Annotated in this window: 43 protein-coding genes (1 of these 43 only partly in view); 12 read left to right on the top strand and 31 right to left on the bottom strand. The window is 67.5% G+C overall.

Annotated features, from left to right (window positions below):
* Positions 1-249 precede the first annotated feature (249 nt).
* The 10 genes from ACYCO6_RS17795 to ACYCO6_RS17750 form a co-directional block, all read right to left on the bottom strand.
* Positions 250-885, bottom strand: coding sequence for a peptidase inhibitor family I36 protein (locus ACYCO6_RS17795; protein WP_459773333.1), 636 nt, complete (start codon positions 883-885; stop codon positions 250-252).
* 583 nt (positions 886-1,468) lie between these two features.
* The gene (locus ACYCO6_RS17790) at positions 1,469-4,930 is read right to left on the bottom strand and encodes a DEAD/DEAH box helicase (protein ID WP_459773331.1); all 3,462 of its coding nucleotides are present in this window, start codon (positions 4,928-4,930) and stop codon (positions 1,469-1,471) included.
* A 452-nt stretch (positions 4,931-5,382) separates the two neighbouring features.
* Positions 5,383-5,559, bottom strand: a complete 177-nt coding sequence (locus ACYCO6_RS17785; protein ID WP_459773330.1) for a hypothetical protein — start codon at positions 5,557-5,559, stop codon at positions 5,383-5,385.
* Positions 5,560-6,678: 1,119 nt separating this feature from the next.
* Positions 6,679-7,260, bottom strand: coding sequence for a hypothetical protein (locus ACYCO6_RS17780; RefSeq protein ID WP_459773327.1), 582 nt, complete (start codon positions 7,258-7,260; stop codon positions 6,679-6,681).
* Between the two features lie 37 nt (positions 7,261-7,297).
* Entirely contained in the window at positions 7,298-7,522 is a 225-nt protein-coding gene (locus tag ACYCO6_RS17775; protein ID WP_459773326.1) for a DUF6894 family protein, read from the bottom strand.
* A 136-nt stretch (positions 7,523-7,658) separates the two neighbouring features.
* The gene (locus tag ACYCO6_RS17770) at positions 7,659-8,843 is read right to left on the bottom strand and encodes an RNA-guided endonuclease InsQ/TnpB family protein (RefSeq protein ID WP_459773313.1); all 1,185 of its coding nucleotides are present in this window, start codon (positions 8,841-8,843) and stop codon (positions 7,659-7,661) included.
* Between the two features lie 147 nt (positions 8,844-8,990).
* Positions 8,991-9,314 (bottom strand): hypothetical protein, encoded by a 324-nt coding sequence (locus ACYCO6_RS17765; RefSeq protein WP_459773324.1) that lies wholly within the window; start codon positions 9,312-9,314, stop codon positions 8,991-8,993.
* Between the two features lie 178 nt (positions 9,315-9,492).
* Complete coding sequence (locus ACYCO6_RS17760) at positions 9,493-9,624, bottom strand: hypothetical protein (protein ID WP_459773322.1); 132 nt, start codon at positions 9,622-9,624, stop codon at positions 9,493-9,495.
* A 61-nt stretch (positions 9,625-9,685) separates the two neighbouring features.
* Positions 9,686-9,994, bottom strand: a complete 309-nt coding sequence (locus ACYCO6_RS17755; protein ID WP_459773321.1) for a hypothetical protein — start codon at positions 9,992-9,994, stop codon at positions 9,686-9,688.
* Complete coding sequence (locus tag ACYCO6_RS17750) at positions 9,991-10,239, bottom strand: recombinase family protein (protein ID WP_459773319.1); 249 nt, start codon at positions 10,237-10,239, stop codon at positions 9,991-9,993. Before ACYCO6_RS17750 ends, ACYCO6_RS17755 begins: the two co-directional genes overlap by 4 nt.
* A gap of 27 nt (positions 10,240-10,266) precedes the next feature.
* Between ACYCO6_RS17750 and ACYCO6_RS17745 the strand changes: the two genes are divergently transcribed.
* Positions 10,267-11,369 (top strand): IS3-like element ISMra1 family transposase gene (locus ACYCO6_RS17745; protein ID WP_459768370.1). Its coding sequence is split into 2 segments (ribosomal slippage): positions 10,267-10,528 and positions 10,528-11,369, totalling 1,104 coding nucleotides; the frame shifts between segments, so codons are not numbered across the junction.
* A 470-nt stretch (positions 11,370-11,839) separates the two neighbouring features.
* Here ACYCO6_RS17745 and ACYCO6_RS17740 read toward each other — a convergent pair.
* The gene (locus tag ACYCO6_RS17740; RefSeq protein ID WP_459773317.1) at positions 11,840-12,073 is read right to left on the bottom strand and encodes a hypothetical protein; all 234 of its coding nucleotides are present in this window, start codon (positions 12,071-12,073) and stop codon (positions 11,840-11,842) included.
* 323 nt (positions 12,074-12,396) lie between these two features.
* Here ACYCO6_RS17740 and ACYCO6_RS17735 point away from each other — a divergent pair, with 323 nt between their 5' ends.
* A complete protein-coding gene (locus tag ACYCO6_RS17735; protein ID WP_459773316.1) occupies positions 12,397-12,588 on the top strand; it encodes a hypothetical protein in 192 nt (63 codons plus the stop codon).
* 17 nt (positions 12,589-12,605) lie between these two features.
* On the opposite strand, the gene ACYCO6_RS17730 is transcribed toward ACYCO6_RS17735, so the two are convergent.
* The 4 genes from ACYCO6_RS17730 to ACYCO6_RS17715 all read right to left on the bottom strand — a co-directional run bounded on the left by ACYCO6_RS17730 (position 12,606) and on the right by ACYCO6_RS17715 (position 16,247).
* Positions 12,606-12,830 (bottom strand): hypothetical protein, encoded by a 225-nt coding sequence (locus tag ACYCO6_RS17730; protein ID WP_459773315.1) that lies wholly within the window; start codon positions 12,828-12,830, stop codon positions 12,606-12,608.
* A gap of 156 nt (positions 12,831-12,986) precedes the next feature.
* The gene (locus tag ACYCO6_RS17725; RefSeq protein ID WP_459773313.1) at positions 12,987-14,171 is read right to left on the bottom strand and encodes an RNA-guided endonuclease InsQ/TnpB family protein; all 1,185 of its coding nucleotides are present in this window, start codon (positions 14,169-14,171) and stop codon (positions 12,987-12,989) included.
* Between the two features lie 495 nt (positions 14,172-14,666).
* Positions 14,667-14,972, bottom strand: coding sequence for a hypothetical protein (locus tag ACYCO6_RS17720; RefSeq protein ID WP_459773312.1), 306 nt, complete (start codon positions 14,970-14,972; stop codon positions 14,667-14,669).
* Between the two features lie 711 nt (positions 14,973-15,683).
* Positions 15,684-16,247, bottom strand: a complete 564-nt coding sequence (locus ACYCO6_RS17715) for a PilZ domain-containing protein (RefSeq protein ID WP_459773311.1) — start codon at positions 16,245-16,247, stop codon at positions 15,684-15,686.
* A 496-nt stretch (positions 16,248-16,743) separates the two neighbouring features.
* Here ACYCO6_RS17715 and ACYCO6_RS17710 point away from each other — a divergent pair, with 496 nt between their 5' ends.
* Complete coding sequence (locus ACYCO6_RS17710; RefSeq protein WP_459773309.1) at positions 16,744-18,153, top strand: phosphomannomutase; 1,410 nt, start codon at positions 16,744-16,746, stop codon at positions 18,151-18,153.
* 837 nt (positions 18,154-18,990) lie between these two features.
* Here the strand turns inward: ACYCO6_RS17710 and ACYCO6_RS17705 are convergent.
* The 3 genes from ACYCO6_RS17705 to ACYCO6_RS17695 form a co-directional block, all read right to left on the bottom strand.
* A complete protein-coding gene (locus ACYCO6_RS17705; protein WP_459773307.1) occupies positions 18,991-20,112 on the bottom strand; it encodes an alpha/beta hydrolase in 1,122 nt (373 codons plus the stop codon).
* 247 nt (positions 20,113-20,359) lie between these two features.
* Positions 20,360-20,713, bottom strand: a complete 354-nt coding sequence (locus ACYCO6_RS17700) for a GlcG/HbpS family heme-binding protein (protein ID WP_459773306.1) — start codon at positions 20,711-20,713, stop codon at positions 20,360-20,362.
* 2,501 nt (positions 20,714-23,214) lie between these two features.
* Entirely contained in the window at positions 23,215-23,400 is a 186-nt protein-coding gene (locus tag ACYCO6_RS17695) for a hypothetical protein (RefSeq protein ID WP_459773304.1), read from the bottom strand.
* A 135-nt stretch (positions 23,401-23,535) separates the two neighbouring features.
* Between ACYCO6_RS17695 and ACYCO6_RS17690 the strand changes: the two genes are divergently transcribed.
* On the top strand, positions 23,536-24,432 hold the full coding sequence (locus ACYCO6_RS17690) for an outer membrane protein (protein WP_459773302.1): 897 nt from the start codon (positions 23,536-23,538) through the stop codon (positions 24,430-24,432).
* A 567-nt stretch (positions 24,433-24,999) separates the two neighbouring features.
* Here the strand turns inward: ACYCO6_RS17690 and ACYCO6_RS17685 are convergent.
* Positions 25,000-25,341, bottom strand: coding sequence for a nucleotidyltransferase domain-containing protein (locus ACYCO6_RS17685; RefSeq protein WP_459773300.1), 342 nt, complete (start codon positions 25,339-25,341; stop codon positions 25,000-25,002).
* A gap of 222 nt (positions 25,342-25,563) precedes the next feature.
* Between ACYCO6_RS17685 and ACYCO6_RS17680 the strand changes: the two genes are divergently transcribed.
* Together ACYCO6_RS17680 and ACYCO6_RS17675 are read left to right on the top strand one after the other, a co-directional pair.
* Positions 25,564-26,244, top strand: coding sequence for a hypothetical protein (locus tag ACYCO6_RS17680; RefSeq protein ID WP_459773298.1), 681 nt, complete (start codon positions 25,564-25,566; stop codon positions 26,242-26,244).
* Positions 26,245-26,865: 621 nt separating this feature from the next.
* Entirely contained in the window at positions 26,866-27,201 is a 336-nt protein-coding gene (locus ACYCO6_RS17675) for a septal ring lytic transglycosylase RlpA family protein (protein ID WP_459773608.1), read from the top strand.
* Between the two features lie 216 nt (positions 27,202-27,417).
* Here ACYCO6_RS17675 and ACYCO6_RS17670 read toward each other — a convergent pair whose 3' ends face one another.
* From ACYCO6_RS17670 to ACYCO6_RS17645, 6 genes are all read right to left on the bottom strand, one after another.
* Positions 27,418-27,765, bottom strand: coding sequence for a DUF6634 family protein (locus ACYCO6_RS17670; RefSeq protein WP_459773297.1), 348 nt, complete (start codon positions 27,763-27,765; stop codon positions 27,418-27,420).
* Between the two features lie 243 nt (positions 27,766-28,008).
* Positions 28,009-29,631 (bottom strand): hypothetical protein, encoded by a 1,623-nt coding sequence (locus tag ACYCO6_RS17665; RefSeq protein WP_459773295.1) that lies wholly within the window; start codon positions 29,629-29,631, stop codon positions 28,009-28,011.
* A gap of 113 nt (positions 29,632-29,744) precedes the next feature.
* The gene (locus ACYCO6_RS17660; protein WP_459773293.1) at positions 29,745-30,092 is read right to left on the bottom strand and encodes a plasmid mobilization protein; all 348 of its coding nucleotides are present in this window, start codon (positions 30,090-30,092) and stop codon (positions 29,745-29,747) included.
* Between the two features lie 1,132 nt (positions 30,093-31,224).
* On the bottom strand, positions 31,225-32,943 hold the full coding sequence (locus ACYCO6_RS17655; RefSeq protein ID WP_459773292.1) for an AAA family ATPase: 1,719 nt from the start codon (positions 32,941-32,943) through the stop codon (positions 31,225-31,227).
* Positions 32,944-32,955: 12 nt separating this feature from the next.
* Positions 32,956-33,420 carry a hypothetical protein gene (locus ACYCO6_RS17650; protein WP_459773291.1) on the bottom strand — a complete coding sequence of 155 codons (465 nt, stop codon included), beginning with the start codon at positions 33,418-33,420 and terminating at the stop codon, positions 32,956-32,958.
* 111 nt (positions 33,421-33,531) lie between these two features.
* A complete protein-coding gene (locus tag ACYCO6_RS17645; protein ID WP_459773289.1) occupies positions 33,532-34,422 on the bottom strand; it encodes a hypothetical protein in 891 nt (296 codons plus the stop codon).
* An 882-nt stretch (positions 34,423-35,304) separates the two neighbouring features.
* On the opposite strand from ACYCO6_RS17645, the gene ACYCO6_RS17640 reads away from it, so the two are divergent.
* The 3 genes from ACYCO6_RS17640 (at position 35,305) to ACYCO6_RS17630 (ending at position 37,006) form a co-directional block, all read left to right on the top strand.
* Positions 35,305-35,577 carry a hypothetical protein gene (locus ACYCO6_RS17640; protein WP_459773287.1) on the top strand — a complete coding sequence of 91 codons (273 nt, stop codon included), beginning with the start codon at positions 35,305-35,307 and terminating at the stop codon, positions 35,575-35,577.
* 67 nt (positions 35,578-35,644) lie between these two features.
* Positions 35,645-36,700, top strand: coding sequence for an RNA-guided endonuclease InsQ/TnpB family protein (locus ACYCO6_RS17635; protein WP_459773270.1), 1,056 nt, complete (start codon positions 35,645-35,647; stop codon positions 36,698-36,700).
* Positions 36,701-36,784: 84 nt separating this feature from the next.
* Positions 36,785-37,006: a hypothetical protein gene (locus ACYCO6_RS17630; RefSeq protein ID WP_459773285.1), complete on the top strand. Its 222-nt coding sequence runs from the start codon at positions 36,785-36,787 to the stop codon at positions 37,004-37,006.
* A gap of 299 nt (positions 37,007-37,305) precedes the next feature.
* On the opposite strand, the gene ACYCO6_RS17625 is transcribed toward ACYCO6_RS17630, so the two are convergent.
* Both ACYCO6_RS17625 and ACYCO6_RS17620 read right to left on the bottom strand, forming a co-directional pair.
* The gene (locus tag ACYCO6_RS17625) at positions 37,306-37,590 is read right to left on the bottom strand and encodes a DUF6894 family protein (RefSeq protein WP_459773607.1); all 285 of its coding nucleotides are present in this window, start codon (positions 37,588-37,590) and stop codon (positions 37,306-37,308) included.
* 571 nt (positions 37,591-38,161) lie between these two features.
* On the bottom strand, positions 38,162-38,482 hold the full coding sequence (locus ACYCO6_RS17620; protein WP_459773283.1) for a hypothetical protein: 321 nt from the start codon (positions 38,480-38,482) through the stop codon (positions 38,162-38,164).
* Between the two features lie 179 nt (positions 38,483-38,661).
* Here ACYCO6_RS17620 and ACYCO6_RS17615 point away from each other — a divergent pair, with 179 nt between their 5' ends.
* Positions 38,662-38,820, top strand: coding sequence for a hypothetical protein (locus tag ACYCO6_RS17615; RefSeq protein WP_459773280.1), 159 nt, complete (start codon positions 38,662-38,664; stop codon positions 38,818-38,820).
* Between the two features lie 86 nt (positions 38,821-38,906).
* On the opposite strand, the gene ACYCO6_RS17610 is transcribed toward ACYCO6_RS17615, so the two are convergent.
* A complete protein-coding gene (locus ACYCO6_RS17610) occupies positions 38,907-39,521 on the bottom strand; it encodes a hemerythrin domain-containing protein (protein ID WP_459773278.1) in 615 nt (204 codons plus the stop codon).
* A gap of 887 nt (positions 39,522-40,408) precedes the next feature.
* Between ACYCO6_RS17610 and ACYCO6_RS17605 the strand changes: the two genes are divergently transcribed.
* On the top strand, positions 40,409-40,876 hold the full coding sequence (locus ACYCO6_RS17605; protein ID WP_459773276.1) for a Ros/MucR family transcriptional regulator: 468 nt from the start codon (positions 40,409-40,411) through the stop codon (positions 40,874-40,876).
* 648 nt (positions 40,877-41,524) lie between these two features.
* Here the strand turns inward: ACYCO6_RS17605 and ACYCO6_RS17600 are convergent.
* The 3 genes from ACYCO6_RS17600 to ACYCO6_RS17590 form a co-directional block, all read right to left on the bottom strand.
* Positions 41,525-42,028, bottom strand: coding sequence for a YciE/YciF ferroxidase family protein (locus ACYCO6_RS17600; protein ID WP_459773274.1), 504 nt, complete (start codon positions 42,026-42,028; stop codon positions 41,525-41,527).
* Between the two features lie 670 nt (positions 42,029-42,698).
* Positions 42,699-42,989, bottom strand: a complete 291-nt coding sequence (locus tag ACYCO6_RS17595) for a hypothetical protein (RefSeq protein ID WP_459773272.1) — start codon at positions 42,987-42,989, stop codon at positions 42,699-42,701.
* 323 nt (positions 42,990-43,312) lie between these two features.
* A protein-coding gene (locus ACYCO6_RS17590; RefSeq protein ID WP_459764350.1) for an IS630 family transposase occupies positions 43,313-44,274 on the bottom strand; the annotation gives its coding sequence in 2 pieces (ribosomal slippage) (positions 43,313-43,935 and positions 43,935-44,274; 963 coding nt in all).
* A gap of 87 nt (positions 44,275-44,361) precedes the next feature.
* Here ACYCO6_RS17590 and ACYCO6_RS17585 point away from each other — a divergent pair.
* Positions 44,362-44,675, top strand: partial view of an RNA-guided endonuclease InsQ/TnpB family protein gene (locus ACYCO6_RS17585; protein ID WP_459773270.1) — the start only. The gene runs 742 nt beyond the window's last position; the window shows 314 of its 1,056 coding nt (coding positions 1-314); the start codon lies at positions 44,362-44,364; the stop codon falls past the right edge of the window.

Below are 44,675 nucleotides of genomic sequence, written 5' to 3'. Positions count from 1 at the left end.
ACGCAGGTGAGCTGCGCCCACCGGTTCACACCCGAGACATCCTGACACATCCCGGGATGCGCTCGGGCGTTTCAGGGCATGCAAGCGTAACGCTGCTCTTATCGACGGCTCACGCGCATCCGCCATACCGCGCCACTGGGGCGAAAAGAGCGCAACGCCGGCATTACGAGCACCACTGCCGTCCGCGAAGCAGCCCCACCTTCAACAGCCCCGCCCGGCCTGGCCGCGGCGGGCTCTTCTCGTCACCGCTCAGCCGGCGCGGCGGTTACAGCGGACATATGCCGAGGTACCCCACGCGCTCGTCCAAGTCAGGTGGTCGCCATCGACGATGAGGCGAACCCGGGAGGACCAGCGCCGAGCACGATCGCCGCAATTGGCGACCATAGTCCAAGCGTTGCCGGTACGGTGAGCGTCGCGGAAGCTGCAGATGGTGTCCCCGGCCTTGGCGCGCTCGGGCGTGATCGTGGCCTGGAAATAGCCATGACGGCGCGAGGGGGCACCGCAGGCATCAGCCGTGGGACCCCAGGTGCCGACGTAGTCTGAGTTGGACGAGGCTGAGCGCTGTACAGCTGGCACCCCAGCGGGCTGCGATCCGAGGATCGGTGAAGCTGGCGCCGCCACGACCGCAGGCGGCGCGGCGACCATGGCGGGCTCTGGCGCTGCAACCATGACCACGTGGCCGGGCATGTCCTCGGATGGATCGATGAGCGGTTCACCAACAGTCGGAGTCGACGGGGCCCGGAATGGCATGTCCTCGCTGAGGTAGGCGGCGCAATAGGCGAACAGACCAACCCAGCCCAGAGCGAGAAAGAGCTCGGGCGCGTAGCTGCGCCGACCTAAAAGTCGTGGCTCAATGGCTAGGTCGGCCAAGACTACCGCCGCCATCTCGTCCTCCTACCCACATCTTTGAACGGCCTGTACGCCCGCCACCGGTTCTCGGCGCCCATGATGGCGAGTTTTGAGGCTCCGATCAGCAATTCTTCAATGTTAAGGCGCCTAATTACCGATGCAAAAATAGTTAATATTTCGTTAACCCATCTCGCCTGGATCGTGTTTGGGAAGTCCGAGGCTGCCGGCGGCGTAGGGGCCGCGTTCGCCCTGTGAATAGCCGTGATTAAGGCAGTTGCGACACCCATGCCGCAGCGATCGAATCTTTGATTACTGAGTTTAGATTGGCCGGCGCCCGACGCGCATGGGTACGCTCCGACTCGACGTCATGGCCGACGCCCCCGACTTTTCCAGCTTGGTCGCACTGCTTGGATGGCGATGCGGGAAGCTGCGCAGCAGCCTATCCTCTGCTCTTGCCGGAGCGCTGGCCGTGTAGCCCCGATCCGCCACGCCCCATTTCTGCCTGGCAGCCAGAGCCGCTGCACGCCGCATCACCGTGGACGACGCTGCGACACCAGACGGACGCCCCCCCGAAAATAGATAGCTGCGTCGTCGGGAATGGACAGAAGTCATGACGTAGTTAAAGCTCAGGCGCCAACAAAATCTCGAGATCATCCTGCGTCATTGCGACGGTCGGCGCGCCATCATGATCGAATAGCGATTGCGCCAGTGCACCCTTGCGCTCTTTCAAGAGCTCCATCTTCTCCTCGATCGTTCCACTCGCCACGAGCTTGTGCACGAACACCGGCTTGGTCTGTCCGATCCGGTAGGCCCGATCGACCGCCTGATCCTCCACGGCAGGGTTCCACCAGGGATCGTAGAGGATCACGGTATCGGCCGCGATCAGGTTGAGACCTGTCCCCCCGGCCTTCAGGCTGACGAGGAAGACTCGGACAGAACCTTCCTCAAACAGCCGGATCACCGCCGGCCGGTCCCGAGTCGCTCCGGTCAGGAGTGCATAGGCGATAGCGCGCTTCGCGAGCCGCTCCTCGATCAGGCGGAGCATCGAAGTGAATTGCGAGAAGACGAGAATACGTCGCCCCTCCGCGAGCAGCTCGACAAGTATCTCCTCTAACCGGTCGAGCTTGGCCGAGCCGGCCACGCCCTTTCGCGCCGGCGATTTGCGCGCCGCGTCCCGTCGCGGCGCAAGATTCGTACTGTCGCCGCTGTCCGCGTCGGCCAACTTCAGGAGGCGCGGGTCGCAGCAGGCTTGGCGCAGCTTCAGCAGGGCGTCGAGGATGACGATCCGGCTGCGCGCCCAGCCCCGCTCGGCGATCGCCGCGCTGACGCGCGCATGCATCGAGAGCCGGATCGCCTCGTAGACGTCGCGCTGCGGGCCCTGGAGGTCGATGCGCTCGACGATCTCGGTCTTCGGCGGCAGCTCGCGGGCGACCTCCTCCTTGGTCCGGCGCAGCAGGAACGGCCTCACACGGCGGGCCAGCAGCCGGCTGCGCTCACGGTCGCCGTGCTTCTCGATCGGGTTGCGCCAGACCCGGGCGAAGCTCCTGCGGTCGCCGAGCAGGCCGGGACAGGCGAAGGCGAACAGCGACCACAGCTCGTCGAGGTTGTTCTCCAGCGGGGTTCCGGTCATGCAGACGCGATGGCGGGCCTCGATCCCGAGCAGCAGCTTCGTCGTCGCGGCATCCGGATTCTTGATCGTCTGCGCCTCGTCGAGGAGCAGCAGCGACCACGTGCGCGCCGCCAGCACGGCGTGATCGCGGGCGATCAGCGGATAGGTCGTCAACACGAGATCGCTGTCGGGGATCGCGCCGAAACGATCCGCGCGATCGTGGCCGTGGAGCGTTAGGACGCGCAGATCGGGCGCGAACCGCTCCGCCTCACGGCCCCAGTTCGCCATCAGGCTGGTCGGCGCGATCACGAGGGCTGGACCGTCGAGCCGACCCTGTGCCTTATCGATCGCCAGCAGAGCCAGAGCCTGAACGGTCTTGCCGAGACCCATATCGTCCGCGAGCACGCCGCCGAACCCGACGTCGCCCAGGAAGGCGAGCCACGACACGCCCTCCTGCTGGTAGGGCCGCAGCGTCGCGCGGAAATTTGGGGGCAAGCGGGCCGACGGGATACCGCCGGCCGCACCGAGCCTACGACCCATTTCGCGCACGCGCTCGCCGCCGCACCAGGTCGTGTCGGGCATCGCAGCCTCGAAGGCCGCAAGCTCGGCAGCGTCGGCACGGTTGAGGCGCAAGCGGCCCTCCGCAGCCGAGTTACCGAGCGCGAGATCGCGGATCGCCGCGACGATCGGCTTGAGCCGCGTCGCCGGGAAGGCGAGGACGCGCCCATCGCCAAGGGGCAGGTAGGCCGCCTCATCCTCCTCTGCCGCCGCCCCCACCATCGCGAGATCGAAGCCGGGTGCGGCGATCATAGCGACGATCGGACCGATCAGATCGATCCGCTCGCCGTCGACCATGACGCCGAGATGGAGTTCGAGCCAGTCGATGCCCGATCCTTCGCGGACCTCCGCCTCGAAGCGGTCGCCCGCCCGCAGCAGCCGGCCCGGGAAATCGTCGGAGACCTCGATCTCCCAACCCGCCCTCCGAAGCTGGGGCAGGACATGAAACTGCGCGTCAAGCCAAGCCAGATCGTCGCCCTCCGGGACGAAATCGCGCGCGTGCGCGGCCGGGACCCGGGCGCGCCGCTCCGGCAGCGGCACGAAGTCGTTGGCCAGCAGATCGGCGACGGCGCGGCGCTCTGCGTCCGCGTCGCGATGAAGCTCGATCAGGCGTCCAGCCGTAAGCCGCGTCACCACGGGATGAGCTTCGCCGAGCGGAATGGTCACGGGACCGTAGCGGAAGGAGAGGCGACCCAGCCCGACCCGTTCGGGCAGGGGCGGCGCGCCGTAGCCATAGTAGCTGAAAGGTGAGGCCGCCTCCGGCGGGAGATCGGCAGCGAACAGGCTCAGGACCGGTGTCGGCGCTACACTGGTCAGATGCTCCCGCTCGGGCTCCGGCGCCGCTAAAGCGGCCAGGCTAGGGGCACGCTGGATTAAAGCAGCGTTGAACGCCGCCACCGCGGCGCCGGGCACCTCCGGAGCGGCCAGCAGCGTCGCGGCAATCCGCGGCGGATGGCCCGTCTCGACGGTGCCGATCAAACCCTGCTCGGGATCGACATAGACCGGCGGGGTGGCGGCGAGTGCGACACCCGGACCGGCGAGTTCGAGCCGGGGCACAAGGGCGGCCTCACCGGCCGGCTGCCAGACGATCCGGCCCGATCGCGGCGGCCCCGCAGCCAGAACCGACCCAGCAAGACCAAGCCAACGCGCCCGCCCGGTGGCGAGGATCTCCGCGAGGATCGCCGCGCCCGCGTCGCAGGCGAGGCTGATGGCACCTCCACCCCCGTAGCTCCCGTACTCCCGGCGGAGCAGTGCCGCCGCCCGGAGGATCCTCAGATCCGAAGGCCTCAGGAACTTGGCGGAGCTGCCCGATAGCGCTGTGCTGGCCTCGTAGGGGCGGCTGTTCTGCGAGAAGCCGCCGCCTTTGAGCAGCCGCGCGGAGATCGGTCGGACGCCGAGCCGCGGGACACCTTGGCCCATCGGGATCGGGCTGAGCACATAGACGAGGCGTTGCGCGATGCTGTCGGGATAGCTCTCCTCGGCCATGGCTTGAGCCCGGCCGAGATCGTCCAGCCACGCGGCCAAGCCCGGGATTGAGACGATACCTTGGGTGGGCGCTACGACGGAGCGCGGTGCCGGCGTGGACAAGAGCCGAGTGATGCGCTCCTCAGACGAAGGACGAGGCAGGCTCTGCGCCGATTGAAGCCGGTAGAGGAGCACGGCGGCAACATGCTTGCAGTTGAAGCCCACCGGGCAGGTACATTCCCCCGCGATGCTGAGGCCGCCGCGAATGCCCTCTCCGATCTCGATCGTCTGCTCGTAGGGCCAGCGAGCCGTGCCGCGGACCTGCCCGAACACGACCTCGCCGTCCTCTTCGACAGCCAGAACCCGGCCCTGCCGCACGTACTGACGCGCAGCCTCGAAGGCGTTGCGGCCGACCTCGCTGAGGATGTCCCCTTCGCTGTAGCGCTCCATAGGACTTCCGCGGAGCCTCCTCGAACGCCGATTTCGGTGTCCATTCGACGAAAGCGAGAGTGCCTTTGTCAATCGAGCGGCGTGTCAACCGTAAAGCATCGCCATAACCGTCTCGCCTCGGGCGCCGTACACTCCTCAGGCGTGGAGCCCACCAACACCGTCACCTCGCGGCTGATCACTCACGTGGGCGATTGAAGACCCGCTTCAGAGAGGCATCATAGCTACGAGACGATCGCCCCCTGGCCGTCGTGCCAAATCACCCTGATCAGACCGCCGCGCCGCCCTCCGTATACCAACGGGCGTCGGGCTGGCGCGTGGCATGCGTCACTGTGGCTGTTCCCTGGGCCGCGCTGAGAGAGTGGTGCAATCGCAGGCCAGATCAGCCAGTACGCCTTCGAAAGTGCCAAGCTCATCGGGAAGACCGGCAGCGACGGCCGCGGCACCCCTGTACGTCACATGGCCTCCCTGGCCTTGATCGCTTCGGCCGTGAGGTTCTTCCGGCCGGCGGCGTTGTCCCGCCTCTCCGCGGGCGGGTGGGCCCCGAGGTCGCCCTCCCGGGCCGGCTGCCCGACAAGCTTGGTTAGGAGCTGCCGCATCACCTCGGCCTGGCGCACCGTCTCGGCCGCCATTTCGGCGTCGATCGGCTGCGTCGTCGGCGCGGCTCTTCCGCCCGGGGCACGGCCCCTAAAGGGGCGGCTGCCCCCTTGCTGCCCCGCGGATCGCGCCGTCATGACCCTGCGAGAGGTCACCAGCGGCCGTGGGCAGCTTGGCCGGCACTCGTTGAACTTAGAAGCGCTCGCGGCCGCCACTGGCCAAATTCGAAGGGGTGCGCGGCCAGCCCTGGCGAGGAATCCGTTGGGTCACTGAACAGCAGGGCGTTGCCCAACAGGATTAAGCCGCCAAGTCCAGATCGGTATTCACGGATTGTACATCATGTGCCCCATTTAAGCTGAAATGTCCGAACGAAATCTGTATTATTGCGTCTCTTATTGGCAGCTATAGAGTCTATACCGATGTGCGAGCGCCGCGCAAAACTTCGTGTGCGGACTACTATCGAGGGGCGGGCCGCCTTCCCGGGGGGCCGCACGGACGTTCGTTGCATCGTCACGAATTTCTCGCCGGTGGGGGCTTGTCTCTCATTCGTGCCGGGTACGACGGTGCCGCGCATGTTCCAGCTGGCAATTGGGCAAGAGCCTGCAGCCTCGCTTGTCCGTGTGGTCTGGCGGCGTGAGGAAGTGGTTGGGGTGGCCTACCAGGTGCCCCGGGCAGGTGTGCCCGACGTAATCCCTGGTTGGTGCTGAACTCACCGGAGAGCGGGGCGCGGGTATGTCGGCCAGCGCCTCAAGGCGCGTGAGCGCCAGCGGGCACGAATCCGCTCGGCCCAGCAGTCCAGTCGAAAGTAGCCGTCATGAGAGTGCTCCCGGATCCGAGCATTCCGCGGCCCGGGCTACCTGCTTTCTCACCGCCGTCCGCGCTGCGTCGGGACCGAGCCAATAGGGCGCCCGCGGAGGCTCTGGGCCAGGCGCATGAGGTCAGCGTCAGGCTATGAACGACCGCCACGCTTGGCCGCTCGTTCTTACCCCTGGCCACATCACAACCGTAAAACCTGAGCCGCAGGATGGCCGTTGGGCGAGAGCTGCACACGGCGTGCAGGCGCATTGCCGGCGCTCTGAATTGCACCGCAGAGCAACTTGCGGGGCCGTGGCCCGCGTCACTTTCCAGACCGCGGTCACTTCATTCATACGTTCTTATCCATCCACTTTAGGTTGCCATTTACAGGCGCATGAGAGGAATCGGCAGACGAGACAGAGGCCGAAGTAGTCGAGGTTGCGCTTGCGGGTCGAGCGCTTCGGCCGACGAACCGTGTTCTGCGCCGCGCCCGATGCGCCCCGAGCGCGGACAGGATGCGGACGATCTGCCCGCGGTTCATGTTGCCGTAGCCGTCGAGCTGGGTGCCGCGACCGGGCACGCAGAACTCGTTCGAGCGCAGGATGCCCTTTGGCTCGGAGCGCGAGCTCAAAGCGCTTGGCCTTGCGCGGCCCGCCGGCGACCTGTGGCCCGAGATACTTCCAAGCCGGGACCGAGCCGAAGCCTTCCTTGAAGCCGAGCTCGGCTTGGAGCCGCTGCTTTGTGGCTGGCCGCACCTGCAGGGCGTTCAGCGTGCAGTTCGTAGGTCGGTCGAACACCGACCGCATGGTCTTGCGCTCGGCCTCGCGGGCATCCTTCATCACGTTGGTCAGTGTAAAGGCGGCGACGAACGGAACCTGCTTGGCGGCGCGCCCGACAACCTCGGCTTCGATGCCGAACTCGCCGGCGTTGAGGGCCAACATGGGCGGACCGCTTTCGTCGGCAAGGCGCCTGGGACAGCTAAGCGGCCTCGACCGTGAGCGAAACTAGGCCGAGGGATCGGCCGCTCTCGTCCCGAATAGACACACTAATCTGATCGCCCGGCTTATCGGAGAGGTGATCCTCGGCGAGTTCAGTGAGGACTTTTAGCGCCTCATGGCGGGCCGCTCGAGCGTCCGGAAACTCCGTCCCTTCGTTGTCCTTGATCAGCTCGCCATCCATGATACCGAAGTAGTAGCGCGCCACCGGCCTCTCCTTGCTCGATGGTACGCTAACCTCGCGCCCCCTCCGGCGTTGCTTGACGCCCAGGCTTGGAGCAACTGCCGGTTCAGCGCCCGATGTTGACATCCTCCTCGCCCTGAAGGGCGAGGATTCCTGCGGCTCACGCCGCAAGGTCCTGTTTCACTGGGGCCGCGCGCCGGGCAGAGCCCGGCGCGTCTGACGTCCCCTCCACAGGCCATCGCCGGGGATCGGACCCGGCCCTGACCACGAGCCCCGCGGCCAGGATGTTCAGCGACGCGTTCGCGTCGCGGTCGTGCGTGACGCCGCAGGCGTCACAGGTCCACGTCCGCACGTGCAACGCCCGCTTCCGACCGACCGTGCCGCAACCCGAGCACGCCCGCGTGCTCGGGAAGAAGCGGTCGATCGTGACGAGGTCGCGCCCGTACCACGCGGCCTTGTACCGGAGCATCGCGAGGAGCGCGCCCCAACTGGCGTCGTAGAGCGAGCGCGCGAGCCGCGTGCGGGCGAGCCCGCACAGGCTGAGCGTCTCGATGTGGATCGCTTGGTTCTCGCGAATCCACCGCGTCGAGAGCTTGTGGTGGTGATCACGCCGCGCGTCGGCGACGCGCGCGTGCAGGCGCGCCACCGCGCGCCGGGCCTTCTCCCGATTCTTGGATCCCTTTTTCTTCCGTGCGAGCGCTTTCTGCGCCCGGCGGAGTGCGTGTTGGCGCTGGCGCAGCCAGCGCGGGTTGGCGACCGACGCGCCGTCCGAGGAGACCGCCAGCGTCATCAGCCCGAGATCTACGCCGATCGCCGGCCGCAACGGCTCAGGCGCGGGCGGCGGCTCGACCTCGATCCGGAACGCAACGTGCCAGCGTCCGGACGCGTCGAGCGAGATCGTCACCGACGAGGGCGCCCTCGGCAGAGCGCGCGACCAGCGGATCGCCAGCGGCTGCTTCATCAGCGCGAGCGTCAGCTGACCGTCGCGCCAGCGGAACGCCGTCTTCATGAACGTCGCGGATTGCCAGTCGCGGCGTGACTTGAACCGAGGCTTGCGTCCGAGCCGCTGGAAGAACCGGGCGTAGCCGGATTCGAGATGCCGAAGGGCCTGCTGCACCGGCACGGAAGAGACTTCGGCCAGCCACGGCCACTCGGCCTTCCAGGCCGGCAGCCGACGGGACAGGATCTTGAACGGGATGCGTTCGCGACGCTCGCGCCACGCTATCTCGCGCTCATAGAGCGCGCGGTTGTACACGGCGCGCACGCACCCGAAGGTGCGCCGGAGCAGGTCCGCCTGCTCCGGCGTCGGGTCAAACCGGTACCGGTAGCCCGCCGCGAACGCCATCGGTGCAGCTTAGATGTTCGTGTTCTGTTCGGCAACGGCGCTGGTGCGCTTACATCCCCGGCCTAAACGCCGGGGCCTTTCGCGCACATCAGGTAATGGTCTTCACCTCGCCGGAGACCGGGTCGAGTAGGGTGATCGTCTGCTGGCTCATATGCCGCCCCTCCGACGCTCGCAAAAGGTTTTGTGCGTGCCGCCCGGGGACAAGCTCAGATGCGTGGCCAGCACAGTGCCGACCAGCGGGCACTCGGTGATCAGCGCGACGGGCTGGACGAGCACGTCGAGCGCCGTGTCGCGGGTGCAGTCCGGCCCCTCGACACCGGGTGGGCAGGCGAGCGCGCCGGCCATATAGCCCGGCGTCTCAGCGTGTGCCGGCTGGTCGAAGATCCAGAACCAGGCCCAGCCGAGCATCAGGATCAGGATGATGCCGGCAGTCTGCCGGACGCCGAAAATGCTGCGGGCGATCTCAAACATCGGTCGCGATCTCCGTGACCGGCACATCAGCGCAGGCGCCAAGCAGATCGTCTGTGACCACCATCACCGAACTCGTGGCCGATCATCGCGATCTGGCGCGAGGCGTCGGCCCACCGTCAGTCCTTCAGCGCCGGGATCAGCGCCCGGGCGAACCGCACGAAGCCCGCACGGAACGCGCTCACGCCCCCGACCAGCGCGCCACTTCGTCGGCGACGGCGAACGGCCATTGGAGCGCGGCCTCGTGCAGGATCTCGAACGTGCAGCGATAGACGTCCAGCAGCGCCCATAGGTCGAGCCGATGACGCGGCATCACTGACCCTGCTGCGGCTGGGGCAGGGGACGCGGCGCCTGCTGCTGCATGCGCTCGGCCATCAGGAATCCTTCCGGCGCTCGCAGCGCACGACGGCGAAGCGGCCGTCGCCGGGCAAGCCGTCGCGGGCCGCCGTGGCTTGGCCCGTCATCATGCAGGCAAACGGCGTCGCGGCCGGCGCGGCGCTCGACGTCTCGAAGCAGGTCGCCTCGGCCGCCTCGTGCAGCCAGCGGATGCGGGCGCAATCGGTGGCGAGGTAGAGCGGCGCATCGTGAGCGCTGGAGGCCAGCTCGATGCGCCACGGACCGAAGCTGTGCGCCCAGGCGGTCAGACCCGAGCGGAAGGCGATCGGCGGCGGGACGGCGTTCACGGGATGATCGCCTTGTGGGCGCCAGGTTGCAGGACGTGCGCCTCGCTCCCGTTCCATCGGAACAGGTACTCAATCGCGCCGCGGTATTTCGGGTTGTCGGTCACGTACGCGACCGTTGAGATCGCCCACCGGCCGCCCTTCGGGGCCGGGATGGCCTCGGCGTTCAGCGCGTCGGCGATCGCCTTCAGCGTGGTTGACCCTGACCCAGCAAACTGGTCCGCGTCGAGCGCAAGTTTTTCGGGCATCCTGAACCCTGAAGGAGGGTGGATGCCATGCCTCGCAAACGCTTCACGAACGAGCAGATCGCCTTTGCCCTGCGGCAGGCGGAGAACGGTGCGACGGTGGACGAGGTCTGCCGGAAGATGGGTGTGTCCGAGCCGACGTTTTATCGGTGGAAGAAGCAGTTCGTCGGCATGGGCGTGCCGGAGATCCGGCGGCTGAAGCAGCTGGAGGACGAGAACAGCAAGCTTAAGCGGCTGGTCGCCGACCTGACACTGGACCGCTCCATGCTGCAGGACGTGCTCAAGCGAAAGTGGTGAGGCCCGCTGCTCGCCGCGAGGTCGCCGGTCACCTGCAGGTGGCCTACGGCATCAGCGAGCGTCGGGCCTGTCAGGCCACCGGCTTCGGCCGCTCGTCCCAGCGCTACCGCAAGCGCGCCGATCCGCAGGTAGCTCTGCGCATGCGGCTGAAGGAGTTAGCGGCTGCACGGGTGCGCTACGGCTATCGGCGGCTGCACATCCTGTTGCGACGAGAGGGCTGGGAGGTGAATCACAAGCGCACCTACCGGATCTACCGGGACGAGGGGCTGTCGATCCGGCCCAAGCTGCCCAAGCGCAAACGGGCTTGTCGCTACCGGCAAGGGCGGCCGGCCATCGGCGGACCCAACGAGGTCTGGGCCATGGACTTCATGTCCGACCGCCTGTTCGACGGGCGTCCGTTCCGGATCCTGACGGTGGTCGATTGCCATACGCGAGAGGCGCTCTCGCTCACACCGAGAGCCAACTTCCGCGCCTTCCAAGTGACCGAGGCCCTGGACGCCTTGGTCCGGCTGCGCGGGCGGCCCAAGAGCCTGCGGGTCGACAATGGACCGGAGTTTGCCGGGCGCATGCTCGACCAGTGGGCGTACCTGAACGGGGTCGAGATCGACTTCTCACGACCGGGCAAGCCGACCGACAACGCCTACATCGAGTCGTTCAACGGCCGCCTACGGGCAGAGTGCTTGAACGCTTCGTGGTTCCTGTCGCTGGCCGATGCCCGTGAACGCATCGAGGACTGGAGGTGCCACTACAACGAAGATCGACCCCATACGGCCCTGGGCGGCTTGACGCCCCGAGCCTTCGCCAACCAAGCTGTCACAGCCCGAGAACTTGCATAGGTCGTGGACCACAAACCGGGTCAACTCCATGGTCTTCCGTTTCTAACCTTGGACACGGACCGCCACGTGGGGGCCGATCACCTGAACCCGCAAAATTCTCTGTACTTTTCCCTGGTGCAGGGAACGGCATGGCGCACGCGTTCACCGATCCTCCTGCCTCATGGGATCAAACTTCCACCGGCCGCAGCTTGACGGCCATATCCCATAGCGTGTGCCGCTTCGTTCCCGAGGGGAGGGGGTAAGACGGCTGCGCCACGCACAGTGGAGCCATTCTCAGGGCCTCGTGAGCTGCGCGAGCTCTTTGTGTACCTCGCATCGCAGCTGGTTCGGATGAACGGCCAAGGGATCCGGCCAATGCGCCCAAAATCTTCGGGCCATCGACGAGAGCGCGAGCCGGGCCTGCGCGGGGGAAAAGGGTACCGTCGTGCGTTCTCATGGTTGCGCACGACGGTTCCGCAGGGCCGCCGACGTCACCCAGCCTCGGCCGGCAGGTCCACGTTCGAGGCGACCGTGCAGCCCTCACGGTCGAAGACGCTGTAGATCGCCGCAGCCGGTTCGAGGCCGAGGCTGCCGATGTGGGCGACAGCAGCCTCCTTTGCCTCAGCGACCGTCTCGAAGGGATCGGGCAGCTGGTACATGCGCGTCTCAATCTCCCCATCAGGAGAGGGGGGCTCGGCTATCGTGATCTCGACCGTGTAGGACATGACCGAGTGCGCCTACCCTCAGTGGAACACACCGAAGAGCCACAGCAGAATGATAATCGGCAGAGGAATGCCGAGGAGCCACAGGAGTCCACCGCGCAGCATTGCTGTCTCCGTTTCCACAACAGCCTCGCACCATGCGAGATTGCAGTCGTAACGTCCGGACGGGCAAAACCGATGCACAGCCAGCGAAAGAGGCTGGGGATTGGACCTGTGGACCTGCAGCGCGCATCGCCACGGGCTTGAACCAAAAGCTGTCGGTGCCGTTGATCGGCTAAAGAACCATCACCAAGCAGACCGCCCCCGAGAATTCCAGGGAGAGGCCTATGCCGAGGATCAGCGTGAAGCTCGCCGGCGACGGCACCCATATGGTCGTCAAAGACCACGATCCTGTGGCAAGCGGCCTGAGCCTGGACGAGGCGGAGAACTTCGTGACCTTCCTGCGCGTGTCGGCCAAGGTCCGGAGAACGCGCCGCTTACCCGAGGCGGTGCGCAACCGTGGAAGTCTGGCGGCCTGAGACGCCCCCGACAGGGATTATTGCAGGCGTCCCGCAGCGATCGCCGCCCTAATCCAGCGGGGCGACAGGATCTTGCCGTCCTCGGTGATGATCCAGGTCTGAGCGTCCTCGGCTTCGATGGCCTGAGCTGCCGCCGCAAGCGCCTCGCGCAGCGTCGCGAAGGTCCGTCCCTCGGCGACCTGGGCTGGGTTCTGGCTCGGCCAGATGGTCAGCTCGGCGCGCTTTTCGAGGTCGGCTTGCATGATGCTGGTCCTCAATCAGGTATGGGCGTGCCGGTATTCACCGTAATCTGGGGCGATCATTCGGCAGTGCCGTTACCGCTTCGTGTCATCAGCATCACGGGTGCGCGAGGCTTCGTTGACATCCTCCTCGCCCTGAAGGGCGAGGATTCCTGCGGCTCACGCCGCAAGGTCCTGTTTCACTGGGGCCGCGCGCCGGGCAGAGCCCGGCGCGTCTGACGTCCCCTCCACAGGCCATCGCCGGGGATCGGACCCGGCCCTGACCACGAGCCCCGCGGCCAGGATGTTCAGCGACGCGTTCGCGTCGCGGTCGTGCGTGACGCCGCAGGCGTCACAGGTCCACGTCCGCACGTGCAACGCCCGCTTCCGACCGACCGTGCCGCAACCCGAGCACGCCCGCGTGCTCGGGAAGAAGCGGTCGATCGTGACGAGGTCGCGCCCGTACCACGCGGCCTTGTACCGGAGCATCGCGAGGAGCGCGCCCCAACTGGCGTCGTAGAGCGAGCGCGCGAGCCGCGTGCGGGCGAGCCCGCACAGGCTGAGCGTCTCGATGTGGATCGCTTGGTTCTCGCGAATCCACCGCGTCGAGAGCTTGTGGTGGTGATCACGCCGCGCGTCGGCGACGCGCGCGTGCAGGCGCGCCACCGCGCGCCGGGCCTTCTCCCGATTCTTGGATCCCTTTTTCTTCCGTGCGAGCGCTTTCTGCGCCCGGCGGAGTGCGTGTTGGCGCTGGCGCAGCCAGCGCGGGTTGGCGACCGACGCGCCGTCCGAGGAGACCGCCAGCGTCATCAGCCCGAGATCTACGCCGATCGCCGGCCGCAACGGCTCAGGCGCGGGCGGCGGCTCGACCTCGATCCGGAACGCAACGTGCCAGCGTCCGGACGCGTCGAGCGAGATCGTCACCGACGAGGGCGCCCTCGGCAGAGCGCGCGACCAGCGGATCGCCAGCGGCTGCTTCATCAGCGCGAGCGTCAGCTGACCGTCGCGCCAGCGGAACGCCGTCTTCATGAACGTCGCGGATTGCCAGTCGCGGCGTGACTTGAACCGAGGCTTGCGTCCGAGCCGCTGGAAGAACCGGGCGTAGCCGGATTCGAGATGCCGAAGGGCCTGCTGCACCGGCACGGAAGAGACTTCGGCCAGCCACGGCCACTCGGCCTTCCAGGCCGGCAGCCGACGGGACAGGATCTTGAACGGGATGCGTTCGCGACGCTCGCGCCACGCTATCTCGCGCTCATAGAGCGCGCGGTTGTACACGGCGCGCACGCACCCGAAGGTGCGCCGGAGCAGGTCCGCCTGCTCCGGCGTCGGGTCAAACCGGTACCGGTAGCCCGCCGCGAACGCCATCGGTGCAGCTTAGATGTTCGTGTTCTGTTCGGCAACGGCGCTGGTGCGCTTACATCCCCGGCCTAAACGCCGGGGCCTTTCGCGCACATCAGGTAAGGCACGAGACCGGGTCGTGCCCCGACGTCCTACAGCTCCGATCTCCGCCCACTGATCTTGCAAGCCGATCGTGGCGATTGTCCCGCCGAGCCAGCGCGAGCTTCGAGAAGCGCGGTCTCGTCCTGGCACCCACCTGCCAGCCCAAACACCTCGGGCGGTTAGCGAGCACCGGCGGCCCAACGCTTAGAGGCCCGCTCATCGGTGGGTCGTGTCCCCGGGAGTGGTCTGGGCGCCGGCCGCACTGAGGTGGCCAGCGCCGTTCTTCAGACAGCGGTCGGTCGCGAGTTGAACGCCGAGTGTGTGGGCTCCCTTGGGGCTGCCGGCCATCCGGGAGAATCGCTATCGGCTGCCGGCGGACCGGACGTCGCCATGGAAGCTATCTCCTTGAGCGACGCCAGACTAAACGATCGGACCCGGCTTTGGCTTGCCATAGCTGCCGGCCCGGAACTGTTCGATGATCCGCAGGGCCTCCGTCATCCGCTTCTGGTGTTCCGCGCCGCGTTGTGGATCAGCCTCAGCGCGCTCTGCGATTTCGGTCGCGACCTCAAGGAACGCCGGGCCAAGGAGATCGGTCAGCCCGAAGAACAGAGCGGAGAAGGCACTGACCTCGCTTTCGAGGGCCCGGATGCGTGCGCGTAGCTCTTCGATCTCGGACGGCTCGGCCATCGCAGCACCCTGCACCTGGCTATGGCGGGCGTTCAACACTCCGAAGATCAGGGACGAGGCGGTACCTCGATGAGCGAAAGTGCCGGCTCCCTGCTCTCCGTTGAGGGCGGTGATGATAGCACCAATCTGAGCCCGGCCATCCAGGGCTAGCTCCGGCAACAGAAGCGTGCGCGGGAATGGTCCTGCAAGTGTTATATGTGCTGCACGCACATAACGTCAAATAAGAAGGCGCGCATTCCCCCGGTCGGCTTCCGCCGACGGTCCCCTGCGCGAGAATTTGATGGCCTGCTTGAACGAGATCGGCGCAGCAACCCCAGGGGCACTGCACCGTTGTATCGGGCGATGAGGGGGGAGCGGCCACGAAGAAGGGCTACGCCCGGTTCGGCTTGCGCGAGGGTGCCCGAGCATCTCCCTTTCGGGGGCTTGATGCGGGGCGACCGCGAACGGAGCATGCAGGCCCACGACCGCTTGTGGCTCGGAAGCGACACCGGCCAACGACCACCTGTGGATGGCGCGAAGTGCCCCTGATCCGTCAAGATTCAAGGGCGAGCCTGCGAGCACTCGTTTGACCCGGCCCCCACCATGCTCGCTGCTCCCCACGCCCTCATCATCCGTCATCGCGAGGGGGCCGCCGTGCTCATCTCCTATCTGGTGTTCCTGGCTGGGGCTCTGCCCCTCGTCTGGGCGATCAGTTGAGGCCAGGGGTCCAACCGTGCGGCCAGGGCACGCGCTTGAGCACGAGCGGGAGGATCAGAGGATCACCCGCTCGTTGAAGGTCAGCGGGCCGAATGGCAGTCGGAATGCCACGCCGACGCCCTCGGGTGTATGCCGCACCACGCGCGCATAGCGTTTCCCGACCGTCATCGTCGCGCCGACCTGCGGCCGCTCATCCAAAATCAGAGCCGCGCCGGTCATGGATAGATCGGCCACGAACGCGTCGCTGACCCGGGCACCTTGAAGCTCAACCCGCACCTCGCGGTGGACCGGGACGATGCGGGCGGCTTTCCGCTGCTCCTCTCTCTCGCCAGCGCTGCGCAGCCATTCCAGCCGCGCCTCGATCCGGGAGCGCCGCTCAGGATTGGCCACAACCTGAAAGACGAAGCCGCCCGGCCGCGCGTGCAGCACGATGCCGCCGAGCATCCCGATGTTGTCGAGATAGCAGATGACGCGTTCGTCTCTCTTGGGCAGAGGCCCTTCAGTGAGGCGGCGTAGCTCGATGAAATCTGTGGCAGACACGTCGGCGAGGCACGGCACATCCTCTCCGCCGGACAGGCAGTACCTGCCCTTGGTTGCAATCCTGAACCGATCCAGCACGCAAATTGTCTCCGCTCGTTTGCACAACGGAGAGTAGAATCGGCCGAGCTTACCCTTCGTTTAAAATTCGATGACACGCGCGATCTGTCCGCTCTGCCGTCGTTTCGAGCGGGGGGTCATAGCGTTGGTGGATCCGCCGGGCAGCTCGCATCAGAAGTCCCTGGGATCAGGGTGTGATCCAGAGCGCGATTCGGACGCCGATCGTCCGCAGGGACAAGGACCGCCGCGATTTCGATACTGCCACCGAACCCGCCGGCTCAGTGCGGTACGGCGGGCCTTTCCACATCGAGGCGCAGATGGCGTCGTGATCGGGAGGCCGAAGACGTCCCTCTATCCAATGCTCGGTTCAGGCGTGCCGGCCGGCGCCTGCACCCGAGCTGCAATTCCGCGGGTCCGTGCCAATCCCCGCGTCCGGGGCCAGACGTTGTGATGGCGTGCGTTTCACGGCATCAGTCGCGGACGCGCATCACAGCGCCGGGACCGATGTGGGAACGCCGTGAGCAGTCTGAAATTCGGAACGAGTGGCTTGCGGGGTCTGGTGACGGACCTCGTCGGTGGGCCGAGTTACGCATATGCCCGCGCGTTCTTTCGGTCCGTCTCGGCAGACGGCAGCCGCCGCGAGGTCGTGATCGGGCGGGACCTGCGCGACAGCAGCCCGGGCATCGCCGCGACGGTGGCGGACGCTGCGGCGGCGACCGGCTTCACCGCGATCGATTGCGGCGCTCTACCGACACCGGCTCTCGCCCTCGAAGCGATGCGGCGCGGCGCCTACGCGGTCATGGTCACGGGCAGCCACATCCCCGAGGACCGCAACGGCTTGAAATTCTACCGGCCCGACGGCGAGATCACCAAGACCGACGAGGCCGCCATCCTGGCCGCCCTCGGGGATGCCGCGGTCGGTGAGACGGGCACCTCTGTCCCCGCCACGCCGGAACCCGACGCGGTCGCGCGCTACCACCAGCGCTACCGCGACGCCTTCCCGCCCGAGATGCTGAAGGGCCTGCGCATCGCGGTCTATCAGCAGAGCTCGGTCGCGCGCGACCTGCTGGCAGAGCTGCTCGCCGGGTTCGGCGCGCAGGTGACGCCGATCGGCCGGTCTCAGACCTTCGTGCCGATCGACACCGAGGCTCACCGTCCCGAGGACATCGCCTTCATCGCCGACGTCATGGCGTCCGGCGACTTCGACGCGCTCGTGACCACCGACGGTGACGCCGACCGGCCCCTGGTCGCGGACGGCGCAGGGCGGATCGTGCGCGGCGACGTGCTCGGGCTGATCACGGCCCGTTACCTGGGTGCCGATACGGTCGTGGTGCCCGTGACAGCCGGCTCGGCCCTCGAGCAGTCCGGAGGCTTCAGCCGAGTCGTGCGCACCAAGGTCGGCTCGCCCTTCGTCATCGCCGGCATGGAACAGGCGAGGGGAGCCGGAGCGCGGGCCGTCGTCGGGTTCGAGGCGAATGGCGGCTTCCTGCTCGGATCGGACGTCGTCATCGACGGCAAGACCCTGGCCGCCCTGCCGACGCGGGACGCGATGCTGCCGATCCTGGCGACCCTGGCCGCGACGCGCGCGGCCGGTACGTCGCTGGCCGATCTCGTGACCTCGCTCGATGCGGGGGAGATGGCGAGCGACCGCCTGCCCAACACGCCGTCGGAGCGCAGCGGCGCGTTTCTCGCGCGACTTCGGGAGGTGGGCTTCCGACGCGATTTCCTCCGCCCGATCGGTTCGCCCCTGTCGGTCGACCAGCAGGACGGGATCAGGATCGGACTGGACGGCGGACGGACGATCCATTTCCGCGCGTCGGGCAATGCGCCTGAGCTGCGATGCTATGCGGAGGCCAAGTCGGCGCAGGACGCACAAGATCTCGTCCGGTGGGGGCTCTCCGCGGCGGCGGCAGCCATGGCGGAATAAGTCGGCCGATCTCGGCGGCCGAAGGGAGCAGCGGGTCCGCAGCGGACTTTCACCACCCGTTCTCACGCCCCCTGCGGCCTCGGCCCCGACTCCATAACGGAATCTCAGGCCAGAGAGGCCCGAGCAGCCTCAGCGGACACTGGACAGGTCGCTGCCGCCGAGTTGGCCGTTAACGCCGAACACTGAAATCCCGTGAAATTCGCTTATTGCCGCCGTAATCTCAGCGCATAGGCAATTCAGCGATACTTCGAGACCAGCGATGAGCGGGCGGCCGACTTACATTTCCGTATTGCTGGCCACCGCCTGTGGTAGCGGGGTAGCAACACTCGCCGTGTGCTACCAATACGGCCTCGTCTTAGCCATCGTGGCAGCGCCTGTTTGCAGTAGCTTTGCCGCTCTCGCCGTCGGCCTGCTGCTCTATACGCTTGATCGCAGAGCCGAAGCCCGACTGGCTCTTCAATCCCCGCCTTCGGAGAGACCCGCCGCTTCGGAGACAGCATCGCAGGCCGCATGAATCCAGCGGCGCCGATGGAGCGCCGCGATAAGGTGCGGCTCCCTGAATACCCGCCGAAGGCGCTTGCGCGCCGGATGGAACCGCGCACCGTTCCGGCACTCGGCAGCCGAACCGGTCCAGGTTTCGGGGCGACCTCAGCCCCGCGCGGCCGAGCTCACGTTGCCAGTCGCCGACGCTGGCGTAGGGCCGGCGCAGATCGCTCTGGAGGCCCGCGTCGGCTTCCGTGAGAGCCATGATCTCACGCGCCCGGCCGGCGATCGACCGGAACGCGTGGCCCGCCCGATCCATCGCGGGGCAGGAGGCCGTCCGGTGCCCACACCAGCCTAAGGCGTCCTCTCGTTCGGATCGCGCATGAAGTCGAGGATCTTTCCAAAAAATTCGAACCGCTTCTTCTCGAACAAGACAAAGTGCGTCGCGTCCGTAATCAGCACATTCTTCTTCACCGGCGCATGGACCAGATCGCGCATCAGGCCCTCACGGTCTTCGCGGTAGGACCAAGTATCATTGTCGCCACCGATGACGAGCGTCGGCACGGAGATGTTCGCGGCATTCCACAGCGGGCGGCCGGTCGCCTGATAAAACGAGTCCTCAAGTACGCCATTCGGCGCGCGCACGCTCGGCGGCGTTCGTGACTTGCTGGTGGGATCGGTGGCGAGGCAAGCGTTCCAGAATTCGGCCGGCACAGCGGCATCGCGGTATTCGTCCTTGTTCTCGACGGGGATCTCGCCGTTCCACCGTCCCGTATTCCCTGCCTCCGACACGGTCCGATAGGCGCCGAGCGCGAAGTTGAACTCGTATGGCTTGCGCTTGTTCTGCAGGCTGCTGCCCGGCCCGAGATTGGTGTGGTCGTTGAAATTGTAGAGCGGTGCATACAGAACCAGCTTGTGCACATTCTCCGGGTGCAGCGACGTGTAGTAGCCGGCCATCATCGCTCCCCATGACCATCCGATCAGGATCACCTGTCCGACGCCGCGCTTGGCCTTGATCGCATTGACCATCGCCTCGATGTCGCGCAACGCGAGATAAGACCGCGTCGCGGGCAGGTTCTTGCCTGCGGGCTCGTCCATGACCGGCTCCCGTGTCGAGCCGCCATAGTTCCGGTAATCGCCCATATAGACGACGTAGCCCTTTTTCACGAGCCAATCGGCCCAAGAATAATCCTGGTAGCCGAGGTCGAAATCGCAGGTGGACGGACTCGTCGCACCGTGAAGAAAGAGCACGACATTCTCATCGTTGAAGCTTGTATTTCCTGCGGCCATCTTCTCGCGCAGGAAGAGCTTGATGCCGGGATCGAGCCCGTCGATCTGCGTGTCTGTTTTGGCGATCTCAGAATCCTGCGCCCTCGCGCCTCCCGCCGCCAGAAGTGCAGCACTCAATCCCGCAACGATAAAAAGGCTCCGTAGGCGCGTGCTGGCTGCACCACGCGCTTCTTCCTGCCCGATCATATTTGTCCTCCACCTATTTTTACTTTGTTATCGCAGGTTATGTCATCGCACGTCCGTTCGCACAATACAGCCAAGGTTCCGTCCCATGACAGTTTGAACGGCTCTTCTGTCGGGCGAGCGGCGGGCGCGGGAGATGGCTGCGCCGATCGGGGGAAAGCACTCAGAAAATCCCGCCCGCAAAGCCCCGCGCAAGGCCTCGATCTCCGCGCGCACAACGCACGCGATTGCTGAATGGGCAGACCGGGACCTACCGCGACTTCATCGCTTCGGCTCCAGCCCGTGCGGCTTGATCGTCTTGCGGCGGCAGGACGCCCGATACGCCCACGGCACCGACGAGCTTGCCCTCGACGGACAGCGGGTAACCGCCCTCGTATACGCTGATGCCGGGCAGGTTGAGCACGCGCAGGCCGACCCCGCCCGCAGCGAGCGCATCCTGCAACGCCTTGCTCGGGCGCCGGTAGTTGATGGCCGCCATGGCCTTCATCGTCGCGAGGTCGATGCTGCCATACTGCGTGTTGTCGAGCTTCTCGAGGAGGGCGAGACGGCCGGTGCTGTCCACCACGGCAATCGCCACCGGCCAACCGTTCCTTGTGGCCTCCACCTCAGCGCCCGCGACGACGCGGCGCGCGGTCTCCCAAGTCCAAAGGCTGCCCGTAGGGCGGGACGGCCTGCTGCGCTGGTGATGTGGGGGGTTACTGGGCGCGGGATGCGGTGACGAGAGCGAGCGTGCTCAGTGCGGCAGAGATTGTCACGGCGCGGAGCGACATCAGGGTTTCCTCCTGGCGGGTCTTGACGCGCCCGCCCGGAGGAAAGCTAAGCCGGGACCATCTCGGTGAAAACAGACGACACTCCGCAAGACGTGGCATTCCGCGGAGCAACGATTCCGAATTCTTGAGCGCAAAATCACGATCCCGTTTACGCCCTACGGATCATCCGCCCCGTCGCTCAGCGGGACTGCCGGATCGGCCAGCCCGGCTCCGGGCCGACCTGACCCCACGAGCGCTACCATCAAGGCCGAACCGGGGTATACGGCACCTGAGCACGCATCGGATGCGCTGGCCGCCCACCCGAATGTCGCGGCAGGTGCCCAAGTCGTCCCGTCGGCGGCCCGCTGACGTTTCCAGCGGGCGCGACTGTCCGCCGGCGCCGTCAAAACAGCCTGCGGGAGCAGGATGAGAGCAGCCCTGGATCGGGGACGGAGCGGGTGACCTGCCCCCGGGGCATCGCGCGTTCCAGCTGGACGCCGGTCCTCGATGGCAGCGGCATACCGGACATCGTGGTGAAGTTCTCTCGCTGCGACTGTCAGCCCTGCCCACGTCGTGCCGATTGCGCCGTATTAGAGTGCGTGATCCAGATCACAGTCAGATCCGCACTCTGATGAGAGCTTCAACTCAGCGGGCAATCCAACGCCTTTGGGAGGAGCCATGGAACGATGCTTGATTTTTGTACTCTCGACCATCGCCCTGGCAGACGTGACCGCGACGGTGCTCGCATTGTCGGCGATGTAGGCGGGTTTCCGGGAACCGATCACCGGTCGGCGGATCTCCGTGTCAGGCGCTCATCGGTCATGCCCACCCAGCCCGCCCGGTTCGCGGCGGGCTTTCGTCCATAGCCAATGCATTCCAGGCGCAAGTGAGCCGGCCCGGAACATGATCCCGGGCCGGCCGTTTGGGACTAGGCGGTGTGGCACAGCGTGCTGCACCGCTGCCCTTCTTGGGCGTTTCCTCCCTAGACTTCGGGCCGCTCTTCGGGGCGGCCCTTTTTCGTCCAGGTCCCTATTAACGCAGATTAGATGGCCCGGTTCTGAACAGTCGTGTACAATTGTTAGGCTATGCGGTTTTGTACAGCGCTGCTTCTTCGCTAGAATACGGTATACCAACGATGGCGCCACTGACCCGACGCCGATCTCAACCCGGCCGGCATCGCTGCGGCGGGCTTCTTCATGCCCGCTTTCCATCGCCCGATAAGGGTTCGTCGAAACGGCAGCCCGGCGCGGATGAAGCGCGAGGCGAGCGCGCCCTCAATTTGACCGTCGGGACCTAGGTTCCGGGCCGAGCGACCTGACCGCACGGTTGGGCGCCGCTGTCGGCGCCGGATCTGTCGCGATTGGGTGGCTGCTCAACGCCGCATCCGGCCGCCCCTCTCGGGAACCGTTTGGCATTGGTCCGCGTCTCTAGACGTTCCTTGCGAAGACCCCACCATCCGCCCGCCCGGTTCGCCGCGGCGGGCTCTTTCATGCACGCTACGATGAAGGGTGGGCCGGATCCCGTTGCTACGTGGTTCGGCCCGATGCCGTTCGGCCAAGGCTTAGGCCGGAGCGACGCCGGATCGTTCGTGGCATGCCAATCCAGCGCAAGACCGAAATCCTACGTCAAACGGCTAAGGTTCGTTGAGCAGATCCGCCGCGGCGGGCTCTTCCATGCCGTGTCTCTGCCGCGACAACCTGTTCTGCAACATGGCGCAGAACCACGGGCGGTCTGGTGAGAGCGGATTAGCTCAGCCTGGGCCGCCGCCTCCACCCGCCCCGGGGCCGCCGAGATTTCCGTCCTTGTTCGGCGTGTTCCAGTGAATGATGCCATCATCAGCGGGCCGCAGCGTCGTAGCCGGCGGTCGCAGATAACTGGGTTGTGGCGGTTGGATTCTTTCGCGAGGAACCGATCTGTAGGCCCGACTGTGCCGCGCGACCGCAGGGGTGCTTCCGAAGCCGGCAAGCGCCACCATGAGCCATCTGGCCAGCGCGCTTCTCATGATCACCCCGCGTCGTGCAGAGCGCGCCCGGCGGTAAGGGCGTAGCACATCCCGGAAGGATAGCCGCCGGAGCGCAGGTGTCGAGGCCATCCTCGTCCTGTTCGAGCGCACGTCCGCCTATCGGAACCTGCCCGGCCAAGAGCGGCTGGTGCCGGCCTGGGAGGTCGCCGCCAAGAGCGTCCGACCCGTCACCCCCGCCCGGTTCGCCGCGGCGGGTAGCAGATCCGGCCTGTCATCCGGCTCCGCCGATAGAGCGCTGCGGATGGAGGCGCTGCCGGTCACGGCCTCGGCCGGCACATCGACCGCATCCAAGCCTACCACGGCCACCCACTACAATAGACGACGAGCTGGAGCTCACAATGTCACTTGCCAGACGGCATGAAATCGGTTGATATTGAATGCAGCCTCGGTTGGTCCTGGGGCTAGAGCAAAAACCTTCAGCCCCTTGGCGCAAGCGAAGGGGATTTTTGTTTTTGCGTATGGCTTGCGGAAATATATAAATATCGACCCCACGCCGATCACGCCTAAGCCGCCGCTCATCAGATCATATCAATTTTTCACTGTTTCTTAAGCCTCAATAGGCAGTGTTGCTGCGGTTTCGCACGATCGTAGGCGTGCACCCTGCCGTTCTGTGCGCCCAGCACACGTCCCGCGCAACGGGAGAATGAGGACCAGATGATCAAGAAGCTCCTGCTCGCGAGCGCCGCCACGGCGCTCCTGACTGGCGCCGCCTCTGCGGCGGACCTGCCGCGTCGCGCCCCGCCGCCGGTGTTCACCCCCGTCCCGGTCTTCACCTGGACCGGCTTCTACGCCGGTTTCAACGCGGGCTACGGCTTCGACGCCAGCTCCAACCGGGCCAATGGCTTCGTGCAGACGGCCGGCAGCCCCATCGCCATCACCCCCGCCGGTGCCTTCGTCCCGGCCATCCTGGCGCCGGGCTCTGCGCTCACCTACGCCAGCAACAACAACGAAGGGTTCTCTGGCGGCGGCCAGATCGGCTACAACTGGCAGCTGACCCCGGGCTCGGGCGCGGTGATCGGCTTCGAGGCCGACGCCCAGTACCTCGATTTCGGCCGCCGTCGTCAAAGCTTTCTGCTGACCGGCGCGCCCGGCCCGGCCTTCGGCGCCTTCGTGCCGGCTGACGGCCTGCTGAGCACGCTCGACTTCTTCGGCACGGTGCGCGGCCGCCTCGGCTACGCCTTCGACCGCACCCTATTCTATGCCACGGGCGGCTTCGCCTATGCCACGGGCGATCAAGGCGCGCGCGTCGCCTTCCAGAACTTTGCGGGTAACCGCAGCAGCTTCGTCACCGGCTGGACGGTCGGCGGCGGTGTCGAGTACGCCCTGCCCACCGACAGCTGGCTCAACTTCTTCCACTCGTCGGCCGTGACGGTGAAGGTCGAAGGCCTGTACGTAAACCTCGATCAGGGCCGCAACTCGGGTCTTCCGCTTGTCGGCGGCCTCGTCACGCCCGCAGGGCTGGTGCCGGTGTTCAACAACGTGCCGCTGCGCAACAACAACGAATTCGCCGTCGTCCGCGCCGGCCTGAACTACAAGTTCGGCTCGTACTGATCGCTGCCGAAATCCTGCTTGACCTAAGCGCCCCCAGTCCGACCAGACTGGCCGCTTAGTCACGAAGCGCCCTGGAGCCTCCTCCGGGGCGCTTTTTCGCGCGTACGACTGCGTCCAACTCGACAATGCCGATCCGGCGCCAGCACCGCTTCCTTTACCCGATCGATTGGCCGCAGCCGTCGGCGGTGATGCGCTTCCCGCGAGCCGGCAGTCGGTACAAAGGCTGCGGTCGGCTGCACGGGCAACGGGTGTTTCACTCAGGCGACGGCCCCTGGTGGAACGCTGAGGCCGGCTTCTGGCGCGATGGGCGAGGGCGTCGTATGCGCCTTGCCGTCGGGACCGTGGACTTGCTCGCGATCGTGCACACCACCCGCGCGGTTCTGGCCGCCGCTCACCGGGACCACGACACCTCGCACTACGCGGATACCTCGACAAGCTCAGCCACACGCCGCCAAGATCCGCTGTTGAGGAAGTCGGCCACGGCCCGGCGCTGGGCCTCAGGTACGGGCCCTGAGCGACCCTGCCGCTCGGTGGAGACCTGCAGGCATGAGGCAACCGCGCCGGCGCTCACCGGCGCCGCTCCTGGGCCTCGGCAGCGTCCTGCATGGCCTTGGCCCAATGCGGGCAGGTGTGGGTCCGCAGATCCTTCAGGTGCCGGCGCTCGTGAACGTGCTCACACAGGCGCACGAACTCCTCGGCCCAGATGAGGATGACGGCGACGTCTACATCCCTGTCCGGGAGTGCCTGTTGTCGCGCGCGGCTGCCGAAAGCCGCCAAGTTCCGGACTCGGCGCCCATCATCGGATCGCCGCACAGAGCGAGACCGGACATCAGCCCAGCGGAAGCTCGCCACGCGCCGTCCCTTCTGCTCGGATGAGGGTACCCCCCTGCACAATTGGCTAAGTGCCATCTCCAACTGCCGTACTTTGGCAGAGATATACGCGCACCGCAGAACAGAACACCGCGACTGTTATAGGCACGAGATTCTCCAGAACTCCGGGGTGGCAGGATGGCTTGGCATTCGGCTTCAGTCGCAGCGCTCTGCATGCTGGCATCCGCAGCCCATGCAGCCGGAGGCATCGACATCGACATGGCCATGATAGCCAACGGAGATCTGAAGATATTTGGGATCTTGAACCCACCCCGTGCGGCAAACGTCACCTTGGACGACAAGTTCGACGTTCGGGCCAGTCAGGACGGGCGCTTCTCCTTCCAAGTCCCTTATCATCCGGAATCCTGTGTCGTGACGCTCAAGTCTGAGGCTGTCAGCCGGCAGGCCGTCGTCGGCTATTGCTCGCGACCCCATGTCGTCGTCCAGCAGGTTGCGGCACCCCCGTCCCAGCAGGTTGCGGCGCCCCCCTCGAAGCCTGCACCGATGATGCTGGCGGCGAACACCCCGAAGGGTGAGGTCGGACCGCGCGGTCCACAGGGCGCTGCCGGTCCGCAGGGTCCCGAGGGACCTCAGGGTGAGCGAGGCCCGAAAGGCGACCCTGGCCCGGCTGGCCCCGCAGGGCCTCCCGGCCCCGTCGGACAGGCCGGGCCCAAAGGCGAGAAGGGCGACAAGGGCGATCGCGGGCCGGCGGGGCCGGCCGGCCCCGAGGGCAAGGCAGCTGCTGCCGGCGCCCTGCGCGTACATGTCGAAGAGTGCACGGCCGGCGGGCGCTGCGTGGCGAGCTGCGGCCCCGAAGAGTTCGCGGTGAATGGCACCTGCAGCGGCGGGGAGAGGCCTGCGATGGACGAAAGCAGCGTCTACTGCTTCACGATGGGAACGGCGGCGGCGCTGAAGGCGCGGGCCATCTGCGCACGGCGATAGATTAGGGCGCCCTGCCGACACAACGCAGGGCGGCGCATCGCCGATGGTCCGCGTTTGACCGGCGAGCGGCATCCGGCTCCGTCTGGGGATCGGTGAGGATGCGGCCGCTGCCGGCCTCGCCATGAGGCTGGCCCGTTCTGCCGGGCGCCCGAGGCAGGCCTAATCCCACGGATGCTCGGTTTGGCCCGCGCCCATCCTCAACCTGGACGCACGCCCCTATTGGCAAGGGCGTGCTGAACCGCGCCCTCCCTTTCGGGTCAGGCACCGGCGCGCTGTTGGGCGTACAGAACACATTCCGGATCTGAGCCAGAGGCGTGCCTGGGATGAAATCGATCTGCTCGCCGGGTGCATCGCGTTGAAAGGATCGTGAATAGCCGTCCTGTCGCACGCCCGCAGGACCTCATTTTCGGCACGATCGGCGAGCTGCCGAAAGCTAAGCCTCCGAGACGAGCCGCTTCTACTGATCCCCACACCTCGCCACATATGTGTCATGCACGGCAGCATACCAGCCATGCACCGACGCGACGCCGTTTCGTCACAATTGATCTTCTTTAGCAGCCTCGCTCAAAACAGTAGCGAGAACGCAAGTTGATCTCCAAAGCCCGTCCGTCGATTCTGGTTCTGCTCGCGGCGGCCTGCGTGTCGCTCGCTGGTGCCGAGGCCAAAGCCTCATCCGGTGAGCAGGCGGGTGTCGCGTCCTGGTATGGTCCCGGCTTTCACGGCCGGCGCACAGCCAACGGGGAGCGCTTCGACATGAACGCGCTGACGGCCGCGCACCGCACCTTGCCGCTCGGGACGCAGGTGCGCGTGACCAATACGCGCAACGGTCAGTCTGTCGTGGTGCGCATCAACGATCGCGGTCCTTACGTCGGTCACCGCATGATCGATCTGTCAAAGGCCTCAGCGCAGGCCATCGGTGTCTCGGGTCTCACGAAGGTTTCCATCGCGCGCCTGTGACGATGCCGGAGTGACCCGCTACCGCGAAGCGCGCTAGGCGGCCGCAGCGGGACGGCGTACTGCGCCCCCGCCTCCGCTTCAGCAGCCCGCGGCGATCACTTGGCTGGCGGGAGACCGCCGCCACTGCTGCGGGCCCCTCTTGCCCACCATGCCCGGCGGTCCGAGCAGCACCGCCTCACCGTTGGCGATGAAGCGGCATGCGACAATCCTGCGGACCTACGCCTTGTCCAGAGAGGGGTCCGCTGATCCGAGGCGGTAGTATCGCGACGTCGTCAGCGCCCAGCCCCGATCGACAGCCATCGCCCAGACGCGTCCCGTGTAGATCAGCCCGTCGCCCAGGCGCGCGTGGCCATGCACGCGCCCCCACAGGACGGGCACACCGTAGATCGGATGTGGTTTCCAGGACCAGTCCGCGAGGTAAGGGGCACGCGCGAGCGTTCGCTCGTCGGGCGCCAAACCTCTCCCGATGCTGTCGAGCTCGGCTCTAACCGCCTGTTCGCGTCGGGCGTGCTCCTGGTCCACCTCGACCTTCGGCCCGCTTCCATCGCCATCGATGTCTGTCACCGTAGATCCCCCTCGTCTGAACCATGGGCCGACCTTGGCTCGCCAAGAACAACCAAGGTCGACGCAGAAATGTGAAAGCCTCATCGGCTACCGGTGGATAGCGTGAGCCTCGCGCGCCGTACGCCCGGGCCTCGACCAGCCGGGGGTAATCGCCGGATCGAGCCACCTCCGTCGGACCAGCGCGACCGCGTCAGCATCGAGGAACGGCTCAGGCGGGATCGAGCCCAGGCGGAAGGATGTCTTCTACGGCGGCCGGGGCGGGGATGAAGCGGCGTTCGAATCGTCCCAGCTCGATTCGAGCTGCTCCGTATCGAGCGCGAACAGGGTGTCGCCGGGAATGACGGACGCTTGCGCGCGCGGACCGTCCACTCGCAACCGCCGGAGCTCAGTCACCGCTGCTTCGATCGCCTCGGCACCGCCGAGGACCAGCCGCGGGTTGCACTCGAGGACGTAACGCCAGTCGCGCAGACGGGCGAGGTCGGTTTCGAGCCTACGTTCGGCGAGCTCGCGCGCACTCGCGTCGCGTTTGACGGCATCCGCGTATGCCTTCTGTTCGGCTGCCACTGCATGTTTGAATTCGGAGCGGATGCGAAGTCTGTCATCCCGCCGTGCGCGCGCGGCTGCTAAGTTCGTCCTTGCCTCGACGATCTCAGGCGGAGCAGGGGTCGACCCGCCCCAGAGCCGGACCACGGCATCGCGCAGGCGTCTTCGGAAACCCGGTACGCGGCGAGCCTGATCGATTTCCGCGTCCTGAAGGGCCTTCTCTGCATCCGATACCGCCGCTGAAGCCTCGTCGCACCGAATGTCGATCTCGCGGCGCTCCCGACGCCGGCTGGGTGGCGGGTCCGGACCGCGGCGCACCTCGTCGAGCTCGGCTTGTCGCATTTCCGCATCGCCCTCGATGTGAGCTAGCCAGATCCGGTATGCGTGTCGCAGTGCCCGGTCGGCGGGATCGTATGTTCCTGCTCCCTCCAACGCCGGGGCTTGCGGGCGGAGCTTCGGCGATGCTGCTGCCCCGACGTCCCTTGGAGGCGAAGCTGGTAGGCACGGTTCCAGGATTTGGTCTGTTGGTACCATCGGCTCGGACGGAGGCTCCGCCTCCGACTTCGAGACCGGGCCACGTTCCGGCGCCGCGGTCGGCTTGGCCATGAAGGCCGCGACCTCGTCGCGTGGGCGCGCGACGAGGCGGTCGAGCGCACCAATGAGGAGTCCTCCCGCGCGAACGATCCAGATACCAGGCTTTTCACCTGCCTCCAGCGCCATGTCCGCCTCGGCCAGTTCCGCAGCCACGGCAGCACGGTCGTCACCACTTGCGTACGCCGCCAGGACGCGAGCCCGCAGGATCGGAGCGGATAGCCCGGCGCGGGCGAGCCGCCCCCGTGTCGCGGCGGTCAGGCCGGAGCGGGGCAGCGCGTCGGGCGGGGGACGGATCGCCTCCACCGAAGCCGCGATATCCTCGTGGCCTGACGCACGAAGAAGCTCGGCGACCAGATCGGTGCGTCGGCTGGGCGTTAGTTGCTCCTCGAATCGAACCTCAATCAGCGCGCGTGCAGCCTCGAGCCGCGCGTAGAGTAGGCGGCTGTTCAGGGCGCGGCCGTCAGGACCGACATGCGCCACCACAACGTGATAGTGCACGTTGCCGCACCCGCCCCGCGCGCGCGGCTTGTCCGCATGTTCGACGAGTGCGTGGGCGTGGCGCTCGGCCCCCAGAAAGCTCAGGATCGTGGCGACGGCCGCGTCACGGCGGTCGTCGCCCCAGGGGCGGCCCGGGTTCACGCTCACATGCAAAACAGCGGTCCGCGCGGTCCGCGACAGGGCGCGCAGCCGGGCGAAATCGGCAACGACCCCCGGCAGGTCCGTCGCCACGCTCCCGCGCACCCTTACCAAACGCACGGTCTGACCGCCCGCGGTCGCCGCGAGGTGGGCCGCGAGCCCAGCGCGCGCGCTCGGCGTCCGGCCATGGCGATGGGCGGTGAGGATCACGGCACCCCTTCGCCGGCGCGTGTGACCACACCGTGCATCTCGCGGAGGAGCACCAGGATCGTGTCCAACTCCGCCACCGGAAGCTCCTGTCCACCCCGCGGCGACAGATCCTGGATCGCATCGAAAGCCGCGCCGATCTGCGCGGTCCAGCGCGCGAGATCGAGTCCGGGGCGACCGGGGAGAGAAGCGTGACCGCGGGCCGCCGCGAGGGCGGCCTGACGCAGAAAGGCGGACGGACCGAGGCCGCGGCACGCGGCGGCGCGGTCGATCCGAGCCTTCTCGCGTGGGGTCAGACGCACACTGGTGCAAATGCGGGCCCTTCGCTTCTCGCTTTTCGACATCATCCTCTCCCTGCAGAGCGATGTGCGGCGGTAGCACCGCGCCGATGCTGGCCCGCCGCGTGAGTTAAAAGCCACGAAGGAGATAATCTCAAAATCAGAAAAACAGAAATTGTAGGCTTATAGCGCCTATACCCACACACAAACCATCGCCATTGCGACTTGCATGACCTTCTGAAAATCTTCGACAACTACGGAGATTTGCATGCCTTCGATTGCGACCGTGGCGCTCGCGCGCTTCACCATCGTCACGGTTTCCCGTGCCGCCATGGAGTTGGCCCTGTCCGAGGCGACCGGCTGGAGGGCGCACGAGCCGGACCCGGATGTGAGCATCGTTTACGGAGAGCACGATAGCGCGCTCGCAGGCTTTGCCGAACGGGTCCTGCAGGCGCGCATACCTGTCGCCGGGCTGGAAGACGGCCGCCGGCTCGCATCAACCCACCACGTTCTCGGCTTGGCGGCGACCGACGCGCCCGATGCCATCTCGGATGAGAAGGCTTGGGTTCGCGAGGCGCTCGGTGGCGCACTGGCCCACTGGGGGACGATGGTCACGGTTGTGTCGCTCCGGCGGGTGGAGGGCCGCCTGCGCCTGACCGCCGTGCTGGTGCCACCGGATCCGGGCCTGCACGCGCGCCAATATTTCGATCCACATTGGCGTGCCCATTCGCCCCATGTCCCCCGACCGGGGGCCGCACAGTCAGGAGCCGCGCGCGTGTCGGGCGCGGGATGCAGAAGGGCGATAGAGGTTTTCGTTGCCCTGGCGGCCTCCGAGCCCGCAATGGTCCCGACGCCCCCGGGAACGGCTGATCCGGTCGAGGCCGCAGTCCTGGCCTGTTGCGAGACCGCCCGTCAGTCGCGCGGGAGGGACGTGCCGGGAAGCAGATCCATCGGCCGACGCTGTTATGGGAGCAGCGCAAGCGAGGGGATGCAATTGTCGGATCGCCCGAGCACATCTGCTCCCCGCATTCTTGCATCAATCCCGCGAGCTTCGCAGATGCTCGATGGGTCGGATCGGCGGGAATCCGCGAACCGGGCCCTGTCCGGTCCACGTCATCCGGCCCTCGCGGCTCGGGATCTGCTAGCGACGTGGCGTCCTATCCACGTCGCATCCAGTCCGGAGCCATACAAGCCTCGTCGGCTACTGGCGCACCGCGAGCGCCTCGCGCGCCGTCACCAGAGCCTCGACCAGCCGGGTCAGCCGCCGGATCGAGCCGCCCCGCCACCCCCGGCGGACCAGCGCGACCGCGTCGCCGTCGAGCGGCGGCAGGAAGGCCGCATCCACCCCGCGAGCGGCCGCGATCCCCGCCAGGACCGGCCCGAGCAGCGCCTCGAGATCCGCCGCGCCGGGCGCGGGCATCTCCAGCACGCGCAGCCGGTCGAGCAGCGGTCCGGGCAGGCTCCCCACGCTGTTGGCCGTGGCCAGCCACGACACGTGGCTGAGGTCGACCTCCGCCTGGAAGGCCGGGTCCTGGTAGTGCCGCGCCGTCTCCGGCTCGAGCATCGGCAACAGGGCGTCCCAGAGCCGGCCGTGGTCGGCGCGCGTCGCGGCTTTCTCCAGTTCATCGACCAGCATGAGCGGATTGGCGCGGCCGTCCCGCGCCACGGCCATGACCGCGTGCGCCGGCTCAGAGCTCGCCCAGCGCCGATCGAGCCCGCCCAGCGACGCGCCCGCGTCCTTCGTCGCATCCACCCGCCACAGCCCGAGCCCGAGATGATGGGCCAGGCGGGCCGCCAAGCGGCTCTTGCCGGCACCGGGCGGGCCGACCAGGAGCGTCGGGCGCAGCGTCGCGTGCACCCGTCCGACCAGATCGGCGAGCAGGCGGTCGACGGTGACTTGCGCGTACGGGAACTCGAAGAGCAGCCGGGCACGCACCGCCGCGAGATCCGGCACCGGCACGAGCGGCAGCGGCTTGCCGATGATGTGCTCGTAGCCGCGGATCACGCTCTTGCCGCGGTCGCTCCCGGTCTCCTGGACCGCCGGGACGACGAGGACGTGGCCCTCCGGCACCTCTTCGGGCGGGGCGTCCACGTCCGGCGCCCCCGCCGCGACGCTCCCCGCCTTCTCGCGCCGGCGCGCCTCGCTCTGGGCGAGCAGGGCCTCGACGGCCTTGCGCCTGCGCCGCTCCCGCGTCGCCGCACCGTCCGCGACCGGCCGCGTCAGGCGCTCCCCGGCCGGCACCAGCGCGTGGACCAGCGCCACGTCACCGGCGAACGCGTCATGGACGCCGGCGGCCAGCACGGCGGCCGCCGCGGCGGCGGTGCTCGCCTCCCCGGCGAGCACCGACAGCGCATCCGCCAACGCGTCGCGCCAAGCCCCCAGCAGCGCCGTGGCGAGATCGGTCGCCCCGATCGCGTCCGCATCGGCCTCCGGCTCGGGGACCCGGCCGAGGGCGAGGTGCGTCTGCGCCTCGGCCAAGAGGGTCAGCTGCGGCGTGAGGCCGGGGATCATCGCGCATTCGTGCCAGAGCGGCTGAGCGAGGCGCGCGGCCGCCTCACGATCATCGCCGCCGCAGGAGAGCAGCGTCACGACGTCGGCCAGCGCCCGGGCGGCCGGCCGGTCCCCCTCGACCGCTCGCGCGTCGAGGAACCGGGTCAGGGCGGAGCGTTGGGCGATCCAGCGCCGGTCGTGCCAGAGATCGCCGTCCGCCGAAGTGCAAGCCGCGATCCAGGCCGAGACCAGCGCTGCGGCGTCCGGGACGAGGGTGGTGATCTCGGCGGCGAGCTCGCTGCAGGCGGCGGCGACGCGCAAGCTCTGGTCCAGGCAGGCGCGCAGGCGGCGCGGCAGCATCGGCAGGAGCAGGCGCCGCGCCGCCTCGGGATCGATGTGCAGAGCCGGCGGGGTCGAGGAGAAAGCCATCGTCGTCTCCCCTCAGCGCGCGGCGTCGGCGCGGTCGGGACCGCGGCGCGCGGCGGAGCGCCGAGCCTGGACGGAGCGCCAAGCCTGGGTGAGGCACAGGGCCTCGAGGTCGGCCCGGCGCCGGGCCCGACGTCCGAGCACGTGGACGAGCAGGTCGATGCAGGCCGCGTCCCCCCGTGCGGCGCAGAGGCAGACCGCCGACATCGCCGGGTCGAGGCGCCGGGGCAGGGCGACGGCTTCGGCGAGGGCCGCGACCGCGATCCTGGCCGCCGCGGTCGGATCGCCGCGGCAGGCGGCGTTCCAGTCGGGCGCGGGCAGGGGCGGTGCGGCGAGGAGGGCGGCGCGCAGGCGGCGCCGCGTGCTCAGGTCGAACGCCCCGGGCGGGAGGAGCCGCCACCAGGACAGGGGCGGCGCGCCGAGCGAGGGCTCGGCCGACGTGAGAGGGCGACCGGCATCGGGATCGAGAGCGGGGTTCATGCGGACAGGCCTGGAGAGCGCACCGGCGCGCAGGCGCGCGGCACGAAGGGATCGGGAGGGGTTGCACGGCGCGTCGGGTCGCGGTCGCGGCCCGACGCGATCAGCGGAGGGTCAGGGCGTGCGCGACCCGGACCGGGGCGGGCGCGCGGCGTCCTCGGCGCTGCCCAGGCTTGCCAGCGCCACTGTCAGGAGGTCCGGGACGGCCGCGCGCAGACGGGTCTGGAGCACCGCGGTCACGGCCTCGACCGCGGCCGTGACCGGCACCGCGAACAGGCGGTCGATGGCCGGCCCGCTGACCGTCAGGTCGTCGCCGTAGCCGGCCCGTCCGTAGACGTCGATCAGGACCGCGCGGGCGGCGGCGACCTCGTAGCCGAGGCTGGCCAGGAACGCGCGTGCCTGGACCTGGGCGCAGCGCAGGACCCACTCGATCTGATGGACCTTGCGGGCCTCGTTCTTGCCGGAGCCACGTTTGACCTCGGCGATGACGGCGCGGCTCTCCTGCCGGTCGACGACGACGAGGTCGAGGAACACGGTCTGCGCCACGGCTCCGGCGAGCGCGATCGAGGTCTGGCCGAGCTGCGCGACGGTGCTGGCGCGCACGAGCTCCTGGGCGGGGACGGTGATCGGCATCGCGACGTTGCGCAGCACGATGTAGCGGCCGTTGCGCTCGAGGGCGTCGGTGATGGCCGCCTCGATCAGGGCCCCGTGCCGCTTGACCAGGGAGGCCAGCACCGAGCCGAGTTGCGACAGGCCGGGTCCGAGCAGGGGATCGGGCACGAAGGTCGCCCGGAAGGCGCCCTCGAGCGCGGCCTCGGCCGCCGCGAGCAAGTCGGGCGCGCAGACCTGCGGGAGGGTGGGCTGGGGGCAGCCGCAGCCGAGGGCGGCGGCGCTGCCGAGCGGGACCGTGACGCGGGCCTGGGGCAGGGAGCCCGACGGACCGCGCTCGGACAGCCGGTGTCGGCCGCCGCGCTGGGCGGCGGGGTGGGGAACGACGATGGTCATGGATGGTGTCCGTCCAAGCGACGCCGGCCCGCGGCCCCCGCCGAGTGGGCGGGTGACCGGCAGGTTCGTGCCGCGGCCTCCGGCCTGCGGCGACGTCAGGGCGTCAGGGTTGCAGGATGACGAGAGACGTGCGGGCGCAGCGGGTGTGCGCGCCAGCGCGGCTCAGGCGATCAGGCGGCTTGCCGGGACGGGGAGGGGGGCTGCCCGCGTTTCGTGCGGCGGGGCGGTTTCGCCGGCGATTGAACGCCGGTAGGGAAGGTCTCAGCCATGGTCGGTATCCTAGTGCGATACGGATCGTGGTCAGGCCGGCGCTGGTGCTGCTAACACCGGGGTCGGCCGCCTTCTGCTAAAAGGCGGCACGGCTCATGCCGCGGTCTGCCAGCCACGAACCTGGTCCGGGCAGAGGCCTTTGGGAAGAGGTGAGGACGACAATCCTCGCGGGTGTGCGCCGTTTCTGCCGGAAGCGTTAACGCAAGCCTGGCCGCGGCACATCTTGGCAAGGTTCAAGCTGCGCACCGGCGCTCGCGGCAGCCTGCGCTCGGATTCGTCTTCTGTTTGATGCGCGGACACGGTCGCACTGGGACACGACCTGCACGATAAGCCGCCTGGCGAAGTGCAGCCCCCGGACGTCGCCGCGAGCTTCTCCCACCAGCTTGACCGTGAGAGCGTTGAGGATCATGGGCCAGTTCCGGATCGGAGCGGCAAGCTCGGAGGAGATGGCTCACGCCCGTAAAAGCAGGCGCGATCGCGTTTGCGACAGGCCGCAGGGGAGAGCCGTGACCAAGGCGCTGTTCCTGGCGTCGCTGCCCCTGGTACTATGCGCGACCGCAGTGGGCGCGCTCCGCTGGAGCTACGCGGTGATTGCCGCCGGCAGGATACTGAATGACCGTCGCTGCTCTCGCCGTGATGTTGGCCGGCGTTCTGGGTGCCTTTGGTACCATCGTGTTCGCGGTCGATTGGGTGCCGGGCTCCGTCGTCGGATTGGCAAGCGTTCCCAGCAGGCGCGTGATCGGGCTGTGGATCTACAACGGCGTGCTGTGCGTCGCCCTGGCCGGGTGGCTGGTGTGCACGTACTTCTGCTTGGTCGACGGCTACGACGACATCCCGGCCGTGCGGGACAGCTACTGCCGGCCGCACATCGCCGTGGAGGGGTGACCGATTTTGGCAGGCCCCGGCCATCAGGCCGGGGTCGTTTCCGTGCTAGAACGGAAACGGAACGCCGATGCAGATCACGCTCAAACTTCGCCTGAGGGACAAGCATGGTCCCAGCCTGCGCAGGCAGGCGCGGGCGGTGAACGTCGTGTTCAATTTCTGCAACGAGACGCAGAAGAAGGCCGCACAAGCCCGGCGCAAGTGGCTCTCCGTCTACGACCTGATGAAGCTCACGGCCGGTGCAGGCAAGGAACTCGATCTCCACGCCCACACAATCCAGCGAGTGTGCCGCGCCTACGACGAGGGGCGGAAGGCGCAGAAGAAGCCCTGGTTGCGCTGGCGCGGGCGCAAGTCCCTCGGCTGGGTGCCGTTCAACACCGGCCACGTCGTGTTCGACGGCGAGGCCTTCGTCTTTCGCGGCGTCCGCTACGAAGCCATGCACCTGCGGGACGTACTGAGGCCGGTGATGCGGTTCGGCGCAGGCAGCTTCAACGCCGACGCCAAGGGCTGCTGGTACGTCAATCTGCCCGTCGAGGTGAAGTGCCGCGATCCGCGGCCTGAGAACGCGGTCGGGATCGATCTGGGCCTGAAGACGCTCGCGACCCTTTCGACCGGCGATCGGATCGAGATGCCGCGCTTCTACCGCGAGAGCGAGCAGGCGCTCGCCAAGGCGCAGCAGGCGCGCAAGACGAAACGGGCGCGGGCGATCCAGGCCAAGGCGCGCAACCGCCGCAGAGATTTCCTGCACAAGGCCAGCACGGCCCTGTGCGCGGAATACGGGACCATCGTCGTCGGCGATGTCAGCCCGTCGAAGTTGGCCAAGACCACGATGGCGAAGTCGGTGTACGACGCCGGGTGGGCGGGCTTCCGGGAGCAGCTTCGGTACAAGTCCATGAGGAATGGCCGAAGGTATCTGGAAGTCTCGGAGGCCATGAGTTCGCAGACCTGTTCGACATGCGGATCGCGAGATGCGCCGTCGCGGCCGAGAGGTATCGCGGGTCTGGGTCAGAGGAGCTGGCGCTGCGACGAGTGCGGAACCCTGCACGACCGGGACCACAACGCCGCGCTCAACATCCTCCGTGTCGGTCTGGACACGCTGGCAGCAGGAGCCCCCAATGCAGGATGAGGCGAAGAAGCCCCCTCCTTCAGGGCGGGGAGCAGTCACCAGGGCGGTTGAGGAGCCCAGCCTGAAGAACTAAGGCTTCGCCCTATGAGCGATGAAACGGCCTGCCTTGTCCTCGCTCTCGTGGCGGAGAACACCGAGCTGCGCCAGCAGCTGGCTGAGACACAGGACCAGTGCGTGGAGCTGGCGGTGGACGCTGGCGAGCTGCACGCGCAGATCGAGGCGCTTCAGGATGAGCTGGCCCGCGTGCAGGCCGACCGGGATGCTTGGCGCGCCGCGGCTCGGGCAGCGGGCAGGGCGGTCGCGTAGGCGATCCACCCGGTAAGGCTATCATCCGCCGTGGCGGAAGGTTGGCGGCGATGATCAGGCTGACGAAGGACGCGAGGCCGACCAGCGCGCCGGAGCGACGGGCCATGGCACCGGCCGCGACGCGGCTGACCACCCGATCGGGGAATGCGGTCCTGGCGGATCCGGAACGGCCGCCGTCGCGGGCAGCGGCCAGCTGTCCGCTGCCGTACCGCTTGCAGCAGGATTGGGAGACCGCGCCCACGGCGTAAGTAGTTCTGAGACGGAACCAATCCGGGACCGTAGCCGTTCCTGCGGCCGAACTAGTGACGGCGCCCGATCAGCCGCCGCGCATCTCTGCGCTCAGGACTGGAGAGACCGTGCTGCAATTCTTCGATTGGCAGGCGCGCGATCGACGATCCGGCCTCGTCGCGGACGACCAGCACCGGCGCCTCACCCAGAACGTCGTTGGCCAACTCGCCGGCCATTTCGCGGATCACGCTTCGGGCATCGCTCAGCGCTTGTTCCAGATCGGCGGCCTCGACGCCCACATCGTCACGGGTCATCCCTCGACCGCTCTCGACGTCGAAATAGAAGCGCTTAGACATCTGTCCCCTCAGACAGCGCCCTCTCCCGAGGGCTCCAACATGGATGAGTTCGCGATAAACCACATCGGTATACGCGACGGAAGCCGCCGAGGGCCGCCGGATGATCACGTTTCGACGAATGGTCGGGGCGCTTCGTTTCCTCTGGAGCAACCACAATGACGGCCTCATGCGAGACAAGCCCGATCATTACTTACGAGCTTGTAAACAAGCGGAAGAGGCGCGCTCACATTCGGACCGTCTTGTTGCGTGCCATAGGCCAGCTCGCTGAGAAGAAGGCGAGTGAGGAGGCGCGGGGCCGCGGCTACGAGTGGCCGCCCGGCCCGGATGAGGCGCGAAGTGACAAAGCGCCCTCGGCTCGACTGTCGTGATCCGGGGGCCGGGCTGGGCGGCCTGACCGCTCGGTTGGGCTTTGCGGCCGGTGGTGGATCTGGCGCGATCGGATGAGCGCTCAACGCGGCATCCGGCCGCCCCTCTCGGGAACCGGTCGGCCACCTTCCGCGTCGATAGGGCGACCCTGACGAATGAATGATGAGAGAGACGCCCGCCCGGCCGATCCGGGCGGGCTTTTCCTTCAACCGCCCGCGTCGGCGCTGCCATCGTTCGCCTGCTCCTCAATCGCAGCCTTCGCAGCCGTCAGAACCTTCTGAAGCTGGTAGCGGATCGCATTGCGGACCGCCGCGCCCGTGCCGATCATGTCATGCGCCTCTCCGTCGCTCGCTCCGGCCCCGAGCCGAGCCTGCACGGCGGCCTCAGCGGCGGCGAATGCGGTCGCGGCGAGCTGCGGGTCTCGATTTGCGACCTCGCGAGCGAACGTGACGAGCGCCACGCGGAAGACGCCGACGGCGGTCGTGAACGGCGCCTCGGTCTGCCCGTGATCGCCTTCGAAAATCATGGCCGTGTCCCCGTCTGCCGGGCTCGTTCGGACGGCCCGCTCACCGATAGGTGCGCCCCCACCCTCATCCCGGCAAGTGATATTCACCCTGACGAGGGCCCATCGATGTCACGGCAGCACACAGGTCGGTCGACGCGTGTGCGGGGGAGCCCGCCGCCATGCCCGCGTGTTGGCCCCGCATGCGCACTGCCCTGATCGTGCTGGTCCGGTTCGGCCCCGACCTCGCCTACGCGGCCAACACATCGCTCCCGCGGCCGGACCCCTCGCGCCGGACGACCGCGCCGCAGTGGATCGGAAGCCCGCCCGCGGTCGTGGTGATACGCCCGCCCGCGCCATGAGGCCCGCGCCATGAGGCACGGGCTTAGTCACGCGCGTCGCCCCCGATCCAGTCCAGCGCCCGGCCTACGGCGGGAACCGCGTTCGCCTACCCGGCGCGACGACCGCCGGATCCCGCCGCGTGAGTCCGCCGCCTTCCATCGAAGAGGCCGCCGCGCCAGAATAAATAGCCGAGCCCCGCTGCCACCGCCGCAGCGGTGGTGACGAGAGCCACCTCGCTCGACATGATCCCGGTCGCCCCGCCTCGCCGCCGCCCCTGAAGGGCGCTCGTCTTGGCGCGCACGTAAGCGCGCGTGGCAGCGCCGACCTCTTCGGGCGAGAGGAGCGCACGGGCTGCCGGGACCAGTTCGTGAACGTGCCGGTGCAGGTGCTGATCCACCAGGAAGGTGACGTCCTCGAACGTGTTGAGCCAGCCGTCCGAGTGCCTCCCCCGGTAGCGGGCGAGCTGCTGGAGTTGCCGCATGAACTCCGTATGACCGCGGTGCAGATCCTCGATCAGCGCGCGGGTCTGGCTCTCACGGCTCAGGGGGCCGTAGAGGCTCGCGTCGAGGGCAATCGCATGCAGCTCGAGTTCGTCCATGAGATCGGCGAGCATGCGCTCCCGGCTGCCGACTGCGCCGGGATCGTTGAACGCGTATGGGATCTCGCGGATCAGGCCGGCGATGTTCTCGTGGTCGCGCTCGATCAGCTGCCAAATGTCCATGCACGTCTCCCCTGTCGGTGGTGTAGCAACACCTCCGAACACCTTAGGCGAGCCGACCGTTCCTGATTGAGACTGCAACGACCTCGGTGCTGCTCGGCGGACCGCCGGACAAGAGCGGCCTGCACCTTTCAGGATGCTGCGGGTACCTGGGCAAGTCGCATCCTGAACGGTCACGGGCACGTCGACGACACCGGGCGCCACTTCACCGGCGACAGAGTCGGCTTGGCGATCATCGCGTCCCGCCGGGAGAACCTGCGGGGCCGCCGGTCGCAAGCCCGTCGCTCGCATCCGCGATCCTCTCGGCGGACTTGTGGAGGGCTCCCTGCGGATTGGCCCGGCACAGCACGTCGTCGGAGACGAGGCGAAGGACGGCTGAGCGCGCCCTCGACGGTGCGCCACTTCACCGGCGGCAGGTCTGACCCTGGTGGACTTCGGAACGCGCCTCGACACATTTTTGCGAGTTCAACGACCCATCTGAGCCAGATCAACACCGTTCTGCGCAGTAGAGTCAGGCTAGGATGCCAGCCGGAACAGGGAAGGCGCTTTTCATCCCCCTCACGATGTGCCTTGACCGATCCACGTAAACCGTCACGCCCGCGGAATCCCGTGGTGGACGGGCCAACCGAGCCAAGAACCGACACGCTTTCAACGCCGGACCCGCCTCGAAGCCAGACGCCGAGCCCGGGCCGCCTGATCGGAAACAGGTCCCGCAGAGGCAACCTCCGCAAATTCGCCCCATCCTTCGGTGATCGTTCGATTATCGTTTGTACGATGCAATACCGTTTTCAGCTGGGACCTTGCCTTCGCCGCACCGCTGACAATCTACCGGCCCTTCTTGACTCGAACGCAGCTCATTCGTGCAATCGATGGGCAGAGGCATGAAGGGAATGACGGAAGAAACCTTTGAGCGCACCCACGGTATCATCGAGCTGGCGGGCGATATCGTCGCCGCCTACGTGTCGAACAATCCGGTGCCGGCCTCCGAGCTGCCGGCGCTGATCGCGCGCGTGCACGGCGCGATCGCCGGCCTCGTCTCCGGCACCGTGACGGCCGAGAGCGGCCCGGCGGCGCAGACCGAGGTCGAGAAGCCGAGCCCGGCCCAGATCCGCAAGTCGGTCCGGCACGACGGGATCGTCAGCTTCATCGACGGCAAGACCTACAAGACCCTCAAGCGTCACCTGACCAGTCACGGGCTCGACCCGCGCAGCTACCGCGACCGTTACGGCCTGCCCGCCGATTACCCGATGGTGGCACCGAGCTATGCCGAGCAGCGCTCCGCCCTCGCCAAGGCCATCGGCTTGGGCCAGCCGGGTGCCATGGCCGAGCGCGGACGAAAGGGACGCAGGGCCGCCTGATCGGTTCGTAAGGTCGTCAGTCGGCGGTCAGCCAGCATGCCCCGCGCCCTCGTGGGCGCGGAGCGGCTGTAACTGGGCTTGGGTATCGCCACCGTCCTCGGCTCGCCCCACCGTGGCGCATGAAGCCCTGCGGTTGCGCGACGCGGAAGCGGCCAACCCCGGCGTGATGCCGCGCGCTCGATGCCTGACCCCAGCAAGGCTGGGAGCCCACCGAGGCCGCCGTGCGCGGGGCCGGCGTCAACCGTGCGCCGTAACACCGCGGCCGGCGTCCACATCGAGCATTCCTATGCTGCCGCACCAAAACGGCAGCATAGGGAGCTGCACCGATGCACGCTTTCATCCTCACCACCTTCGCCACGGTCGGGACCCTGGCTGTGTTGTCGACCGTCCTGACGCTCATCGCAGCCATCGACTAGCCCAACACCGGTACGCCGCAGCCCTGCACGCAGGCTTTGCCGAATTGCCGTGCGACGCGCGCCAGGGCGGCCTGTGCGAGACCCTGCGCCGCCCCGGTGCCAATGGGGCCAATGGCCTGCGCCGCACGAACGCGGACAAGCGCCGCGCCAGCGGCAAGCAGACGGCGGAACGCGGCTGGCGAAGGGCAAGCCTGCAGGGGCGGCTCCATGAGCCGCCCCCGGGGCGCAGCCGTCAGGCCGCCTTCTGGTTGATCTTGCTCTCGGCCATGGCGGTCAGCTTCTGATCCGTGGCCTTTTCCTCGTCCAGGTTCTGCTGCAGGACGCTGGCGCAATCGTTGCGACCGAGCCGCTTCGCCCAGGCGATCAAGGTACCGTAACGGGTGATCTCGTAATGCTCCACCGCCTGGGCCGAGGCCAGCAGCGCGGCGTCGAGCACGTCCTTGTCGCTGATCTCCCCAGCGGTCTCGTTCGCCTCCTTGATGATGCCGTCGATGGCCGGACAATCGACCGCCTTCGGCTTGTGCCCGTGCATCTGGAACACCTGTTCCAGGCGTTTGATCTGACCTTCGGTCTCATGCAGGTGCGTCTCAAAGCCCTGCTTGAGCTTGGGATCAGTCGCCTTGCCGATCATTTTCGGCAGGGCTTTCGTGATCTGCTGCTCGGCGTAGTAGATGTCTTGGAGTTGATGCACAAAGAGGTCGTCTAAGCTCTTGATGTCCGAAGTAAACAGACCCATGGCGTCCTCCTGAGGATCGAGCGATCCTCTTTCTGCCGCGGCAGATGACAATTCTGCCCGCTTACGCCGGAAACGGATTCGGGAAGGGTGATGTTCCTGACACTCCCACAACCGGAGCGCGGCCTGCCGGCGATCAGCGCCGATCCGCGATGAGGCGTGTGGTTGGGAAAACCCACCGCACCTCGGCGGCCTGCCCTCGGTTCCACCGGCTTCGCCGCCACCGGTGATCGGAGGATGTTCCGCCAGCGGCCGGCTGCCGCTCGAGTTCGGCGACCTCGCGTTGACGGGCGAGGCGTTCGGCGTCCGGTGAAGGTCTCATCGGCGGCGCACCGGCGCCTGCTCAAGTGCCAAGACGACGATGGCGATGGCGCCGCGTGTACCGGACGGCATGACGAGAAGGGGCGGCAGCGGTCATGCGGCGCTTGGTCCGCTGATCGCGCCGGCTGCAGCGGCGCTCGGGGCTGCCGCGAGAGCCGCGATGAGTGCCGCCTCAAGCATGGCTTAAGCCTGCCCGGCCTTTGCGAGCAGTCGGTCAAAGCCCTCGCGGTAGCTCATGCACTCGCACCGTCGAACTCAGAAGAGGCCTGCCATCTCACTTCAGGCGAGCGAGGCGGCGCGGCCGTACGGCGTCGCGGACGCGGTGGCCACCATGCCCGGCGGCTTCTGCAGTTCAGGCCGCCAGCGCGCTCCGCCCGTCCCGGCCGTGCGCTTGGTCCATGATCTCGCCGATCCGCTCGCCGACGGCGATCGCGATATCCACCGAGGCCGCGCCCTCCGCCCCCTGTCGGCAGATCCGGGTGAGGACGTCCGTCACGCGCTGTTCCATGACGCCGAGGATCGCCGCGGCGGCCTGAGGCTGGGCGCCGCGCAGCACGGCTGCGAGATCGCAATAAGCGTCGTGAAGAAGCTGGAGCGTCAGGCGCTCGACAGCCTGCTCGTCCTCCGCCGTCAGTGTGCGCATGGCACGAATCTCCGGGTCACCTCCGCCAGGCTCGCCCGGACACGTTAACAAGACGTGAAGAACCCAGCCGGTCGGAAGGGATCAGCTAACCATGCGCAGTGGTCGGCGGAGCACATCCCGGTCCTCGAGCGGGCTGCTCCGTCGCGGAAACAGCAGACGCTCTCGATTTTGTGGCCGCATGCGGATTGCACAAAAACCGGATTCCGCCCGTTCGCATCAGGCTCCGCGGCTGATCGGCAGTCCGAACCGATGGCGCTCATGACCGATTTTGGCAGGCCCCGGCCATCAGGCCGGGGTCGTTTCCGTGCTAGAGCTGTTCCCGGTCAGGTAGCGACGGCCAAGTCGTTCTCGTAGCCGGCTGCGGCGAGGTAGTTGCGGCACTCTTGCGGCGTGAAACGGGTGAAGGCCTGCCGGATCGCCGCCCACAGATCCGGGATCGTGCGGGCTGCCGCGCTGCGCAACAGCGCCTTCAGCTTTGCGAAGGCCTGTTCAATCGGGTTGAAATCAGGGCTGTAGGACGGAAGGTAGAGCAGCCGCGCTCCTGCGGCCTCGATCGCATCCTGCACGCCGGCGACCTTGTGGGCTGGCAGATTGTCCATGACGACGATGTCGCCCGGCTGCAGCACCGGGACCAAGGTGTCGGTGACATAGCTGCAAAAGCGCGTGCCGTTCGTGGGGCCGTCCAGCAGCGCGGTGGCACACAGCCCGCTCGTGCGCAGGGCGGCGGTGATGGTCGTGGTTTTGTAATGGCCCAGTGGGGCTGCGAGCCGGCAGCGCTCGCCGCGTGGGGCCCAGCCGGAGCGCCGCGCCATGTTGGTGGCCGCCGCTGTCTCGTCCAGGAACACCAGCCGGTCCGGATCGAGCTCGGGCTGTGCCTCAAACCACGCCTCGCGGGCCGCTCTTACGTCTTCACGCTCCTGCTCAGCTGCGAACGTCGCCCCCTTTTCCAGGTGATCGCGTGTCGCTGGAAGAAGCGCGACAGGCCGCTTGTGCTGGTCTGGACGCCCTGCTCAGCCAGTCGGTCGCGCAACTCGCGCAGGAAGAGACGCGGCTCCTGCTCGGAGGTCGCCAGGATCAGCGCGGCATGCGCCTCGATGCGCTGCGAGGTGTGATCGCCGCCCATCGGCTTGGGCGCGACATGGCCCTCTTGGTGCGAGCGCTGCGACCAGCGGCTGGCGCTCGACACGCTGACCCCAAAGCGAGCTGCGGCTCGGTGGCACGAGGCCCCTGCCGCCACGGCAGCCACGACACGCTCGCGTAAGTCGACCGACAGAGGTGAAGGCATCGGCATGCTCCTTCACCCGTCAACGCGCCAGCCGCTAACCCGTCGCAATCCGCCCGGGACCGGCTCTAGAACGGAAACGGAACGCCGATGCAGATCACGCTCAAACTTCGCCTGAGGGACAAGCATGGTCCCAGCCTGCGCAGGCAGGCGCGGGCGGTGAACGTCGTGTTCAATTTCTGCAACGAGACGCAGAAGAAGGCCGCACAAGCCCGGCGCAAGTGGCTCTCCGTCTACGACCTGATGAAGCTCACGGCCGGTGCAGGCAAGGAACTCGATCTCCACGCCCACACAATCCAGCGAGTGTGCCGCGCCTACGACGAGGGGCGGAAGGCGCAGAAGAAGCCCTGGTTGCGCTGGCGCGGGCGCAAGTCCCTCGGCTGGGTGCCGTTCAACACCGGCCA

This window comes from Methylobacterium sp. CM6257, from assembly GCF_054611515.1.
The sequence above is the reverse complement of the archived record's forward strand: the minus strand, read 5'-3'. Positions and strand labels throughout refer to the sequence as shown.

Bases quoted from the DNA above. Each gene is read 5' to 3' on its own strand.
- ACYCO6_RS17795 (WP_459773333.1), bottom strand. From the start codon at position 885: ATGGCGGCGGTAGTCTTGGCCGACCTAGCCATTGAGCCACGACTTTTA.
- ACYCO6_RS17790 (WP_459773331.1), bottom strand. From the start codon at position 4,930: ATGGAGCGCTACAGCGAAGGGGACATCCTCAGCGAGGTCGGCCGCAAC.
- ACYCO6_RS17785 (WP_459773330.1), bottom strand. From the start codon at position 5,559: ATGGCGGCCGAGACGGTGCGCCAGGCCGAGGTGATGCGGCAGCTCCTA.
- ACYCO6_RS17780 (WP_459773327.1), bottom strand. From the start codon at position 7,260: ATGTTGGCCCTCAACGCCGGCGAGTTCGGCATCGAAGCCGAGGTTGTC.
- ACYCO6_RS17770 (WP_459773313.1), bottom strand. From the start codon at position 8,843: ATGGCGTTCGCGGCGGGCTACCGGTACCGGTTTGACCCGACGCCGGAG.
- ACYCO6_RS17765 (WP_459773324.1), bottom strand. From the start codon at position 9,314: ATGTTTGAGATCGCCCGCAGCATTTTCGGCGTCCGGCAGACTGCCGGC.
- ACYCO6_RS17760 (WP_459773322.1), bottom strand. From the start codon at position 9,624: ATGCCGCGTCATCGGCTCGACCTATGGGCGCTGCTGGACGTCTATCGC.
- ACYCO6_RS17750 (WP_459773319.1), bottom strand. From the start codon at position 10,239: ATGCCCGAAAAACTTGCGCTCGACGCGGACCAGTTTGCTGGGTCAGGG.
- ACYCO6_RS17740 (WP_459773317.1), bottom strand. From the start codon at position 12,073: ATGTCCTACACGGTCGAGATCACGATAGCCGAGCCCCCCTCTCCTGAT.
- ACYCO6_RS17735 (WP_459773316.1), top strand. From the start codon at position 12,397: ATGCCGAGGATCAGCGTGAAGCTCGCCGGCGACGGCACCCATATGGTC.
- ACYCO6_RS17730 (WP_459773315.1), bottom strand. From the start codon at position 12,830: ATGCAAGCCGACCTCGAAAAGCGCGCCGAGCTGACCATCTGGCCGAGC.
- ACYCO6_RS17725 (WP_459773313.1), bottom strand. From the start codon at position 14,171: ATGGCGTTCGCGGCGGGCTACCGGTACCGGTTTGACCCGACGCCGGAG.
- ACYCO6_RS17705 (WP_459773307.1), bottom strand. From the start codon at position 20,112: ATGATCGGGCAGGAAGAAGCGCGTGGTGCAGCCAGCACGCGCCTACGG.
- ACYCO6_RS17695 (WP_459773304.1), bottom strand. From the start codon at position 23,400: ATGAGCGGCGGCTTAGGCGTGATCGGCGTGGGGTCGATATTTATATAT.
- ACYCO6_RS17690 (WP_459773302.1), top strand. From the start codon at position 23,536: ATGATCAAGAAGCTCCTGCTCGCGAGCGCCGCCACGGCGCTCCTGACT.
- ACYCO6_RS17685 (WP_459773300.1), bottom strand. From the start codon at position 25,341: ATGGCACTTAGCCAATTGTGCAGGGGGGTACCCTCATCCGAGCAGAAG.
- ACYCO6_RS17660 (WP_459773293.1), bottom strand. From the start codon at position 30,092: ATGATGTCGAAAAGCGAGAAGCGAAGGGCCCGCATTTGCACCAGTGTG.
- ACYCO6_RS17655 (WP_459773292.1), bottom strand. From the start codon at position 32,943: ATGGCTTTCTCCTCGACCCCGCCGGCTCTGCACATCGATCCCGAGGCG.
- ACYCO6_RS17650 (WP_459773291.1), bottom strand. From the start codon at position 33,420: ATGAACCCCGCTCTCGATCCCGATGCCGGTCGCCCTCTCACGTCGGCC.
- ACYCO6_RS17645 (WP_459773289.1), bottom strand. From the start codon at position 34,422: ATGACCATCGTCGTTCCCCACCCCGCCGCCCAGCGCGGCGGCCGACAC.
- ACYCO6_RS17640 (WP_459773287.1), top strand. From the start codon at position 35,305: ATGACCGTCGCTGCTCTCGCCGTGATGTTGGCCGGCGTTCTGGGTGCC.
- ACYCO6_RS17635 (WP_459773270.1), top strand. From the start codon at position 35,645: ATGCAGATCACGCTCAAACTTCGCCTGAGGGACAAGCATGGTCCCAGC.
- ACYCO6_RS17630 (WP_459773285.1), top strand. From the start codon at position 36,785: ATGAGCGATGAAACGGCCTGCCTTGTCCTCGCTCTCGTGGCGGAGAAC.
- ACYCO6_RS17625 (WP_459773607.1), bottom strand. From the start codon at position 37,590: ATGTCTAAGCGCTTCTATTTCGACGTCGAGAGCGGTCGAGGGATGACC.
- ACYCO6_RS17620 (WP_459773283.1), bottom strand. From the start codon at position 38,482: ATGATTTTCGAAGGCGATCACGGGCAGACCGAGGCGCCGTTCACGACC.
- ACYCO6_RS17615 (WP_459773280.1), top strand. From the start codon at position 38,662: ATGCGCACTGCCCTGATCGTGCTGGTCCGGTTCGGCCCCGACCTCGCC.
- ACYCO6_RS17610 (WP_459773278.1), bottom strand. From the start codon at position 39,521: ATGGACATTTGGCAGCTGATCGAGCGCGACCACGAGAACATCGCCGGC.
- ACYCO6_RS17605 (WP_459773276.1), top strand. From the start codon at position 40,409: ATGACGGAAGAAACCTTTGAGCGCACCCACGGTATCATCGAGCTGGCG.
- ACYCO6_RS17600 (WP_459773274.1), bottom strand. From the start codon at position 42,028: ATGGGTCTGTTTACTTCGGACATCAAGAGCTTAGACGACCTCTTTGTG.
- ACYCO6_RS17595 (WP_459773272.1), bottom strand. From the start codon at position 42,989: ATGCGCACACTGACGGCGGAGGACGAGCAGGCTGTCGAGCGCCTGACG.